The following is a 56,797-nucleotide window of genomic DNA, read 5'->3' on the forward strand; positions in this document are numbered from 1 at the left end:
GGCCCCACGGACATTTCCCCGGTGGGCTTCGCCGCCCAGCTGCACGTGGGCCTGGCCATCCACAACTACGGCATCCAAGAATACATGCAGCACTCCGACAAGACCAACGAGGTCTTCGAGCAGTCCATGACCTTCAAGGACGGATACCTGCACCCGGGCGAGAAGCCCGGCATCGGCGTCGAATTCAACGAGGAAGCCGCAGCAGCCTACCCCTACCAGCAGGCCTACCTGCCCTACAACCGCCTGGTAGACGGAACGGTGCACGACTGGTGAGCGCCACTACATCGCCTTCCCCAGCAGGAGGAACTACCGGTCCCCGCGTCATCGTTATGGGCGTCTCCGGCTGCGGCAAGACCACCATCGGTGACCTGGTGGCCCGCGAGCTGGGCATCCAGTTCCTCGACGGCGATTCCCTCCACCCGGTGGAGAACGTCGCCAAGATGGCAGCGGGCACACCGCTGACCGACGAGGACCGCTGGCCGTGGCTCGCCACCGTGGGCTCTGAACTGGCAGCTGCAAAGGGCGGCCTGGTTCTGGCCTGCTCGGCTCTTCGCCGCAGTTACCGCGACGCCATCCACGCCCAGGCGGCCCGGTGGATCTATGACTTAAACACTGTTCGATTCGTAACGAAGTATCCCACTGCCAGTATCTAACGAGTTGTCGATGCAGAGCTGAAGAGGTCACGCGATCCCTGGAGTTCACCAGGTTCACCCCGCACCTTGTGGCTCTGCTTTTGCTATTAGCACCCTGCCGTCAAACTCGCCTGCGGCAAGCCAGACTGCCGACGAATCAGGGTGCCGAGTGCGCGTGTGCTGCTCATGACGGGGTCTTATACTTTTCGAGATCGGGGCCGGACGGAATCACTTGGTCGACGATGCCTCGCCGGGACGCGTTGTCGGCGGTGAGGGTCGTGCCGCGGCGAGAGTCGCCGGCCCCGTCGTAGGCAACTCGCGGCACCGCAAGTCGTGCTAGCCGGTGAATCCCACCCCCGCCGGGAGCCAGCCCGAGGCGCACTTCGGGGAGCCCGATGGCGCGGATATCGCTGCGGGCGAGGCTGTAGCCGGCGAAGAGGGCGAGTTCTAGGCCACCGCCGAGAGCGAACCCGGTGATCAGAGCAAAGCTCGGGACACCGAGCTCGGTGAGCCGACGGAAGGTGCGCCAGCCTTCAGCGCCCATTTCGGCGGCATCTTATGCGGTGCGCGCGGCGGCAAGAGCTGTGAGGTCGGCTCCGTAGGAGATGGTTTTGTATTTGATCCGACTACGGGTTACCCAGGTCAGAAATCTGAGAAAGCTGACTGATGGTAAGTGAGTTGCGGGAATCTCCTTGGTCTCTGGCATGTCGGAACTACGGCATCGCACCCTGGGCTGCTGCTCCAGCAGTTGATGGCTGTGGTGAAGCAAGAATTCGTACCTGTAGTGAAGACCGATCCAGGGGGATGCAATGAGCTCGTCGATATTGATGAGTTGCCGGGTATCTGCTGCTTCCTTTGTGCATTGGATCCGATCCAACAGGCGTGATCGGAGGACTTTCAGCAAGCCATTGATAGCAACGCGGCGTTCGAGCATGGTCGTTTTCTCCTTGGTGCAGCAATGCTGGGCGCAGGAAGACGAGTGAACAGGAAGCACAATCGTGAAATGTCGGCTGGCTCCGTGAACATCCGAAAGGTTTGGTGTTCTGTGTTAAAAGGCGCGGAGGATGTCTTCGACTCGTTGTTTGGCGTCGCCGAAGAGCATTTGGGAGTTGTCGCGGTAGAAGAGGGGGTTTTGGACGCCGGCGTAGCCGGCGGCCATGGAGCGTTTGAACACGACGACGTTCTCGGCTTCCCAGACTTTGAGGACGGGCATCCCGGCGATGGGGCTGGAGGGGTCTTCGGCGGCGGAGGGGTTGACGGTGTCGTTGGCCCCGATGACGAGGACCACGGAGGTGTCGCCGAGGTCGTCGTTGATTTCGTCCATTTCCAGGACGATGTCGTAGGGGACTTTGGCTTCGGCGAGGAGCACGTTCATGTGTCCGGGCAGGCGCCCGGCGACAGGGTGGATGCCGAACCTGACGTTGACGCCGCGTTCGCGGAGTTGGTGCGCGAGTTCAGCGACGGGGTATTGGGCCTGCGCGACGGCCATACCGTAGCCGGGGGTGATGACCACGGACGAGGCGTTGGTCAGCATCTCGGCGGTGGCTTCGGCGGTGATTTCGCGGTGCTCGCCCTGGTCTGTGTCGCCCTTGCTGGTGGGTGCGGCGATGCCGAAGCCGCCGGCGATCACGGAGATGAAGGACCGGTTCATGGCCTTGCACATGATGTAGGACAGGTACGCACCGGAGGAGCCGACCAGGGCGCCGGTGATGATGAGCAGGTCGTTGTTCAGCAGGAACCCCGCGGCCGCGGCGGCCCAGCCGGAGTAGCTGTTGAGCATGGACACGACCACGGGCATGTCGCCGCCGCCGATGGAGGCCACGAGGTGCCAGCCCAGCCCCAAAGCCAGGGCGGTGACGAGGATGAGGAGCCAGAGCTGGGAGTCGTTGACGTACCAGACGGTCAGGGCGGTGAACGCGGCGAGGGCCCCGAGGTTGATGACGTTTTTACCCGGCAGCATCAGCGGTGAGGACTTCATCCGGGCCGAGAGCTTCAGGAACGCAACGATCGAGCCGGTGAACGTCACCGCGCCGATGAACACACCGATGAACACCTCAGCGTGGTGGATCGCTGTCAGATCCGGAGACAGGGCCGGGGCTTCAAGGTGCCCGTTCCAGCCCACCAGCACCGCAGCGAAGCCCACGAAGCTATGCAGCAGCGCAATGAGTTCGGGCATACCCGTCATCTCCACGACGCGGGCTCGCCAGAGCCCGATCGCCCCGCCCACGATCACCGCGGCGATGAGCAGGACCAGGCCGGTGAGTCCGTGCCCGGTACCCCAGGCGCCCTGCAGGGTCAGCCAAACAGTGGCCGCGAGGGCGATGACCATCCCCGTGATGCCATAGATCACCCCTGCCCGGGCTTTCTCGTGTTTGCTCAGCCCGGCGAGGCTGAGGATGAACAGCAGCGCAGCGACAATGTACGCCGCGCCCGCGATGGAGTCGGCGGTCAACGGACCAGAGACAGTGTCAGACACAGTAAAGCTCCTCGTAATAATTCCTGCTGCTTCGGTGATGGCGTTCATGAACGTGCCTTCCCGGCCGAGAACATCGCGAGCATCCGCCGGGTCACGGCGAAGCCGCCGAAGATGTTAATGCTGGCCAGCAGCACGGCGACCGCGGCGAGCACCTGCATAACGGGGTTCTCGGAGGTGACCTGCAGCAGCGCCCCGACGACGATGATCCCCGAGATCGCGTTCGTGACGGACATCAGCGGGGTATGCAGGGCGTGGTGGACCTTCCCGATCACATAGAAGCCGACCACGACCGAAAGCATCAGCACCGTGAAGTGCTGCGGCAACGGCGCCGGCGCCACCGCGTTGACCACAAACAACACCGCGATCCCAGCGGCAAAGAGCCCGGCCTTACCGGCCGCGCTGAGGCCTTGCTTCTTCTTCGGCGCAGTGCTTTCCGAGGCCGGGCCGTGGGCCGTGGCCGCGGGTGCGGCTGAGACCTGGACCGGGGGCGGCGGCCAGGTCTTCTCACCGTCCCGCACCACCGTCACCGAACGCTGCACCACATCGTCGAAATCGATCCTGAGCTGGCCGTCCTTGTCCTTGGTGAGGAGCTTGAGCAGGTTCAGCATGTTCGTCCCGTACAGCTGGGACGCCTGGGCCGGCAACCGGGCCGGCAGATCGGTATAGCCCAGGATCACCACCCCGTTATCCGTGACCACCCGTTCCCCGGCGACCGAACCTACGACGTTGCCGCCCTGCCCGGCGGCCATGTCAACAATCACACTGCCAGCCTTCATGCCCGCAACGTCCTCGGCCGTGAGCAGCTTCGGCGCCGGCCTGCCCGGGATCAGCGCCGTGGTGATGATGATGTCCACATCGGCTGCCTGCTCCGAGTAAATCTCCGCCGCACGGGCGTTGTACGCCTCGGACGTGGCCTTGGCGTACCCGTCGGAGGACTTCATCTCTTCGGCAACCTCGACCTTGAGGTACGTTCCTCCGATGGATTTCACCTGGTCAGCGACCTCGGGCCGCGGGTCCGTCGCCCGCACGATCGCCCCCAGGCTGCTCGCAGCACCAATAGCCGCAAGCCCGGCGACGCCGGCTCCGGCGACCAGGACCTTCGCCGGCGGGACCTTGCCCGCCGCGGTCACCTGACCCGTGAAAAACCGCCCGAATTCATGGGCTGCCTCAATGACAGCCCGGTAGCCGGCAATGTTCGCCATCGAACTGAGCACATCCATCGACTGCGCCCGCGAAATCCGTGGCACTGCATCCAACGCCAGCGCCGTGATCGGCCGCGCCGCCAGCGCCGCCACCAGTTCCGGGCGCAGGCCCGGGCTCAGCGACCCGATCAGCGTCGCACCCTCGGCCAGCCTGCCGATCTCCTCCTCGGTGGGCGGGTTAATCCGCAACACCACCTCACTGCCCCACGCCTCATCGGCCCCAACAATCACGGCACCCGCCTCGGCATACGCCTCATCACGGAACGACGCGGACTCCCCCGCGCCCTTCTCAACCACAACCTCGTAACCCAACCCCAACAACTGCTTCACGGTGGTGGGCGTCGCCGCCACCCGCGTCTCGCGACCTAACTCGGCCACAATGCCAATACGTGTCACGTTTGCTCTCTCTCATCCATCTATCTATCCAGCCCGGACGGGTTCCGCTGTCGGGCAAACCAAATGTTTGTTTGTATTCGTTTGCGACCCCCTGCAGATCTTCTGTTTGGTTTAGGTCATTCATAAAGCAGGGCGACAGAGAACTTTCCGCGGGTGGATCGTCCATATCGTAGTTTTCAGGAGGCAGGCGCTTGATGACTTTCTGAGGGCTACAGGTTTCAGGAAGTTCGAGAGTCCAGACCTAGTTCAGCAGACGCCTTGCCACCTTCCGCAATTGTTAACAGAGACTGCAGTGTCCGTCCGGAACGTAGGTTGTGCTGCCGCCTTATTTCGTTGTCTACCGGTGGCTTCTCTTAGGGCGACCGCGGTCTTTGAGCTCCTGCCGAACACGGCCTGAGCCTAACGCCGACGTGCTGTGTCCGTGTAGCAGCCCGGGGGTTGGTCGCGCTCGGCACTCGTGGAAGCGTAGGTGCCGATGACGGCACTTCCTGAGATGCCGGTGTAGCTCCCGAGCATGGTATTGGGGGCGACGCCTGACACGTAGTTGCCGCCTAACGGGAAGTTCTGGATGGTGGTCACTCTGCGTCCTCCTTCGATTGGATGCTTGGGGCGGAGTTGGTAAACGGGTCTAACGGGGCACAGTGGCGAAGCGAGGTGAAGAAACCAGCGATTCGGCCAGCTCGTCGCTCGCCCAGTTACCCAATCGGCCTGCCGTCGCTGCTTGTGCTGAACCGCATAAACAGGGCTGGAAGCGTGTGCGGCGTTTGGCGTCGCCAGGAGAATCAATGCGCCCTAGCGATGGAAACACTCGACGAGACCACGGCGTAGCCACACGATGCCCTACTCCGCACGGACGTTTTTCCAATGAGGTACCGGGCGGCGCGAGCATGAATTTGGAGATGCTCAACATATCGTCCTCGTTGTCACCAGTGGCGGCTTGAACGCAACCTCGAACTCCGTGAACCTGCTGCAGATTGAACTAGCCGAGTGGGTTGTCCCTGCCCAAGAACCAGGATGTGTACATGCTCCCCGACGACGAGAATCAGAGCTTGGACTTGGACGGCGCACCGATCGGCACCGAGGCGAGTGGCCAGACTTGTGCGGGTTCGGCTAGAAGAGGCGAAAGTTCCGCGTTTAGAGCGGCGTTATCTGCCGTAGCGAGATGCTGCTCCCACAGGGGGCGGCTTGACCAGCGCTCAATCACGACGTACGTATCAGGTCCTTCATGGAGGGCGAACAGTTGACATCCAGGTTCTTCCTGCACGCCTGGCCAGTATTTTCGGCACACGCTGAGTAGTTGTTCTCGCTGGCCGCTGGCGGGGGTGAGGGTGACGACGACGATGAGTTCTTTCACGATTTCCTTCGGGCTTGGGTGGGAGGACCGCTTAGGCGAGGGATGCTCCCCTGCGTAGCCGGTCGACGAAGACGGCCAGGAGGATGACCGCGCCCATGATGATCTGCTGGTAGAACGACTGGACGTTTAGCAGAGTCATTCCGTTTGAGAGCACAGCGATGAAGAGTGCCCCTATGAGCGTTCCGATCAATGACCCCCGGCCGCCCATCAGAGAAGTCCCCCCCAACACAATCGCTGCGATCGCGTTGAGTTCGTAGCCGCTTCCCAGGTCGGGAACGGCGCTTTCGAGGCGGGCTGACACGATAAGTCCTGCGATGCCGGCGCAAAGACCCGAAATTACATACACGATGAAGATGATCCGCCGCACCGGGATGCCGCTCAGACGAGCCGCTTCCGCGTTGCCACCGATCGCGTAAACCTGGCGACCGAAGACCGTACGCTCAAGGAGGAACCAGCCCAGGACGTATACGCCAATCAGGATCCAGGCTGCGATCGGGATACCAAGCAGCTGCCCTTGCCCAATCCAAGAGAAGGGCACATTGTCTGGAACGAGGGTGGTGCCTCCAGTGCCGACGTAGACAAAGCCACGCAGGTAGGTGAGTGCTGCCAGCGTCACAATGAATGCCGGCAGGGCAAACCGCGCAATGAATACGCCGTTGATCGCGCCCATGACCGCGCCGGCGAGAAGTGCGAGAATGACTGCGATGAACCACGGCGCATCGGTGTCGGCCATGACGATAGCCACCATGGCTGTTACGCCAAGTGCCGAACCGACAGAAAGATCTATCCCGCTCGTTAGGATGACGAAGGTGCCCCCCGCAGCCAGGATGGCGATCGCCGCGACCTGACGGACGACTTCGACCAGATTATTGATGCTCCAGAAATACGGGGCGATCAACGCCATAACGATTACGAGTAAAACGAGTGCGGCGCTTATTCCGACGAGTCCGCTTCGCGCGAGAGCGGCGAGGACGCCGTCGGGACGAGAATTGGCTCTATCGAGCACGGGTGAGGGTGAGGACTGAAGCTGATTAATGGCCATGGTACTTGGTCTCCTGATTGTCTACGCTTGGGTCGCTTGGGCGATCCCGAAAGCATGGTTCATGACAGCCTCTTCGGTAAGGCCTTCAGCGTCGAGTTCGGCAACCAGCTGCCCCTCGCGCATAACGTGCACCCGACTACTCAGACCGATCAGCTCCGGCAGCTCCGACGAGATGACGAGGACCGCCACTCCCGCGTGCGTGCACTCATTGATAATTTGATAAATTTCCGCCTTGGCCCCGACATCAACCCCCCTGGTGGGTTCGTCGAGAATCAGGACCCTGGGCTTCGTCTCCAGCCACTTCGCCAACAGAACTTTCTGCTGATTGCCGCCGGAGAGCGTCGTCACCTCCTGCCTGAGCGAGGCCGACTTAATCCCCAACTGTTTCTGTGCTTTGCTGGCCACCCTTTTCACTGCAGACGGCCTTACAACCCCAGCAGATGAAACGTGACCGAGGCTCGCCAGCACGACGTTCGAGGCGATCGACTGGTCAAGAACAAGCCCTTGGGTCTTCCTGCTCTCTGGGACCAGCGCGATCCCGGCGCGGATCGCCGACGCAGGCCCGGACAAGGTGACCGGGGATCCGTCGATTGAAACCGTGCCGGAACTCGACCTGTCAGCACCAAAAACCAGGCGTACGAACTCACTTCGACCCGATCCGATCAAGCCCCCAATACCAACGACCTCGCCGGCCCGCACAACCAGATCAATCGGGCCGATGCCTTTCCCGTCGGTGAGTTGTTCAACTTTAAGGACAACTCGTCCAGGCTCTGGTCGTTTGGCATTGAATAGAGAGTCAATTTTTCGACCCACCATCCTGAGCACGATTACGTCCGGGGTTGCCTTGGCTTTGGGCAGCGTCTCAACGAGCGATCCGTCGCGCATGACGCTGACAGTGTCGGCGATGGCTTCGATCTCCTCCATACGGTGAGTGATATAGATGATGGAGGTGCCGTTTCGACGCAGCTCGTCCACGATGCGCAGCAGGCGCGTTGTCTCTGTGGAAGACAACGCAGACGTCGGCTCATCAAGGATCAGGATCTTCGGTTTCTGCGCGAGTGCCCGGGCAATCTCGATCTGCTGATGATCGGCGACAGTGAGGTCTTCAGCACGGAGAGTGACAGGGAACGTAGCTCCTATGTATGCAAGTTGCGCTCGTGCACTAGCCTTCGTTGCAGCCCGGTCAAGGCCACCAAACCGAGTGCGGTTCTCCTGCCCCATCGCGAGATTGTCCGCGACCGTTAGATTGGGTGCAATCAGGAGTTCCTGATGCACCAGCGTGACACCGGCCCTGCGTGCGGACTTGACATCGAAAGGACCGGCCTGTCCCTCGATTTCGATCGTGCCGTGATCGGGCTGATGAATGCCCGCGAGCAGCTTCGTCAGCGTAGATTTGCCGGCGCCGTTTTCCCCCGCCAGAACGTGCACCTCACCCGAGTGGAAGTCAATGTCGACGTCTTTCACCACAGTCGTTCCACCGAAGGACTTGGTCAGCCCCCGCAGTCGAGCAACCACTTGCGAGGCTCGCGGCTCAGTCATGGTCGCTCAATCCCAAGGCGTGTACTTGGCGACGTTCGAGGCGTCGACAAGTTCGGTCGGAACCAGCAGAAGGGTTTCTTTAGGCTCCTCGCCCTTTGTAATCGAGATACCCAGATCGATTGCCTGGCGCACGAGGGCTGCCGGGTCCTGGGCAGCTGTGGCAGTGATTAATCCCCCGGCAGCGATCACGTCCGTGGCGGAGCTGGCGCCGTCTACCGAAGTTATGACGATCGAGACGCCCTTCTGCTGAGCCGCAAGCTGCACACCGACCGCGCTGGGGTCGTTAATAGCGAAGAAACCGGCGATATCAGGGTTGGCGGTCAGGATGTCGGTTGCGATGGGCAATGCCGAGTCCCGGCTGTTTTCCCCCCGCTGATCCGCCACGATCTCGATGTCGGGATACTTTTCGAGAACGCTCTTACAGCCCTTAACTCGGTCATCAACGGCGGATACCGGTGTGCCGTTGAGGATGGCCACTTTACCCTTTCCGCCGAGCTGGTCAGCCAGTGACTGACACGAGATCTCCCCTGCCTGGGTGTTGTCAGTGGTGATGTTTACGGTGGCGTTCTTGGACTGGTTGTCGACGCCGATGACGGGAATGCCGGCATTGATCGCGCGTTTAACTGCCGGCCCGACACCGTCGGTGTCGGCGGCGTCGATCACGATGAAGCTGACCCCGGCAGTAATGAACTGATCGATCTGGTTCGACTGGGTCTGAACGTCTTCATTGGCAACTTGAGAGAGCACCTCTGCGCCGACCTCCTTGCCGTAACTCTCCGCGGTCTTGGTCTCCTGCTGAAAGAAGGGGTTAGTGCTGTTAGCGACCGTGACGCCGATCTTGAGGGCGTCGTTTCCAGAGGTGCCGGCTGCCGTTGCGCATCCGGTAAGTCCAACCGACCCGACTGCGGCTACGGCCGCCATCATCCCGACATTGGCAATCATAGATTTGCGGATATTTTTCACTGATTTGCTCCTAATTTTGTGCTTGAGTTGCCGCACGACTTCGTGCGACTTGTGCTGAACTGCTGGGGATTACAACCGACTTGATCTGTTCGGAGTCGTGCAGGTTATCGAGTGCGGATTGAAACTGATCGAGTTCCATGACGCTGGTGACGATCCCCTCAGTTGAGATTTGGCCGGACTGCAGCGCGAACAGGGCCCGCCCAATGCAGTTGGACTGGGCGAATGAGCCGCGAATTGTGAGCTCACGGCTGAAGACCTCGTAGGGTCTGACGACTGCCAAGGCATTTTCCCCTGCGAGTCCGTAAACCAGGATGGTCCCGCCATTGCGGGTGAGGCTGATGCCAAGCTCCAGTACGGATGTGGACCCAGTGGCCTCAACCACGGCGTCAAAGCCCTCCGGAGCGATACGCCTCAACTCTTCGGCCGCTCCATCGGGATTTGTGCGATCAATCTGCACGGTGTGGGTCGCGCCGTGGTTAAGTGCGAGTGCGAGCTTGGAAGCGGTAGGGGCGGCGACGGTAACGCGGGCCGCCCCGGCCATTCTCAACAGCTGAGAGAGGATGAGGCCAGTTGGGCCCGCGCCGAAAATGAGCACGTCGGAAGCAGGCTTAAGCGCAAGCACGTCAACGCCGTGAATGGCGCAGGCAGTGGGTTCGGTCAGCACGGCTACTTCGGGGTCGAGCCCACCGGTAGGAAAAATCTTGGACGCACCGGCGACGACGTAGTCCGCGAAGCCGCCCGCCCGGTCGCATCCGAGCGAGCCAAACCTGCTGCAGTAGCCCGGTTGCCCTCGCTTGCACGGCGGGCAATCGCCGCAGAAGACGGTGGGATCAACGACTACCTGGGTGCCGACCGCCGGGCCAGACGCGCCGTCGCCGTAAGCCACAACCTCTGCCACGATCTCATGGCCCGGAATGAGCGGGAACTTTGCGATGAACCCGCCGTGAAGGAGGTGTTCATCAGTGCCGCATACTCCAACCAGAATGGGCCGGAGAAGCACCTCGCCCCGTGCGGGCAGCGGGGTGGAAGTCTGCTCAAGGCTCCACGAAGACCCTTCGTCGAACACCACAGCCCTCATCGTTACAGGCAGAGACGCAGTTGACATTGTTCGCTCCTTCGCGAAAATAACCAAAAACCAAACTTATCGCTAGACGGACCGTATGTCCACAGCATGAGCTTAAGTTGGAATTATTTACCATAAGAATACGTGCGAAAAGAAATAACTTCCAGTACTCTTTGAAAAAGGGTAGCCCTTGCGGCCGCTGGTGTCGGATGTTCTACTGTACTATCAGATGGACTATTTGTCCGCAGGGTAATAATACCCTAATGGAGAAGGTGGAGCGGTGAACGTATACCTCGGCGAGGAAGCGGCGTTGATCGCTTCTGGTTTCAGCTTCCTGGAGAGCCCCCGCTGGCATGCGGATGCACTATACGCCTCAGATTTCTACTCCGAAAAAGTCCTGCGATTCAATATAGACGGCAGCCACGAGACCGTTTGTTCTGTTCCGGGCCGCCCCTCCGGATTGGGTTTTTCCCCAGACGGCTCACTGTTGGTCATTTCGATGCTTAACCGCGCGATCATGCGTTGGGACGGCCGAAGACTGTTAACGCACGCCAGCTTTTGTCACCTGATCAGCGGCTATGCCAACGACATGCTGGTGACCCCAGAAGGTTGGGCGCTGGTTGGAAGCTTCGGCAATTCAGACGCCAATCCAGACTCGCTTCAGACGACGGGCCTAGTCCGGGTTTCGCCCGAGGGGTTAGCCGACGTCGTAACACCGGGCCTTGTGTTCCCTAACGGGATTGTGTTCACGCCATCCCACGACAAGATCATCGTGGCCGAGACTTTCGCGGCCCGTCTATCTGCATTCGACTACTCCGTGGACGCCGACGGTCGCCCGCTGCTGGGCGCAGGCCACACTTGGAAGCAGTTCGGCGAGGCTCCAGGCTACCTCGACATCGCAAGGGCCACGAAGGAACTTGAGGTGCTTCCCGATGGCCTTGCGGTTGATACAGACGGTTCGGTCTGGGTCGCCTCCGCCAACTCGCATGCTGCCCTCAGGGTCTCATCCGAGGGTGAGATTGTTGAGTCGATCGACGTCGGTGACCTCAGTGTGTACTCGCTAGCTCTCGGGGGCCGCGACGGGAGAACTCTCTATATGTGCTGCAGCCCCACCTTGGGCACTGGCGATCCCAGAAATACGAATGAATCCGTCCTCATGGCCGCGCGGGTCAACGCGCCGGCAGCTTGATTCGAAAGGAATACCATGAACACAACAATTCGCGCCCTGCGCTTCGCTGGAAAAGACCGCGTCTCCGTTGTCGATGCCTCGCTCCCGGAAGCGGGTCCCGGAGAAATCGTGCTCGATGTGAAGGCCTCTGGCCTCTGCGGTAGCGATTTGCACTACTTCCATATGACGCATGAACAGATGCAGAACGCCACCCAGCCGCGCTCCCCCGAGATGACGCCCGGTCATGAAATCGCTGGCGTTGTGAAATCAGTCGGGTCAGGGGTCACCTTTCCGCTCATCGGGGACCGTGTAGCTATTCAGCACTACTCGGGGTGCGGAACCTGCGAAACCTGCCGCAAAGGCTGGGATGTGCACTGCGAAAACGCACGTGTCTACTCCCTCAACCGACCCGGTGGATGCCAGGACGAGCTCATCGTTACCGCGAAGGACGCCGTCGTCCTTCCCGACTCAGTGAGTTTCGCCGCGGGTGCCTTCCTCGCTTGCGGGGCGACCACCGCTTACCAGGCGATTAAGCGTTCCGAAGTTCGCCCGGGAGGGACGGTACTCGTGATCGGCGCAGGGCCGGTGGGCCTGGCCGTACTCACCTGGGCGCGCGCCCTTGGCCTTCACTCTGTCGCTACGGACCCGAGTCCGGAACGCCGCGAGTTCGCCTCCAAGATCGGGTTCACCGAGGTCTACGACTCCAACGGTTTCGATATCACCCGTCTGCGCTCGGAGAAGGCGGACGTAGTGATAGAGACATCGGGCAATATTCACGGCAGACGCGCGGCGCTGGCGGGAGTGCGCACCTGGGGAACCGTCGTGTTCGTGGGTCTCGGCCCCGGCTTCGAAGTTGACCCCGTGCCCGATCTTATTATGCGTCAGGTGACCTTGCGCGGCATGTTCGTATTCAGCGTTCCGCTCATGATGGAGGCTGTCAGGGAGGTCGAGAAGTACAACGTGGACCTCGACCCGATTATCACCCGCATCTCGAGCATCGAGGAGGGACCGGAGGCGTTCGCCGATTTCGCTAACGGCAGCGTGGGCAAGACCGTCATCGGTTGGGGATGATGATGACGATCACCCGGAATGCTGACGGTCAGACCTACCAACTCGAAAACGACTTGCTCTCTGTCACTGTAAACCCGGAGCGCGGAGCAGATATTCTTTCCATGATCTGGCGTCCTACTGAAACAGAGATTCTTTGGCGGAACCCGAGGGTGGGCGGACTGCCGCCACTTCGCGGCGACTACGATCCTGACCCCCGTTCATACTTCGACAACTACCCCGGTGGCGTGCAGGAGCTCTTCCCGAATGCTGGAGCCGCCACTGAGATAGAGGGGACAACACTTCCTTTCCATGGTGAGGCTCTGCGACGCCCCTGGGCAGTGGAACACACCGAATCGACACTTACTTGCACCACCGTTCTCACACGCTACCCCTTTGCTATGACCAAAACGTTTCGCTTGGATGGCGGCGTCCTTCATATCTCCGCTCTTGTCGAGAACATCTCAGAGACAGAACTCCCCGTGCATTGGGGCTTCCACCCAGCATTCAACACCGGGACAGTAGCGAGATCAGGTCGGGTGTATGGCCCATTCGAAGCGGTAACGAGTCACCCTGATAGTTTTTCCTCCTCACAACGGCATGCCCCTGGCTCCCTGGTTGATGCTTCCCCTGTCGACGGCGTGGGTGGCTTCGACCTTGCCCCCCAGGGATCACGTACCGCCGACCTGCTATACGCCACAGTATCCGAGGGCTGGTTCGGGCTCCGATCCCCCGGAACACATCTCTTGGTGACAATGTCATGGCCCGCAGACGTTTTTCCCGAACTCTGGATATGGGAGGAAGCCCACGCACCGGGCGGCTACCCGTGGTGGGGAACCGCGCATATCGTCGCGATAGAGCCGCACACGACCTCGCCGTTCGCCCCCCTCGAAAGCGAACCCGCAGCGCTCCGGATCCCCGGCGGTGAGACGCTCAAGATCGACCTGACCTTGGGCGTGCAGCCAATCAACCAGGAGGAGCTTCCGCTCGGAATGGATACTACGGGCGTCGCACGACTCGGAGTGAGGGCATGAACAGGTTCCGAGGAAAAGTCGCCATCGTTACAGGAGCAGGGGCGGGCATTGGCCGCGCCACAGCCCTACGGCTCGCATCAGAAGGTGCGCAGGTAGCGGCTTTTGACATCTCCCGCGAGAGGGCCGAAGAGACGGTCAAGACCATAGAGGAAAATGGCGGGCGTGCCGCGCCTTTCGTCGCCGACGTTTCGGAAAAGGTATCCGTCGAGGCATCAGTGGACGCCGTCGTCACTCAGCTGGGCCTGCCATTCTGCCTCGTCAACTGCGCGGGCATTCTCAAGATCTCGCCGGCGCTTACGATGACCGTGGAAGAATTCGACGCCGTCATCGGAGTCAATCTCCGCGGGGTATTCCTTATGTCGACAGCGGTCGCCCGCCATATGGTGGCGGCTGCTCAGCCTGGCCGCATCGTAAACGTCTCGTCAATCCACGCCGCCATCTCACTTCGCGATTCGGCAGGCTACGCGGCCTCCAAAGGCGGGATCGAGGCCCTGACGTTTACGTTAGCTGCCGACTGGGCGGAGTACGGCATCACCGTAAATGCGGTGCGGCCGGGTGCTACGTGGTCAGCCTTGACCACGCCCATGTATACGCCTGAGGTGCTCTCTGCGTTGGAGAAGCGCATTCCACTTGGTGCAGTAGCCCAGCCGGAACAGGTCGCGGCCGCGATCGCTTACCTGGCGTCCGAGGAGGCGTCGTACTCAACCGGCGCAGTCCTTGCGGTAGATGGCGGGTACACAGTCAACGGCGACCTGCCAGGCAAGGAGTACTCGCCAAGGTGATCGAGCACCACTGACAAAAGGACCAACGCCCTGGGCAATAAGGCATGGACCGTGACAGAAGCATCGCCATCTATTGGTGAACCCGTGTCGTTAGTCGCCGAACATCTTTCGGTTCACAGGGCGGCCACTATCATCCCCAATGGGAGACTGTCTGCAAAATGGACGAAGTGTAACGGGCGGAACTTTTTAGCCTCCGGCCGGGGCCTGCAAGGGAATCTGGCCGGAGGCTGCTGTGCGCGCGTACCCCGACGCACCGCCAAAATCACAACCTGCCGTTTCCTAATCGTTCGGCGCTTCCCTTCTAGACTCCTGCGTGCAGTCGGGGGAGTGCGTCCACCAGCGCGGCCAGCTCGGGAATCTCCTGGGCCTCCGCCAGGGCACGTTCAAGGGTGGCGTCATGGACCGGCCGGGTTTCCTCCAGCAGGGCGATGCCGCTGGGCGTGAGCTCGGTATAGATGCCACGGCGATCGTCCGCGCAGAGGATCCGGGTCAGCAGGCCGCGGTCCTCAAGCCTGTTGACCAGCCGGGTGGTGGCGCTGGCGCTGAGGGCTGTGGCCCGGGCGAGCTGCTGCATGCGCATGTGCCAGCCGTCCTGCCGGCTGAGCGCGTCCAGCACGGTGTACTCCACTACTGACAGCTTTGATTCGGCCTGGAGGGAGCGTTCCAGCTCGCCGTCGATCAGGCCGTGCAGCGCCGCGAGCGTGCGCCAACCCTGTGCCCGGACCTCCACGGCGTCGTCCTTGATGCCCATCTGTCTTTCCTCTCGCGGGTGCTCCAACAGCCTGGCGGCGTGAGGCGGAGCACAATCAATAATAGTTGCTTGCGCGGTGTATCTGCTTGTGCAACAATAAATAACGCGTCTGCAACTACTAGCTTACGCGTCCTATCTCATTCCGTACAGTTTTCAAAGGAGCATCCCCATGCCCATTGGCCTGATAGCCCTCGCCCTCGGCGGGTTCGGCATCGGACTCACCGAGTTCGTGATCATGGGCCTGCTGCCCGAGGTTGCCGCCGACTTCCAGGTCAGCGAGGCCACGGCAGGCTGGCTGATCTCCGGCTACGCCCTCGCCGTCGTCGTCGGCGCACTGGTGCTGACCGCGGCGGTGACCCGGTTCGAACGCAAGCCCGTCCTCGCCGTCCTGCTTGTGCTGTTCATCGCCGGCAACCTGGTCTCCGCCATCGCTCCCGACTACGGGATGATGATGATCGGCCGGATCATCGCCGCCCTGGCCCACGGTGCCTTCTTCGGGATCGGAGCCGTGGTGGCCGCGGACATGGTTGCCCCCACCAAAAAGGCCGGCGCCATCGCCATCATGTTCACCGGGCTCACCGCCGCCAACGTCCTGGGCGTGCCGTTCGGCACCATGCTGGGACAGGCTGCAGGCTGGCGCTCCACATTCTGGGCCATCACCGTCATCGGAGCCATCGCCCTGGCGGGAATCCTCGCGCTGGTTCCGAAGACCGGACACGGCGACACCACGCCCGGAACCCTGCGCAGTGAACTGCGCGCCTTCCGCTCCGGCCAGGTATGGCTCTCCATCTTCGTCACGATCCTCGGCTACGGCGGCATGTTCGGCGCCTTCACCTACATCGCCTTCACCCTCACCGAGGTCTCCGGCTACGCCGCCTCCACCGTGCCGTGGCTGCTCATCGTCTTCGGCGTAGGCCTCTTTGTCGGCAACACCATCGGCGGCAAGGCCGCGGACCGCAACGTGGACCGCACGCTCGTTGTGGTGCTCTCCGTGCTCGTGGTTGTGCTCGTCGGCTTTGCCCTGACCGCCGGCAACCAGGTGCTCACTATTGCCTCCATCGTCCTGATGGGCGGCTTCGGCTTCGCCACAGTGCCGGGACTGCAGATGCGCGTGATGAAATACGCCTCCAGCGCCCCCACCCTCGCCTCCGGTGCAAATATCGGTGCCTTCAACGTGGGCAACGCCCTCGGCGCCTGGCTCGGCGGCGTAACCATCACCGCCGGACTCGGCTACACCTCACCCATCTGGGCGGGGGCCGGCATCACCCTGCTGGGGCTCGTGGTGATGATCATCGCCGCCGGGCGAGCCAAACGCACGGACACGGCGGCCGCCAATAGTGATGACGACTCGTCGGAGAACGTGGTTGCCCCCATGGCCGAAGCATCCATCTAGCGAAAACCTCATCCCCTCAGGAAGCAATCATGACATCGGATCGAACGCCCCCACCCCTATCCACTCAAGCCTCGAACCCGATGCTCTCAATAGGCGGGGATGTGGCATGTCCCTCGGAGTCGAACTCCCCCTGGACAACGATTTGGCTGCGGGCGGGTCAGCGGGGAAAGGTCTGCCCTCAACGTTCGGCATACCGGACCTGCAGGGTCATCGCCAGCGGGCAGTGCTCGCGGACAGATTAGGCTTCAAGGCGTTGTGGTTGCGTGACGTGCCGTTGTGGATTCCGGAATTCGGCGACGCAGGTCAAGTATTTGACCCGTTCACGTATCTCGGGTTCCTTGCCGGTGTCACCGATAACATTTTGCTGGGAACAGCCGCCGTCGTTCTGCCGTTGCGGCACCCGCTGCATGTTGCGAAAATGGCGGCCACCATCGATCAATTGTCCGGGGGACGCCTGATTCTCGGTGTTGCGTCCGGTGATCGGCCTGCTGAGTATCCGAATTTCGGTGTTGACTTTGAGTCGCGCGGCGAGCAGTACCGAACTGCGGTGAGTACTCTCAGACGTCTCTGGCGGGACAGCTCTGAACTCCCGACTACAAGCATGAAAGTACTTCCGGCACCACATGGCAGCTCAATTCCGCTGATCTCGGTGGGCCGGTCCCAGCAGAGCACGGAGTGGGTGGCCGAAAACATGGACGGCTACATGACCTATCACCGGTCCGCACATTTCATGAAACCCGTAACGGATAAATGGAAACACTCTGTCCCGGATGGCCAGTACAAACCGGCCATCACAACGATGCTGGTTGATCTCCTCGAAGATCCCGATGCACCGGTGGAGCCCATTAGGTTCGGGGCGCGTCTGGGGCGCCACCAGCTGCAAAGCTACCTCAGCGATCTTGAAGATTCCGGAGTGGCGCACGTTGCCCTAAACTTCCGTCCCAGTTCCCAGCCCGTTGAAGAAGCTCTGGAGGAAATAGCCGAGTATGTGCTGCCGGCCTTTACCGGTGACGCGACGGTACCTTCCGCCCGATGACGCGGCGCGCAGTGGACACTCAAAGAGGTTTTCCCTGTCTAGGCGATCGCCGGGACTGCACGATCCGCTCATTGACTGCAGGAATCGTGGGGCGATCATGGGCTCCAGGGAAGCCTCACGCCCCAGATCATGGAAGTTGCTGAGCCATGGCAGCGCGCAGAGGGCGGGCTCGCCCACGCCCGCCCTCTGCGTCAATCCATGCTTGTGGTGGCTGAATAGGGGTTGCTTAGAAGATCGCTCGGCGGGTCCCGCCGTCCACGGAAACGGCGGCGCCCACGGTAGCTGACGCCTGGGGGGAGCTCAGATACACGACCAGGTTGGCAACTTCGTCTGTTGTCGCTGCGCGTTTGAGCAGGGAGGTGGGTCGGTGCTCCCTGACGAAGTCATCGGTTTGTTCCCGGGCCGAAAGCTGGGAGTCTCCACCCATCTTCACGACGAAGTCGGATACGCCCTCGGAAAAGGTAGGCCCGGGTAACACGGAGTTGACGGTCACTCCTGTCCCGGCAGTCAGTTCAGCCAAACCACGTGAGATGCCCAGCTGCATCGTCTTCGTTGCCCCATAGTGCATCATTTCCGGCGGAATCTGCAGCGCGGATTCGCTCGAGATGAATACGACCCGGCCCCATCCGTCCTTCATCATCCCCGGAAGATACTGGCGGGCAGTCTTAATTCCGGTGAGAACGTTGACTTCGAAATAGCGGATCCATTCGGCGTCGTCGATATCGAAAAACGACTTGGGCTCAAAGATACCCAGGTTGTTGATGAGGATATCCACGGCGGGAAGCACATCGAAGAGTATGGAAGTTCCCTTCTCAGTGGAGAGATCAGCGGCCAGCGGTATCAGCCTGCCTGGCAGGTTGAGATTGTTGACATCCTGGGCGGCCTTTTCCACACGTTCGGGATCCCGGCCTGTGATCGTTACCGTGGCACCGGCTGCAGCGAGGCCCTTGGCGATGGCCAGTCCTATGCCCTGACTGGAGCCTGTGACCAGGGCTCTTTTACCCTCAAGATTGATGTTCATATTTTTTGCGCCTTCTTGTTGTTGGTGTTATTGGTCCGGTCTGCCGCCGGGTCTAGGTGGCTTCGCCCCGCAGGAAACGGGTGGCGGCGACGGCAGCGATAAGGGCAGTCCCGGTGAATAGAGGCTCTATCCAGAATGGTGCTCCGATGAGGGCCAGTCCGGTAGTACCGACTTGGAGGGTGATGACGGCAATGATCGTTCCCCATACGTTGAAGGTTCCGGGGAGGAAGGCAGTGGCGCCCAGGAAGACCGCTGCATAGGCCGGAAGCAGCATGGGCGGGCCAACTGTGGGGCTGCCGCTTCCGAGGATTCCTGCTTGGACAATCCCGGCAATACCCGCCAGGGCCCCAGCCCCGGCGAACGCGGCGACGGTTAGCTGAGGAACGGCGATTCCTGAGAGGCGTGCGGCATCGCGAGACCCGCCAATAGCGTAAAGGAACCGTCCTGCAGGTGTCTGGGAGAGTAGGTACCAGACGATCAATCCGATCGCTGCCGCAATGACCACTGGCAAGGGAATGCCGAGAAGGTTGCCTTGTCCGAGCTGTGTCAGCTCTTCTGGGATGTTTTCATAGAAGACGTTTCCCAGTGTGTAGGCCCCAATCAGCCCTGTGAGGATTGTGCTCATACCGATGGTCACGATAAAGGAGTTGATTCCGACCTTGCTTACAAGCAGCCCGTTGATGAATCCGACGGCGGTGCAGGCCGCAACCGCGATCACCATTGCGGCCGTGGCCGGCATGCCCTGTTGGGAGGTTAGGCCCGTTACCAGGATCAATCCCAGACCGAGGTTCGCGGCGACGGAGAGGTCAAGTTCGCCGACAATCAAAGGCAGCAGAAGCCCGATAGCCAGAATCGTCAGGACCGCCTGAAGGTTGAGAACTGTCTTGAGATTGTCCACTGTCGCGAATGTCTCGGGGCGAACAGCGGAGAAAATGGCGATTAGGAGCACCAGTAGTAGGGGCAAAGCAATCCGGGCGAAGAACAACGGCAGGGTTTCGTTTGGCCGTCTTTTGAGGAGACGCCGTCCGGTTTCTTCGGGATCACCGGCGGCCGATGGCAGCGCCGACGGGTCTAGCGTCGAGGTCATGATGATGTTTCCTTAGTTTTTTCGCCGTCGAAGTACATAGACTGCGTGACTTTGCCCGCGGTAAGGCCTGCGGTTGGTTCGTCGGCAACAATCCGTCCGTGCCGGAGTATGAGGATCCGATGACTGAGGCTAATTAGCTGTTCGATCTCGGAGGAGATCAACAGGACGGCTGCGCCCCGGTCAGCCGCGCCGTTGATGAGCTCGAATATTTCTGCCCGGGCACCAATGTCCACGCCCTGCACTGGCTCGTCGAAGATGACTACGTCAGGTTCCGTCTCCAACCACTTGGCGATGACGACCTTTTGCTGGTTTCCCCCGGAAAGCACCCGGAACAGCCGACTGGGTGTCGCTGGTCTGACGTCATATTCGCGGATCTTTTGCGATGTCCACGTCCTTTCTGCAGCTTTTGACAGCCCGACGCCGCGCCAGAACTGACCCACTGATGCCATGGTGAGGTTCTGTCCGACACTCATGTCCAGCACGCCGCCGTCCCGACGACGGTTCTCAGGGATAAGAGCGATCTTTCGGGCCACCGCATCCCTCGGCGTATTGAAACGGTGCGCTTTACCCTTGACGCTGATAGTGCCGCTGGCCGGTTTCTGGGCGCCAAACAGAATCCTGGCGAGTTCGCTCCTGCCGGATCCCAGCATTCCCGCCACACCGATAATTTCACCCGAATTGACTTTGAAAGAGACATCCCGCAGCCGTTTTCCGGAGATGCCCTGGACGTCCATAAGCTCCTGCCCTGTCGTCCCGGCCGGCGGTCTGGAGGGGACCGTCTCGACATCCCGTCCTACGATCAGCCGGACGAGCCTGTCACGGTCTGTCTCGGCTATTTCGACCGTTTCCACGTTCCTTCCATCCCGAAGAATTGTCGCCCGATCGGCAAACTCGGCCAACTCTTCCAGCTTGTGGGTCACGTAGAGGACGGCAACACCCCGGTCAACGACTCGACGGACCGCTTTGAAAAGCAACGCCGCTTCGGAGTCGGGGAGAGCCGCGGTGGGCTCATCCAGGACCAGAACCTTGGCCCCTTCGCCCGCGGAGCTGAGGGCTCTGGCTATGGCGACAATGGTCTGTTGCGCGATCGGCAGACGGCTGACAAGGGTGTCGGGATCAAGATCCGCGTGACCGAGGAGTGCCAGCTGGGAAGCCGTGTTTTCCCTCATCCTGGACCACCGGATCTTGGAGAACAGACCGGTGCCGTAACGTCTTGAGGCCTCGAAGTTCTCTGTAATGGACAGGTTCGGTATGAGGCCCAGATCCTGGTGAACGAACACTAACCCCATGGCGGCGGCTTGTGCTGGTTCATAGGGAACTGTTACAGCTGCACCATCCAAGTTCATTTCTGCACCTTCGTCGGGATGATGAAACCCGGCAAGGCACTTAATGAGCGTTGATTTCCCGCAGCCGTTTTGGCCAAGGAGTGCGTGCACTTCCCCGGTGCGCAGCTCAAGGGTCACGTCGTCGAGGGCCTTCTGGCCGACGAAGGTCTTGGACAGGCCCCGCACCGTCAGGACGGTGCGGGGCGAATCGGCGGTCTTCATGTCAGCGAACATTCCAGAGTTGCTTGTAGAGCGCCACGGCGTCGAAGTCCCCGTCCCAGCCGCCGGAGGCCGGCGCGTTCTCTGAAGTTACGAGTTTGCCGGTGATGCCCTGCTCTTGGGGCTCCTGGCCGGCGAAGATCCGGTTCAGGTTGTCGACCTGGCCGTAGCCTGCACGGCCGAAGGCAAAGCCGATGGACGCGGCTTGGAAGCCGCCATTTCGGATCATCTCGGTGTTGGCAACGTCTGCGTCAACAGAAATTCCGAAAGCCTTTTTGGAGTCAGCCAGTCCGGCCTGCTGTAGACCTTGGGAGAAAAACAGCATGGCCGCATCGAATCCTGCGAACAGCACGTTGTATCCGGGGTTGCTCCGCGCCAGTTGGGCTACTCGGCCAGGGGCTACGGTGCTGATTTCACCTGCCAGGAAGGAACCTTCGGCTACCTGTTCGCAGCCTGCGCCCGCTGCCTGGCAGTCGGCTATGAACTGCTTCAGTCCACTAACGCGGGCCTTGACCGTGTCGAATTCCGGGTCGGTCAGCACGATGAACTTGGGCGCGGAATTAAACCGCTTGCGCGCTTCGAGGAATGCATATTGGCCCAGCAGATAGCCTGCCTTGCTGTTGGCGTCCAAAGCCGGAATTAGTGACTGGTACAGGTCGTCCTTGTTGCCGCACATATTGCATGAGACGGCAATGCCGGCGTCTCTCGCGGCCTTTATGTCTCCCTGGACGGCGGCGGCGTCGATGGATGTCAAGGCGATGGCATCGACCTTGCGTGAAACTGCCCGCTGAATGGCCGCGGAAATTTTGGTGCTGTCGCTTGCAGGGTCGTCGATGGTCGCGTCCCAGCCAAGGAGCCGTGAGGCTTCTTGCGTTGAACGGGCGGGACGAGCACATCCTTCTACCGCCATGGAACAGGGGATGATTACGATCTTCTTGGGTCCGCCGGAGAGCGAGGCACCGGCCGGCAGTGGGTTCGTGGTGGCTGTTTGCGGTGCGGTTGCCGCAGCAACGTCGGCTGTGACCTTGGCCGTGAAGGCGGCAGATGCTGCAGAGTCCGTCTGCAAGGTCGAGTTGCTTTGAGCGGACGCGCAGCCCGTCGCCAGCATGGCAAGACAGGCAAGCAAGGCTACAGCCGCGCTCCCCCGATGGTGGTTTCTCCGTTGAAACATGTTGGGGCCTCTCTGAATGTCACTGCACTCGCACGCCTAGCCTCAAAGGGTCCAGGTCGGGCTGCAGGGGCTTTGCCTTCCTTGGCAATGCACTCAAGATAGCAAGAATTTCTTCCCAAAACCATACATTGGGCAGAAATTTCTAATCGAATCCAAATGACTATTCGACCGTGACCGACTTCGCCAGGTTGCGTGGCTGATCGATATCCAAGCCCTTGGCGCCAGCCAGGTGCGCTGCAAAGAGCTGCAAAGGGATGGTGGTCAGCAGGGGCGCCAGAAGTGGGATCGTCGATGGTACTGTCAGCAGGGCATCGGCCCAGGCTCCAGTTACGTCATCGCCTTCTTCGACGAGTGCGATGACGCGGCCTCCGCGGGCCTTGATTTCCTGGATTGTCGAGATCATCTTGGCGTGAAGGATGGGGCTGCCTGCGAGCGAGGGCACGATGACAACGACGGCTTGGGAAGGCTCGATGAGCGCAATTGGGCCGTGTTTGAGTTCGCCGGCAGCAAAGCCCTCGGCATGGATGTAGGCAAGTTCTTTAAGCTTCAGAGCCCCTTCCATAGCCACGGGATGTCCGACATGCCTGCCGATAAAGAGCACGGCCCTCTCTCCGGCCATCGATTCTGCGAGGGCGGCGATCTGGTCCTCGGTCGTGAGCACGAGGCGGATTTTTTCGGGTATGCGTGAGAGTTCGCGTGCTGCGGCCGATATTTCGAGTGGGGGCCCGGACTTCCGAAGCCGGGCTAGGTGGAGAGCGAGCAGGAGTCCTGCCGTCACCTGGGTAAGAAAAGCCTTAGTTGATGCGACGGCTACCTCTGGGCCTGCGTGGGTGTACAGCACGCCGTCTGATTCGCGGGGAATTGTCGCTCCGACTGTGTTACAGATCGCAAGGACCGTGGCACCTTGCTCACGGGCGTAACGCACGGCCATCAGCGTGTCCATCGTCTCGCCGGACTGTGAAATGGCGACTACGAGAGTCCGGTCGTCCAGCAGCGGGCTGCGGTAGCGGAACTCGTGAGCAAAATCGACTTCCACCGGGATTCTGCACCACCGCTCGATAGCGTACTTCGCAATCTGGCCTCCGTATGAGGCAGTACCGCAGGCAACGATGATGATTTTCCGGATACCCGCGAGGGTTTGGTCACTGATTCCCAGTTGTCCGAGAGACAAGGATCCGTCAGTATCAAGCCTCCCCTGTAGCGTGCGGCGGACCGCTTCGGGTTGCTCCTGAATCTCCTTTGCCATGAAAGATGGATAGCCATCTTTGGTGGCTGCGGCTGCGTCCCAGTCGACAGTGAATTCCGTTCCTGCGGCGGGTTCGCCGCGGAAGTCGGTGATGACCACCTCATCCGCCGTGAGGCTGACAACCTGGTCCTGCCCCAGTTCCACGGCACGGCGGGTGAAGTCGATGAATCCTGACACATCTGAGCCTAGGAAATTCTCCCCGTCACCGCGGCCTACGACGAGAGGGGAGTTCCTTCGGGCCGCCACGATGAGCCCGGGATGCTCGCGATGGACTGCGAGTATGGTGAAGGAGCCCTCAAGCTGTGCGCAGGTACGGCGCATGGCGACCGCCAGGGCGTCTCCGTTTGCCGGGCTCTCAGCTGCCCTGCGGTAGTTCTCTGCAAGCAGTGCGGCAGCTACTTCGGTGTCGGTCTCCGAGAGAAATTCGTGTCCCCCGTCAATGAGCCTGCCCCGTAGGGGACCGCAGTTTTCGATGATCCCGTTATGGATCACGGCGAGGCCGCCATTATCAGCGAGGTGCGGATGAGCGTTCGCGTCTGTAGGTGAACCGTGCGTGGCCCATCGCGTATGGCCTATGCCCACGGCGGCGGCTGGCAGAGGGTCAGAGTCCAGCAGGAGCTCAAGATTCGCGAGCTTGCCAGCCCTCTTTCGGGAACTAATCCCACTACCGGCCAGCACGGCGATGCCGGCTGAGTCATATCCCCTGTATTCGAGGCGCCGCAAGCCTCCGAGGACGACGCGCACTGCACGCTTTTCTCCCTCACTATTTGCGGACTTCTTGCTGCTGCCGACATACCCCACGATTCCACACATAACCCAACCATATTCGGTTTGGAAATTTCTTCCAAAAATACTTGAACAGTTGAAATTTCTTGCTAAGGTTGAGCAGAGCAGCACCAAGACTGACGCGGCGCTGCTCATCAGCATGAGAAAGGCAACCAAAATGCTCCAACGCGCACAAAGACGTGGCACCAATCTTCGGATTGCCCTCCATTCCGTCGCTGCACCTGACGATGGCGTATCTCAACGCCGGCCGAAGGAATTCACCATCAGCGGCCCGGGTGACATCCCCGCCTTTGCCTCATGACCAGGCCACAATCCCCTCCAGAGAACCATGATCCGAAAATCGTTCGCCAACGTCGTGGCACAGTGAATCGCCCTGTGGTCAGGCCAATTCCCAACGCCCCCGGCGCGGACTACCTCACAATTGCCGCCCGGCCGTCCGATGATGTGAGGTTTTGGTGGCTGGGCCAAGCAGGGTTTGCTCTGGAGCACAACGGACGGCGTGTACTGATTGATCCCTACCTGTCCGACAGTCTTGCCACAAAATACGCGGGGACAATCTTCCCCCACACTCGCCTCCATCCAGTCCCGGTCGACCCGGAAAGAATTCAAGGCGTCAAGGCCGTTCTACACAGCCACGCCCACACGGACCATTTAGACCCGGATACGGTCCGGGCATTGCGGACGCTGAACCGTCCCCTCTTCTTGGCCCCGAGGGCACGCACCCAACTGGCCCTGGACCGGAACATACCCCCGGAGCTTTTGCTGCCGGTTACCTCAGGCAGCAGCGTGGAACTGGCCAGCGATATCAACGTCATTGTCGTCCCGGCTGCCCACGAAGACCTGGAAACAGACAGTAACGGGGATTCCATTTTCCTGGGCTACATCATCGACATCGCAGGCGTCCGCATTTATCACTCGGGCGACTGCGTCCCTTATGAGGGTCAGGCTGAGCTCCTTCGTGAGAACCGCGTTGACGTGGCACTGCTGCCTATCAACGGCCGCGACGGCCACCGGCTTCAGAACGGGGTGCCGGGGAACTTCACGGTACGTGAAGCCCTCGAACTCTGTGCAGCTGCAAACATCCCGGCCGTTGTCGGGCATCACTTCGGCCTCTTTGATTTCAACACCATCAGCCGAGATGAAGCGACACAGGAGTTTACTCGCCTCAGCGGAGACGTTCAGTGGACACTCCCGTCATTAGGCCAGGCGTACCAGATCACCCCTGGCACAACAGCAACGTTCCCGTACAACGAAGGAAGGAAAACGGCATGAATGCCGAAGAACTGCTCCAGAAGCTTCGCGAGCTCGCGATAGTTCCCGTCATCGAAATCGAATATGCCGACGACGCAATTCCGTTGGGCAAGACACTTGTCGGCGCGGGCCTCCCCGTCGCGGAGGTCACCTTCAGAACGCCTGTCGCGGCCGACGCCATTGCCCGCATGGTGGACAACGTGCCAGGACTGCTGGTGGGAGCCGGGACTATCCTGTCGGAGGAAGACGTCGACGCCGCAGCTGATGCCGGCGCACACTTCATCGTCTCCCCGGGCCTCAACGCCTCAGTCGTGGAACGTGCCAGACAACGCTCCATCCCGATCATTCCAGGCGTCACCTCGCCGTCAGAAATCGAGGCCGCACGGTCCTTGGGGCTCCGTTTACTCAAACTCTTCCCGGCTGAGGCCATCGGCGGCATACCCCTGGTCCGGGCCCTCAGTGCCCCCTACCCAGACGTGTCGTTCATGCCCACCGGCGGGATCACCGCTGACACCGTCTCAGCATGGTTGGCCCAGCCCTCCGTTGCTGCGTGCGGCGGATCCTGGATCGCCACCAAGGACGCCGTAGCAGACCGGCGGTGGGCGGAAATCACCGCCAAAGCTGCCCACGCGGCTGAACTCGCCGCCAGCTCGCACCAAGCCCGCACGGCAGGAACGCGGGCCTAAGCAAGCCGCCCGCCCTCAAACCTCACCACCACAGTTACAAGAACAAACAGGAGAAAATCACAATGAGCGAAACATACGTCCCACAGCCCGGAGTCGCACTGGCCGGCAAAGTCGCCGTCATCAGCGGCGCAGCATCCGGAATCGGCGAAGCCGTCGCCCGGATCTTCGCGGCCAACGAAAGCAAGGTCCTCCTCGTCGACATCGACGAAGAACGGCTCGAGAAGGTCACCGCCAGCATCCGTGGCTATGGCCGCGGAGACGTCCATTCCATCCTCGCCGACGTCACCGACGAACAATCCGTAATCGATCTGTTCGCGTGGGCCAAAACCAACTGGGGAAGCGTGGACCTGATCGTCAACAGCGCCGGCCGTGACTCCCTGGCGCCTCCGGTCGTCGACGTGACCCTGGATGAGTGGAACAAGACCATGACTCCGAACCTTACCGCTGTCTTCCTGATGTGCCGCGAGGCCTTCCGCATCATGGAGAAGCAGGAAAACGGCGGCCGCATCATCAACATGGGATCGTCCTCCGCACGCGTCGCCTCCGGCCCGGGCCACAGCCCCTACCGCGCCTCAAAGCACGGCCTGATGGGGTTCAGCAAGAACATCCTCTTGGAGGGCAAGGACAAAAAGATCGGCGTCACTGTCATCAACCCCTCCCACGTCAAGACTCCGATGACTGAAATCATCGACAAGGGTCTGTACGACGGCGACGTCCCCGCCTACATCGACGGATGGCTCGACAAGAAGGAAATCGAGGAAGGCATCCACGCCAGCTGCATCGAAGTGGACAACGTTGCGGAAATCACCCTATTCGTTGCCACCCGCACCCCGGACGTCACCATCCCGCAGATCGCCCTCTACCCCACGCACAAGGCCCACCGCTACGGCATGGAGGTCTAAACTGCCATGAAGGCTGCAATTCTCAACGGACTTAACGACCTTGAATATGCGGACATTCCTGAACCGGAACCGGTCGGCGAAAACCCCGTCCTGATCCGGGTCGGCGCCGTCGGCGTCTGCGGATCAGACGTCCTGCGCTACGGGCACGGCAAGGCCTATCACTATCCTCTGGTGCTCGGACACGAATTTTCGGCCATCGTCGAGGAAGCCCCCGACAGCCCCCACCTGAGCGCCGGGGACCGGGCAGCTGTTTTCCCGCTGCTACACCGGCATGGGGATCCCATGTCCGAAGTCGGCGAATACGCTCTCGGCACCGGATACGACTACTTCGGGTCACGCCGTCACGGGGCAATGTCCGAGCGGATGTGGGTTCCCGAACGAAGCATTTTCCGGGTTCCGAACGACATGCCCCTGGCACACGCGGCAATGGTTGAACCCGCCGGGGTGGCCCTGCACGCAATGCTCAAGGTGCAGATCCCCACCCATGCCACGGCCCTGGTCATTGGCGCGGGTCCGATCGGCGCCCTGGCCGCTCAATGGCTGCGAATTCTTGGTTGCTCCCGCGTTCTGGTGGCGGACATTGACGACCGAAAGCTCGAGATCATGTCGCGGCTCGGTTTCGAAACTATTGACGCCAAGACCGGTAATACGGCCGATCTTGCCCGAGCAGCCACTGAAGGCTGGGGACCACAGATCGCCGTCGAGGCCACCGGTAACCCGAAAGCGCTCATCCAGGCCATTGAATCAGCCTCGGTCCAGGGACAGGTCGTCCTGCTTGGTGACCTTAGCGGCGACCTGAAGTTAGCCAAGGACGCGGTCTCGTCGCTGCTTCGGCGGGAGCTAAGGCTGTATGGAACCTGGAACGCCAAGGTCACCCCAAAGGGCCGCAGCGAATGGGACATGGTCATCGCCCACCTCGGCCGCGACCTCCACGTGGACGAACTGATCAGCCATGTGCGCCCGCTCAAGGACGCGCCCGCTGTCTTCCGCCAGCTCACGGACCGCTCCATTTGGTACAACAAGGTACTCTTCGCCGTGGCCGACGAGGCGCAGGAAGAGGTACGTACATCATGAAAGCCGCACGGCTTCACTCCCCCGGCAATATCACGGTCGATGACATCCCCAGACCGACAGCCGACGCGGGTGACATCATCATCAGAGTCAGGGCCGCTTCGATCTGCGGCACGGACCGTCGGATTGCCGCCAACGGGCATTTCAAACTTCCGGAAGGGACTCCACGTGTTCTTGGGCACGAGTTTGCGGGCGAGATTGTGGAGGCAGGCAGCGAGGTCAACGGTTACGCCGTAGGAGACCGCGTCAGTGTCACGCCCAACGTCGGCTGCGGGACATGCCCCAACTGCCTCGTGGGACTGAACAACATGTGCCCGTCCTATGAAGCCTTCGGCATCACCATGGACGGCGGCTTCCAGGAATACGTCCGGATACCCCGCTTTGCCCTCAACCGAGGCAACGTGTTCCACCTTCCGGAGTCTGTTGGCTATGCCGAGGCCGCACTGGTCGAACCACTCTCGTGCTGCTACAACGCGGTCAGCAAACTCGATGTCCGACCGGACTCAACCGTGCTGATCATGGGTGCCGGACCCATCGGGGCCTGTCACGTCATGCTGGCAAAGCTCTACGGCGCCCGGAAAGTCATCGTTTCGAACAACCGGCAACCACGGCTCGACTTCGCTGGCTCCGTCGGCGCCGATGTGCTGGTCAACCTCACCGAACGGGACCTGGCCACCGTCGTAGACGAGGAAACCGGCGGTCTGGGGGTTGACGTTGCCCTGACCTGTGTCTCCAAGCCGGAGGTACAGGCCCAGGCCGTCGACCTGCTGGCCACGCACGGAAGAGTCAATTTCTTTGCAGGGCTCGGCAAGGCGCAACCTGTTGCCCTTGACACCAACCGGGTCCACTACCAAGGGCTGACCCTGACCGGCACAACGGGTTCCAGCAATTCCGACTATGCGTCCGCGCTGAGCCTCGTCGGGGAGGGAAGACTGGACCTCTCGCAACTGATCAGCCAGACGTTCACACTGGATGACATCGAAAAGGCCATGGACTACGCCGGCTCAGGGCAAGGGATGAAGGCCATGATCCTCTTCGAATCGAACTAAGAGCGCTGCACCTAGAATCCGCAACGCACACAGAAATGGACCGGCGATGACAACGAAGTACATCATGGCGCTGGATGCCGGGACAACCGGTATCCGGGCAATCATCTATAACTCAAACGTTGAGATCGTAGGCGAAGCCAGCCAGGAGTTTACTCAGATCTACCCCAAGCCGGGGTGGGTGGAACACGACCCCATGGAGATCTGGAATACACAACTGGCCGTGGCACGACGCGCCCTTCAGGGAACCGGAATCGATCCGCATGAGATCAGCGCGATCGGTGTCACGAACCAGCGCGAAACCACAGTCGTCTGGGACAGGGACACGGGCAAGCCCATCATGAACGCCATCGTGTGGCAGGACAGGCGCACTGCCGGAGTATGCGACGGCCTCAAAGAGAAGGGTCTGGAGGAGCACGTCCGGTCCACGACCGGGCTGGTCATCGATGCCTACTTCTCCGGCACAAAAATCGCGTGGATCCTGGACAACATCCCCGGCGCACGGGCCCGTGCCGAAGCCGGCGAACTATGCTTCGGCACCATCGACAGCTGGATCATTTGGAACCTGACAGCCGGGGCGGCTCACGTGACCGATTACTCCAATGCGGCCAGGACGATGCTCTTCGACATCAACACGCTGGACTGGGACGACAAACTCCTCGGTGAACTGGGAGTACCCCGTTTAATGCTCCCTAACGTCCGGCCCAGCAGCGAAGTTTACGGACACACCTGCGACGGAATCTTTGCCGGCGCCCATATCCCGGTCGCCTCGGCCATCGGTGACCAGCAGGCGGCTTTGTTCGGGCAAGCGTGCTTCGACCGAGGCATGGTCAAGGCAACTTATGGCACCGGCGCCAGTCTGGTCATGAATACCGGCGACAAACCGGTCAGCTCGGCGAACGGAATGCTGACCACCATTGCCTGGGGCATCAACGGCAAGGTGGAATATGCGCTTGAAGGACTGATCTTCGTGGCCGCGGCGTCAATCCAATGGCTGAGGGATGAGCTCCGGGTCATCTACGATTCGGCCGACAGTGAGTACGCCGCGATGCGCGTGGAGGATTCCGGCGGGGTGTACGTTGTTCCCGCGTTCACCGGCCTGGCCGCGCCCTACTGGGATCCTTATGCCCGCGGCGCGATCCTCGGACTCACCCGCGGCTCGAGCCGGAACCACATCATCCGGGCCACGCTCGAATCCATTGCGTTCCAGATCAAGGACGTCATCAATTGCATGGAGGCCGATGCCGGCCTCCCCGTCTCCGAAATCCGAGTCGACGGCGGTGCTGTGCGGAACAACTTCCTCATGCAGTTCCAGGCCGACATGGTGAACGTCCCGGTCCTCCGGCCCCGTCAGGTCGAATCCACGGCACGCGGAGCCGCGCTCCTGGCGGGCCTTGCCTGCGGGTTCTGGGAGAGCAAAGACGAACTGCGTGACACATTCGCACTCGACCGGGCCTTCACGCCGGACATGTCCGAAGAAAAACGCTCTGCCCTGTACACCGGCTGGCAGAAGGCCGTCACCCGCGCCTGCAATTGGGAAGAGCACGAACCCACCACCCCATCGACCACCAATCCCTAGGAGCGCCCTGTGACGCTACTGCCCGCCGTCGAACCGACGATGTACTTCATCGGTGTCACGACAAACAAATCCTCCATCATGAAAGTTTTCCCCGCGTGGGCAAAAGAGCTCGGCCTTAACGCCAGCCTCAAAGGCATTGACCTTCCCTTGGGTGCTCCGCCGGAGGCCTACCGAGACGTCGTCGGCTTCATTAGATCCGACCCAATGTCGCTCGGCGCACTCGTGACAACCCACAAGCTGGACATCGTCAGCGCAGCGCGGGACCTCTTCGACGAATTTGGCCCCGATGCACAGCTGCTGCATGAAATCAGCAGCATCAGCAAACGGTCCGCGCAGTTGTGGGGCAATGCCATGGACGCCGTCACCAGCGGGCTGTCCCTGGAAGCCATCCTTCCCGAGAACTACTGGGAAAACTCCTCAGCAGATCTGGTGCTGCTCGGTGCCGGCGGTTCCTCGCTGGCCCTCACGCTCTACCTGCATAAGCGCGCCGCTGCCGGCCTACCGGGACCCAAAAAGATCATCGTCACCAACCGCCGTAACCTGCGGCTCGAGGAAATGCAGGCCATGCACGTCCGGCTCGGGAGCGCACTGCCGATCACGTACGTCCAGGCCACAGATGAATCGACCAACGATGAAGTCGTCGCCAACGCATCCCCGGGATCCCTGATCATCAACGCCACAGGCCTGGGAAAGGACCGTCCGGGCTCGCCCCTAACGGACCGCGTCACCTTCCCCCAGGGGGCCATCGCCTGGGATTTCAACTACAGGGGTGACCTCGTCTTCCTGGATCAGGCCCGCGCTCAACAACCGGAGCTCCGGGTCCGCGTCGAAGACGGCTGGGTCTACTTTATCCATGGCTGGACCCGCGTAATCGCTGACGTATTCAACATCGACATTCCTACCCGGGGAGCGGAATTCGACCGCCTCTCCGACATTGCCCACACCGTATCCCAGAAGGAGAACCCCTCATGAACGCCTCCCCCGCTACCACCGTCAAAGCAGTAATCACCGACTTCAATGTCAGCACCGGACTGTCTAACACCAAAGTCCCCCTAAAGCGACGGCTTTCGGAAATGGCTGATATGTACGCCGACCAGGAAGCCGCGGCCGCACAGGTAGCCCAGGAGGACACCCTTGTCTACGAGTTCTTCGACATGGGTGTTCCCCCGACCAGCGGCGACGTTGCCTACGGGACGAGCATCACCTATCCGGGCAAAGTCGGCGATGAATATCACATGACCAAGGGTCACTTTCATGAAGTCCTGGACACGGCGGAGATCTACTACTGCTTGAGCGGCCGCGGTTACATGCTGATGGAGAACCCGGAAGGTGACTGGCAGGCTGCCGAATTCACGCCCGGACAGGCCGTGTACGTTCCGCGGCGCTACGCCCACCGAAGCATCAACGTCTCCGCCACGGAGCCCCTGGTTACTTTTTTCGCCTTCCCTGGGCACGCCGGACACGACTACGGAACCATTGAAACCAAGGGCTTCCGGAAACTATGCGTGGAGCGCGACGGCAAGCCGGAGTTCATTGACAATCCCCGCTGGCAGGCCTGATGTCCATGGCTACACCGGACCTTTCCGACCCAGGCCGCAACGGCCGCATTGCAGTGACCCCCCGATCCTTGTCGGACGGGGGGCACCCTGCCCTCCAAAAACTGGAACGCGCCGGATACGAATTGGTTTATCCGTCTCCGGGTGCAGTTCCCAATGAAGATCAGATCCGCTCCGGCGTGTCCGAATGCGTCGGCTACCTTGCAGGCACAGAGCGCCTTTCCGGTCGGCTACTGGAGGACCTTACGGGGCTGAAGGCCATCTCCCGGAACGGCGTCGGCGTGGATTCGATCGATGTCGAAGCGGCCGAACGCCTGGGAATCAAAGTACTCACAGCGCCCGGCGCCAACTCCCAGGGAGTAGCGGAACTCACCATCGCACTGGTTCTGGCAGGGAGCCGCAGCATCCCCTGGCACGATGCCCAGCTGAAGTCGGGCCAATGGATGCGGCGGCCCGGCAACGAAGTGTCCGGGAAAGTCCTTGGCCTGATCGGCTGTGGCCAGATCGGCCGGCGGGTTGCGATGATGGCGCTTGGACTAGGCATGAAGGTGATTGCCTTCGACGAATATCCCATGACATCGTTCGCTCCTTCGGCCGACTTCTCGTGGGCACCGCTGGAGGATGTTTTGTCATCGAGCCACGTCATATCGCTGCACACTCCGCCGTCCGGGCAACCGGTTCTCGGATCCGCGGCGATCAGGCTGCTCCAATGGGATACCGGCATCATCAACACGGCGCGGGCATCCTTGATCGACGATGAGGCGATGCTGCAGGCTCTTGACTCCGGGCAAGTCGGGTATCTGGCCACCGACGTGTTCAGTTCTGAACCGCCGGCACCCAGCCGACTGACCACGCACCCGAGGGTCATCACAACCCCGCACATCGGTGGATACACTAAGGAAAGCGTGGACCGGGCCACACAGGCCGCTGTGGACAACCTGCTTCAGGCCCTCGCCACCTAGGAACTAGACCGGAGACCACGACATGACGGAGACCTTCACCGGCGGGCTGCTGCACCGGATCTCGGGGCGGCTGCCGTACCTCCCGCCTTCACTCCGCCAGGTCGCAGAAGCGGTACTGAAGTCCCCGGAGCTGGCGCAAACCATGACCATCTCCGAACTGGCGGTGGCCGCCGGGGTCGGGGAGTCCACGGTCTCCCGGTTCGTCAAGGAACTGGGGATTGACGGTTACAAATCAATGCTGCTGGGCTTGGCCGAAGCAACGTTTATTTCCAAGGCTGCCTCGAGTGCCCACACGGCGGATTCAGAGGTCGTCTACGAGGGCGTCAACCGCGGCGACACGGCCGCCGAGATCGCAGGAAAGGTCGAACGCAGCAGCGTGCAGTCCCTGCGGCGCACCGGGCAACGGCAGGACGTCGAGGCAATTCAGCGGGCTGTAAACCTGATCGATGCGTCTAACACCGTGATCTTCTGTTGCATGGGTTCGTCGAGCATTGCCGCCGAGGAAGCAGTCATGCGCTTCACCCGTGCCGGGAAGAAGTGCATGCTCTACCGTGACACCACGATCCAGGTCATGCTGGCTGCGATCATAGAGACCGGTGACCTGTTGATCGGCATCAGCGACTCCGGGCGCAGCACCCCCATCATCGATGCGATGCATCTCGCCCAACAACGTGGGGCGGCGACCATCGCCATCACCGGAGCCGAAGGTTCCCCGCTGCGCGATTACGCGGACGTTGTTCTGTATACGGCCACCGTTCCCAGTGGCGGGGAACTTTATGGGGAATCCGTGACGAGCAAGTGGGGGCAGTTGCTGGTCATCGACATCCTGTATGCGACCTATGCCAGCCGGCACTATGACGCCACAGTTGAACATCTCAAGCAGACGTACCAAAGCGCGATCCGACAGTCACGAACGAACCCCTCGGCCTCTGCACAACGCAACGGTTGATGGGACGCTGGCGGCCGCCAGTAGAATCCTTCCGCCGCTCTCGTGCCGCGGTCTGATCGGGATCTGCTAGGCCGGGACCGGGCACGCGCCGCACTGTCCCGCGTGGACAGCCCGGTCCTGCCGGCAGCGACGTCTGGGTTCTCAAACGAGCGGCCGTGAGGTCGGCGCCTGTCCGGACCAATACGCGCCTCGGTGGGGCAAACTGAACGCTTACCCAATCCCTTTCGCGTTCGGCTGTTCCGCAGCGCTCCCGCCGACGCGGGCGCGCTTGGAGCTTTGTCCTGGCGCTGTCCTTGGCCCCCACTCCTCGACCCAATTTAGAAGGTCGGACGCCTCAAGCGAGTCACGAGTCAGGTGCGCACATGGTTGCTGACCCGGAGTGGGTATGGCGATAACCTTCATTCCGGCGGAGCGTGCTGAAGCGGCGCCGGCCTCGGAATCTTCAAGCGCAAGGCAATCCTTCGGATCCAGGTGTAGGGCGTCCGCAGCGGCGAGGTAGACGTCGGGGGCCGGCTTCGGATGAGCGACCTCGTCTGCCGATACCGTGATGTTAAAACCTGCGCCGAAATCCCCACGAAGCAGCGAAGCGTCCAGTATGCGCCGTGCTGAGTTGCTGGCCACTGCCGTAGCGACCCGCGAGGAGGCGGCTGCGACGAAACCCCGCGCACCCGGCATTGGCGCAGCAGATTGAGCGACCATAGTCATGTTTACCCGGAGTAACTGATCAATGACTAAGCCCGGATCTGATCCCGCACGGGCAGCAATGAGCGGCCCGATTCGGCTCGCTGGAAGGCCGACCAGATTGCGTTGAAATTCGGCGTCAAACAGGACGCCGTGGCTCTCGCTGACGCTACGTTGGGTCAGAATCCACAATGATTCGGTATCCATCAGCAGCCCATCACAGTCGAAGACCACGCAGCGAGGCTTCCACCGGCCAAAAGCACGACGAAATTCCGAAAGCTCCGCCCGGCGGTTCAGCTCACGATGCACGGCAGTCACCTCTCCGCCCCACGGCGGCAGCCGCTCCCATCACGTTGCACCTGGTCGTACCAGCAAGGCCGCAGATCGCGCCATGCACTGACAATTGTTCACTAATCGCTCCTCGCTAACTCAGGCCGTCGGGGTTGGAATGTTGCCGGTCCGGGCGGACCTGGAGCCCCGGTAAAAGTTGCCACTGCGAGATAATCCAAATCCGACGAAACATCAAGTGTCATCAAGCGGATAGCATGTCCATTAAACGATAATATCAGTCAAGATTACCGAGCATGCGTCTCTAAATCGGAGGGAATACTGAATGACTGTCTCCCGAACACATTTAGCCGATGAGCACGCAGGACCTGCGCTGCGCGGGTACCTGATCAAGCGTTCTCTGTCCGCACGTCACTCCCGCCTCAAACAGGAGATCCCCGGCCATGCGATGGCATGGGACGTCTGGAACGTCACGGCACGTGGCCGAGCCGTTGCGCGCCCTCCTCATGAGGGCCAAGATCCGCGTGAGCCTGCTGACCGCGGGCACAAGCTCCGCGGCCGGCTGCTGGCCCGAACCTCGTGATTACGTCAAAAATTTGGTGCGGAGGTGCGGAAGTCCGTCAGGGGTTGTCGAGGTCGCCAGCGAGGACTATCGAAATGTGTGGCTGAAAACCGAAGGCGTGAACCTGCGGCGACTGTTCGGCACAAGCGAAGGCTACGAATCCGCCCTCTGCCCGCGGCCGCCGGCGGCTCTCGCTAGAGGCTGAAAGGACCGGCAATGGACGATGACGACTCGTGGGAATTTTCCCCTGATCAACGATCATGGTCATTGTCATGCGCGCCCCTGACCCGCCAAGGCCCCCGGCGTTCCCCTAGATCGCGGCCGAAATCTCCGCCGCCGCTTCCTTCAACAACGCCCCGTACTCGTCCTGATGCGGGACGATATCGTCGCGGAGCCCGGCGACGGACAACGCCCCACGCAATTCGCCCCGGGCGTCAAACAATGGCACGCCCAAAGCAGCGACTCCGATAGTGACGTCCTCGTCGGAGATACTGAAGCCACGTTGGCGGGTGAGCACGGCATCTGCTTCGATCTGGTGTGCTGTTACGAGGGTACGCGGGGTCAGTTTCTGCAACGGGGCGGCCGAAGTGACATTCCATCGAAGCGTCTCGTCCCAGGCCAAAATGGCACGTGAGGCGGCGCCCGCATGCGGTGGAAGGGTTCCTCCGGGATTGAGGAGCAGGAGAGTGACCTTCGTTCCCTTAACCCAATCCAGGCACGCAACCACCTGATGGCGGAGGGCACAAAGGTACACCGTCTGCCCGGTCCGTTCGTTCAGTCGAGCCATCGCCGGGCGGGCAGCACGTACTTCCGGGATGCCGCCAACTGCGGCGTCAGCAAGGTGCAGAATTTCGGTCCCTAACTGCGCACGGCCATCGTCCCGCAGCCCGATGAGACCAACGTGTTGGAGGGCATCCAGCAACCGGTACACGCTGGGGCGGGGCATTGAAAGTTCCTCGGCGATGTCCACCACGGACAGGGGACCGCGATCCGCCAGCGCATTGAGCAGATCGGCGCTATTTGCCATGACACGGATCGGTTTTACGGCCACTAGACTGCTCTTCTTTCTTGGAGGTCTGCGGCGCTTTCCGTGGCGCGCACTGCGCCCAGTGCCCGGCTAACATTGTCGGCTGCCGATTTGGCGCTCGCGACGAGATCGTAGCCGCTATGAAACACGCGATGTGTCTGCCCGCTGATGGACAGCGCGCCCACCACAGAACCCCTGTGGTTGAAGATCGGTGCGCCGACTCCTCCGATTCCTTGGCCCCAATCGTTGTGGGCCACGGCCACCCCAGCGGCAGCCGTTGCTGCCAGTTTTTCCCGCAGGCTTTCGGGGCTCGGGGCCGCTGGTCCGAAGAGGGGATCATCCGGCAGTTCTCGGAGGTAGCGTTCAACGATATCGGCAGATTCGAATGCCAGAATTGCACGCGGCGCGGCGCCCTGCCCCAGAGGCATTGATTCTCCCAACCTCAGGTTGTGTATCTGGACATCGAGGCCGTCAATTCGGTCGATGCACACGGCCCGAAGCCCTCGGCGGATACACAGGAACGCGGTCTGTCCGGTTTCTGTGTGGAGCCTCTCGAGCTCGGGCCTTGCGATTTCGCGCAGATCCAGCTGAGACTCCAGCCTGGCACCGAGCCGTACAAATCCGAGACCCAAACGCATTTTCCCTCGACGTGACCCCGGCTCGACCCATCCGATCATTTCAAGCGTTGAGAGGAGCCGGTATAAGGAACTGGCGGGCTCTCCTGAGCGTTCGGCGAGTTCGGTCACTGAGAGTTCGCCGGCGCCAGCTATGGCCTGGAGGACGAGGGCAGATTTTGTCACCAGGTTCATTCCACCGCTAGGGTCGACTACTTCCGACATTGAAACCTCTCACGTAGCGGACATCATTCATGACTCACGATACGTATCTCGGTATCCGGACGCAAGAATTCAACCACCTCAACCGCAACGCATCACCTATCATGGAGCACGAGATCACCGGCATCCTGGAGGAACCAGGCGCGAGTGGAATTCCCGAAGGCACCATGGTGGCAGTCAATCCACTATTGGCCTGCGGGTCAGTGCGGCGCCTGCCTAAAGGGGTTGGGGCATGTCTGCCGAACCTGCGTCTCCTAGGCATCGAGGCCTCGGGCTCCATGGCCGAAGTCCTGGCCGTTTCGATTGCAAACCTCTTCGCGTTTTCCGGCAACGCGCCGGCGACCGAAGCGGCTCTGGCCGAACCCCTGGCCGTAGCCGTCCATGCCGTCCGCCGCTCGCGGATGGTGCCAGGAGAGAGGGTGCTTATCTTCGGCGCCGGGCCTATTGGCATCCTGGTAGCCCTCGTCGCAAGGTTGCGCGGCGCGAAGGATGTGCTCCTTATCGAGCCAAGCGAGTCGCGCCGGCGAGGCGTTGAGACGCTCGGGTTCATGGCCCTTGCTCCGCAGCACACTCCAATCGCCCGTGACAATCACGACGCCGCGACGGACGTCGTGTTTAACTCGCCGGACACTCCAGTGTCACGCCGCCCCGAACGGAGGCGGCCCCCGTTCGGGGACGCATCGTGATCGTTGCCGTGCATCACGGGCCGGCCGATATTGAGCTGCGTGAGCTGGCTTTCGCGGAGCAGGAAATCATCGGTGTCCGGGTCTACGAACCGGCCGATTTCGCCGAAGCCTTCAGCTGATTGGCGACCGGACTCTCGGGAGTCCCGATATCCGCGTGTCCGCTTGATGCCGTTGCCGATGCATTTGCGGAGGCGCGCTCCGGCAGCGGCGCAGTTAAGGTGCTGGTGCGTAGCCAACATTAGAAATGTCTTCTCGGAGAATGGACAAAATGTCCGGCTGACAGTAATAATTGATCATCACTTGGCTACGATCAATGAGGACAATGTCATGTCAACCAAACAAGCAATTCGGGCGACAACCGCCGAACTCCAGAAACTGGCCTCCCGCGGCCGCTGGCACGTCATCCAGACTGTGGCGGACGCCAAAGCCGGCCATATTGGCGGCCCCCTCTCAGCAATGGACCTGCTCGTTTCCCTCTATTTCAACGAGCTTTCGGTTGACCCTAACAGCCCACAGGAACCGTCCCGAGACCGCTTTATCCTCTCCAAGGGACACTGCGCCATCGGCTTATACGCCGTGCTGGCATTGCGCGGATATTTCCCGGTGGAAGAACTGGCCACCTTTGATCAAGGCGCTTCCCGACTGCAGGGACACCCCGACATGAAACTTACGCCGGGCGTCGACTCATCCAGCGGCTCCTTGGGCCAGGGTCTGTCGGCGGGCGCCGGAATGGCCCTGGCGGCCAAGCGGCTGGGCGCCGATTTCCACACCTGGGTCATGCTGGGTGATGGCGAACTCGAAGAAGGCATGGTCTGGGAGGCAGTCCACACAGGCCGCCGCTTCAAATTGGACAACCTGACCGCGGTCGTCGATCTCAACGGGCTCCAGCAATACGGCTGGCCGGTCACGGAAGAAGGCGACCGCTTCGATCGCTCCAATCCTTGGGCCGGCGTGGACCTGACAGGAGTCTTCAGCGGCTTCGGCTGGAATGTCATCAACATCGACGGCCACGACTTCGACGAGATCCAAGCATCCTTCGATCGTGTCCGGGAACTGCGCGGATCCGGCAAACCAACGGTGATACTCGCTAAGACCACCAAGGGCAAGGGTGTGTCGTTCGCCGAAGGCACGCACAAGTGGCATAACGGCGTGGCGACACAAGACCAGCTGACCACCGCCGCAGCAGAGCTCGGCCAGACATTCGAAGGAGAAACAAAGTGAAAGCGCAACGCGAAGTTTGGGGACAGACCCTTGTGGACCTTGCCCGTACGGACTCGCGGGTGGCCGTCGTGGACGGGGACCTCGCCACATCCACCAAAGCCGACCTTTTCGCCGACGCCTTCCCGGACCGCTTCTTCGAAATCGGTATAGCGGAACAGAACATGGTCGGCGTAGCGTTCGGCCTATCTACTTTGGGCTTCCGACCATGGTTGTCCACGTTCGGCGTCTTCCTGACCCACCGCGCCCTCGATCCGATTCGCATGCTGGTGTCTCAGACCGGTGCGCCGGTGAAGATTGCCGCCTCCTATGCAGGTCTGCTCAACGGCAGCAGCGGCAAGACGCACCAAGACATCGAAGACCTTGCCATCATGCGGGCCATGCCGGGCATGACCGTAATCGCCCCTGCCGATGCCGTGGAAGCCGAAGCAGCAATCCGTTGGGCGGCGGAACACGACGGCCCGGTATACCTGCGGCTCGCCCGGGACGCCGTCGCCGACGTCTTCAACCCTGGCCATTCCTTTGTCCAGGGCGCCGTCCATATCCTCCGCGAAGGCGACGGCGCCATCCTGGTCTCCACGGGCGTCCAGAGCTCCCGGGTGATGGATGCTGCCGGCCTGCTGGCGGAACAGGGAATCGAGACGCGGGTCGTGCATGTTCCGTGTCTCAAGCCCCTGGACGAGGCGGCCCTGTTGACAGCCCTGTCCGGGCCTGCCCCGATCTTCACCATCGAAGAGCACAGCATTATCGGAGGACTCGGTGGGCTCGTCAGCGAGCTCGTCACCGGAACCACACTTGGCAAGACTGTCACGCGGCTTGGTCTGGCGGACGCCTGGTCCGAATCGGCTCCGAACGCGTACCTGCTCGACAAGTACGGGCTTTCGGCAGTGCGAGTCGCTGAGCAAGTCGGCCACACCCTGGCCGGCGACTAGCCAACGGGACGCGGATCCCTATGAGCCTCATTACTCAAAAGACCAGCCGCGCAGGAGAGGCCGAGCGGCACGGGGCGCTCAGCACCCGCCGAATCGGGAGGGTGTCAGAGCAAAGGACCTTCGGCAGGCAGCAGGTCGTGACGTTGACTCCGTCCCCGGTGGTGGACCGCGTCTACTTCTTTGAAGACATGGTGCCCGGAACCGTCAACCGGGCGCTCACTGTCGAGCAGTACTTGGGCGGCAACGGTATCAACGTCGCCCGCACCCTGCAGCTGGCTGGTAACATCACGCGCGCAGTCGCGCCGGCCCCGAATCCTTCCGGACTCGAACTCGTGCGCCGCGAGGGCGAGCTTATCCGCACTGTTCTCGTCTCGCCTCCCACCCGCGTCAACACGGTGCTGGTTTCCTCGGACGGATCCACCACCAACGCCAACCGGAAGCCAGGACTCCTGCCGGAGGCCGGATTGCGGTCCGTGTGCGAGGCCACCTTGGATGAGCTCCGCACTTTAGCTGGTAGTGGCGGGAGCCTTGCCCAGGACAACCGACGGGAACCCAGTGGATCTTCAGTGGCTACTAGCCCAGGTCCGGGAGCTCGGAATCAAAGTATGTCTAGATGTCAACGGTGCCGGACTGGGGCGCTGGGCTACGAGCGGCATGGTTGACCTAGTGAAACCTAACCTACCGGAACTGGAGTCCGCCACCGGGCGCCCCTTGTCGACCATTGGGGATGTTGTAGCGGCAGCTCGAGACCTCGTGGACGCGGGAGTCGGCACTGTTCTTGCCAGCATGGGCGCCGACGGATTGATCGGGCTCTGCCCGGATGGTGTCCGATGGGCCCGCGTTCGGACAGCCCCGGTTGTCAACACCACCGGCGCCGGGGATAAGGCCCTGGCAGGCTTTCTGAGTGCCTGTTCGACAACCGTGCTCAAGAGCTTTAACGGAACTCCCGATGTCACCGTGCGGGAGCCGGATGCTACCTTCCGCCTCGGCCACTACAGAGGCGTCGCACATACAGTTCAAGGAGAAGCAACAAAAATGAACGCTATCAATACGGCCCTGATTACGGGCGGCGCACAAGGAATCGGGGCGAAAGCCGCACACACTCTTGCCAGTCGCGGCTGGCGCATTATCGTGGCCGATCTCAACGAAGGATCTGCCAAGGACCTCGCCGACGAACTCGACAGGAATTACCCGGTGGGTTCCGCCCACTTAGGGTTCGGCGTCGACGTCGCTGACGAGGTTAGCGTCGAGGGCCTCCATGCCACTGTCGCGGGCGAAACCGCACAGATTGACGGCCTGGTCAACTGTGCCGGAAATATCCTGAGGCAGCCGGCGGAGGAACTCGACATCGCCCAGTGGCGCCGACTCCTGGACATTCACTTGACCGGTTCCATGCTCATGGCCAAAACGTTCTATCCGATGCTGAAGGCCGCGCGTGGCTCCATTGTCAACGTAGGTTCAGTTGGCTCCACGTTCGGGCTGCCGGGCCGAACTGCATATGCCACCGCCAAGACTGGCATGCTAGGCCTGACACGAACCCTGGCCGTTGAATGGGGTCGGCACGGCATCCGCGTCAATGCAGTGGCGCCTGGATACGTCAACACCGAAATGGTCCGCAGTGGGCTGAGAAACGGAACGCTGAATGAAACGGCCCTCATCGGGCGCACTCCCCTGGGCCGGCTCGCCGAACCCGAGGAAATCGCCTCGGTCATCGCGTTCCTTCTGTCCCCAGACGCATCGTTTATCCATGGGGAGCTAATCAAGATCGACGGCGGCCTCACCATCGATGGAACGTTCAGCTAGCCCAGCTGGGTGAAAGGGCACCGTCGAAAAGGCGGGCGGAACTTCCGCCCGCCTTTTCGTGCGGCGTCGCCGATAGCTGGATCGGGAAAAGCGCAACCCGTAGGCTCCTGTCGCGGCAAAGCCCGATCCGTGTCTTCACGCGGCCTGAGCCCGCTGACCGCGGAACCCCAAGGGCCATTATTTTCGTGCCGCTAGGGCGCGACGGCTACTTTCGGCGCTATTCCTCGACCACCTTCTCGAATGCAACAGCAATATCACGAAGCGGCACCACGTCCATCAGGAGATCGCCCAGGTCGGGACGTTCCTGAAGAATGCGGAGGGCAAGCTGATAGTCAGCGCGATGTGAACTGTAGCTGGTGATGATGTTCAGTTCCTTACGCACGGCATTGTTGGCTGCCACCACCGGAGGAGTGCCGTACAAAGCGACCACCACGAGACGGCCTAGGACAGACAGCCCGCGGACAGCCGGTACTCGGGCGGCAGCTCCGCTACCAGCTCAAGACCCAGCTGCGCCGCCATTCCGGACCGAGCCACCACGTCGTGTGCCGGCCATTTGAGTACCACACGTGCGCCGAGGTGCTTGCACACCAGAGCCGCAAGTATGCCGATCGCGCCTGGGCCGCTCACCACCCACGGTGTCGGCATGCGTGACGAGACCGCGGCTGGCCACGGCTCGGGCTGCCACCGACAGCGGTTCTGTAGAACCGCTGTCAGCTAAGGTATGTGTTCAGGGACCGGGATCAGCTGCGCAAACGGGATACGGACGAAACCGGCCGCCCCGCCATCATGCGAGAGGCCCAAGGTATGCCTTTGGGCGCAGCCGTTGGCATACTCCGACGCGCAGGCGGGGCAGTCGCCGCAGCCAGACTGCGTCATCGCGACCACGCGTGTCCCGGGCTTAATCCCTGAGGATCCATTTACTCGGACCACAATTCCCACAATCTCGTGTCCCAGCACGGTGCCGCAAGGTACCCAGTCGTAACCGTCATCGCCATTCCAGATGTGCAGGTCGGATCCGCACAGTCCGCAGTACTCGGTCCGGACCAAGACCTCGCCAGGGCCAGGAACAGGGAGGTTCTGTTCGAAAATGCGGACGCTGCGAGGCTCCAAGGAAGTACGGACAGCGGCCCTTGTCCTCGCCCTCGTCCTTGAGGAGTCGTTCTCGTGCAACAGAATGTTTGAACTATATTGAAAATAAACATTGCGTTCGTTCTCAGTAAACGCTATGTTTACTGCAACAGATTGGATATCGAGATGGAAACTACTGACGCTTTGCTGCTTGGCCGCCGCGTACGGGACTTCCGTAAAATGCGGGGGCTCTCGATGAGGGAGCTGGCCCGTTTGGCAGGTGTCAGTGCCGGATTCATAAGCCAGATTGAAAACGGCCAGGCAAACGCGAGCCTGCAGACGGTGAGGGCGCTAGCCAATACTTTCGGGATCCAGTGGATGGATCTGTTTGAGGCCAAGCCCGTGCACGGGCGGGTTCTGAAGAAGGCGGACCGGCCCAAGCTCGCCTCCAGCGCCGCAGTGAGGCACTTCGGGATCACGCAGCCGCCCATCCGGGATGTGGAGGTTCTGGTCTCGGAGTACGAGCCAGGGGAAACAGTGGGAGATCCGAACTATACCCACGGTGACTCTCATGAAATTGTCGTCATCCTGCGTGGCTCGTTCCGGTTCAGACTCCAGGATGATGAGTTCGATCTGGAACAGGGAGACAGCGTCGATTACCGCACGTCCACGCCCCACATGCTTACCAATACCGGCGACACGGTCGGTGAGGCCCTCTGGGTGGTAACGCCCCCTTCCGGCCAACCCGCGGCTGAAAGCTACAACACTTAACTCTAAGCAAGGAGAAGTTGTGCAGAAGATTCCCGCCTTTCCCATATCAAAACGGCTGGCTGCCAGTGCCGCTGCCCTAGCACTTATGGCTGGCGCCCTTGCCGGTTGCGGCACTAACTCCAGCGAAGGCACTGAGAAGATCCGTTTCGGATTACCGACAATCATGGGAGCCAACAACTCACCGCTGGCAGTTGCCGAACACCTGGGGTACTTCAAAGAAGAAGGACTCGAGGTTGAAATCATCAACACCAGTGATTCGGCATCCATTATCCAAGGAGTGTCTTCAGGTTCACTCGAAATAGGAAGCACTCCGCCTGAACCACTGATGCAGGCCAAAACCAAGGGCGGCCCTGCCGGCGACGTTGTGTTGATGTACAACTACATCAGGAAGCAGACCGGCTCCATCGCAGTTCTTGACGAAAGTGATAAGAAATCCCTGGGCGATTTCAGGGGCGCGGTCGTCGGCCAGGCGAATCTCGGAATCAGCAATCTTCTGCTGTCCAATGGCATCCTCAACAGCGCAGGGCTCAAGCCTGATAGCGACTTTAAAAATCTCGCGGTCGGTACGGGTGCTGCCGCCCTGCAGGCACTGAAATCCGGAAACGTGGACGCGCTCTCGTTATGGGACACCGAATACGCCGCCTTCGAAGCCAACGGGAACAAGTTGAGGTACTTCACCATCCCTGATGTCGAAACCCTTTTTTCCACGACCTTCTTCTCAACGCCCGGATTTGTGAAAGATCACGAAAAGGCAGCGGCTGGCTTCGGCCGGGCCATGGCGAAGGCCACGTTGTTCACCTCAACCAACCCCGAAGCCGCCCTGCGAATCCTCTACAAGGCCTACCCCCAAACCGTGACGGCCGGCAAGAGTGTCGATGACCAGCTCAAGTCGGACCTGGTAAGCGTCCAGCGGCGTGTGCAGCTCCTGACCGCAGATGACCCGAGCGCGCAGAAGTCTTGGGGCAAGTACGAGCCCGCGGCTGTGGCCGCCTGGACTGACTTCGCCCTGTCCGCCGACATCATCTCCACACCGCTGAACCCCTCCGACCTCTACACCAACGCTCTCGTGGAGAAGTACAACGACTTCGACTCCACAAAAGTCGTCACCGAAGCTACCAACTGGAAAGGCGAGTAATCATCATGACCACACTCACTTATACCGCTGGGGTGCCGGCGTTTGATCACCACTCACATGCAGCGTACGTCCGCCCCGGCGAGGATATCCACGGTTTCGATGGTTACGAACGCGAGTACGCGATGGGCCACGTCGAAGCCAACATGCCCCACGAGGAGTACATCGCCTATACCGCGGCAACGGTAGCTCGTGACCACGAAACCGTGACGCGCATCGCCGAGAAGTTCCGCATCGAAGAACTGATCCAGGAGAGTATCCGGTTCCAGTCCACAACGGTCCACGCATCATCGCTGGCCGAGGGCTGCGAGGCACTCTATGGCAGCAGGACCCGAGACGAACTGGCAACGATCAGCAGGAACCGGCGGCGGGATGACTTCCTGGGCCTGTACGACCAGGCCCTGCATGCCTCCGACACCGTCGCCGTCCTCACGGATATCCCGACCATCGACCACACGGTGTGGCCCCACAGCCGGTACAAGGGAATCGCACGGATCGACCCGTACTTCTTCCCATTCGGCCACCCGGCCTACACCGAACGCGGCGCGGACACCCCCCGATTCCAGCGGATATTCTCCGCAGTGCTCGACGATCAACTCCGGCTCGGAGGGCTCAGCGAGCTCCCAACCAACTTCGATGACTACCTCACGTTCGTCCTTGACTCGTTGTCCCGGCGCCGGCAGGAGGGTTTTGTAGGCGTCAAGATCGCGTCAGCGTATGTCCGCACACTGAGCTTCGAACCCGTCTCCCTAAGCGACGCCCGGCTCGCCTACACAACAATGGCCTCATCGGCAGGCCACCCGGATCCGGCACCGCACAAGCTCCTTGCCGACTTCATGGCCTATGAGATCGCCGCCCACGCCTCCTCTCTCGGAATGCCCATGCAGATCCACACCGGCATGGGACATTCGGAGCCCGGGCTCAAACTGGCCAACGCAAATCCTCTGAACCTTGAGCGTTTCCTCGATTCGCCGCGACTGAACCAGCTGCGTGTGATTCTGATCCATGGCGGCTACCCGTACTCCTCGATTCTGGCGGCTCTCTCGCAAGCACGAGGGAACGTCTTCGTGGACTTCTCTTGGATGCCGTACCTGCAGCAGCATTCCCTACACCGGATGCTGCAGGAATGGCTTGAAGTCCTGCCGGCCAACAAAGTGATGTTCGGAACGGACACCGGGTCACCGGAGCTTCACGTTGCAGCGACCCGGAGGGCGCGCGTTGCCCTCGATGCTGCCCTGAACAGCGGAACCAGTACCGGGCTGTGGAGCGCTCGGCAGGCAGGGTGGCTGGCCGAGCGAGTGATGCATCAGAACCTTTGTGATGTCTACGGGATCACGCTATGAGCCAGACACTGATCGATATTTCCGGACTCAACAAAGTCTTTGCCACCAAGACCGGGGACGTGCACGCGCTATCGGACGTCAACCTGACGATCGGTACGGGAGAATTCGTCTCACTTCTAGGCCCCAGTGGATGCGGCAAGACGACCCTGCTGAAGATCCTCGCCGGCCTGGAGGACCACACGTCAGGGGAAGCGTCCATCTCGGGTGCGCCCATCACCAAACCCCGCGGCGATGTCGGCGTCGTATTTCAAAAACCGACCCTGCTTCCCTGGCGGAACATCGAGGACAACGTCCTCCTCCCGATCGAGCTTCACCGGAAGGTCACCCCAAAGGATCGGGCTGCCGCCTCCGCACTGCTCACCAAAGTCGGACTCGGAGAATTCAGCCGGAAACACCCCGACGAGCTCTCCGGCGGAATGCAGCAGCGCGCCGCCATCTGCCGGGCCCTCGTCCACAACCCGGACGTCCTCCTCATGGATGAGCCCTTCGGGGCCCTCGATGCCATGACCAGAGACGCGCTCAACGTGGAAGTAAACCGGATCTGGCGCGATACAGCCAAAACGGTCGTCCTGATCACCCACAGCATCCCGGAAGCGGTATTCCTCTCCGAACGGGTCATCGTCATGGGCCCCCGTCCAGGCAGGATCATCGACATCATCGACATCCCCTTTGGCAAGGAGAGAACTCTGGATTTGCTCGGTTCCAGCGAATTCGCCCGCATTAGTTCAGGCATACGCAAATACTTTGAGGTGACGGTATGAGTCAAGTAATCAAACCTGCCCAAACTGTGAGGCCGTCCGCTCCGGCCCGATCAAGCGGACGCGATCCACGTGTCGTCAGAAACGTCGGAGCCACCCTGCTCCTGCTCGTCTTTATCGCGGCCTGGCAGTTCCTCCCGGGGCTACTGAAGACGCCGAGCTTCGTGATCCCACCGCTCACCGACGTCATCAAGGCTCTTACCGATCCCGTTACATTTCCGCTCTACATGAGCAACGCCGGGACCACACTCAGCGAAGTGCTCACCGGACTCGTCATTGGCATAGTCATCGGACTCTTCGGGGCAATCGTCCTGGCGCAGTTCCCCTCCGCCTACGCCATTGTCTTTCCCTACATCGTGGCCCTCGAGTCGATTCCGAAAGTGGCACTCGCGCCGCTCTTCGTTATTTGGTTCGGGTTTGGGATGCCGTCCAAAGTAGTTGTCGTGGTGCTTCTGGCGTTCTTTCCCGTCCTCGTCAACACCCTCCACGGGATCCGGGGCGTGGACAGAGACCAGATCGGGCTCTTTGAAGCCAACGGCGCCTCCCGCTCCCAGATCCGGATCAAACTCCTCATACCGGCCGCCCTGCCGAGCATCTTCAGCGGACTGGAACTGGCAGTCGCGAACTCGATGATCGGAGCGATCGTTGCAGAGTTTGTCGGCGCGCAACACGGTCTCGGCGTGATGATTCTTCAGGCACAGGCCCGGCTTGAAACGGCTGCGGTCTTTGCCCTCCTGATCATCCTCTCGGCGCTCGGCATCGTGCTGAACCTGATAGTCCGCATTGCCCGCCGCAAAATCATCTTCTGGTCACCAGACAGCAAGTAGGACGGTTCAATCAGCGCAAACGCAAAGCATTCGTCCACCTCAGGTCAAACGGCAGGGCCGGCTCACATGCCCGGCCCTGCCGCCTTTTCCGGTGACGCCCCGCGCAAACTCGACCGCCTGTGCAGGCGCCGTCCTTGCGCGAATCCTTCCGTCTCCCGCTCTTTGCCCGCACGTCGACCCAGAGGACAGCCATGACTGTTGCAGATTCCCAAGCTCGAAGCCGTCCGAACTTCCGCTTCGAATTCGACCTTTTGGGTGACCGGGACGTCCCCGCGAACGCCTACTGGGGCGTCCACACGCTCCGCGCGGTGGAAAACTTTCCCATCACCGGGCAGCCGCTGTCCTCCAACATGCACCTGGTCCGGGGACTGGCCGCCGTGAAGCTAGCCGCCGCCCGCACCAACCGCGAACTGGGACTACTGGATGCCGAACGCGGCCAGGCAATCGAGCAGGCGTGCACCGACATCATGAACGGCCAACTGGCCGACCAGTTCGTGGTGGACGTGATCCAGGGCGGCGCCGGGACGTCGTCGAACATGAACGCGAACGAGGTCATCGCCAACCGGGCGCTGGAAATCCTGGGCCACCCCAAAGGCGACTACGCCCGCCTGCACCCCAACGACCACGTGAACCTCAGCCAATCCACCAACGACGTCTACCCCACAGCCGTGAAACTCGGAACAATCTTCGCCGGCCGGGAACTGCTGGACGCACTGGCCGAACTCGAAGAAGCCTTCGCCGCCAAAGCACTGGAATTCCGCACCGTGGTGAAGATGGGCCGCACTCAGCTGCAGGACGCCGTCCCCATGACACTGGGACAGGAGTTCGGCACCTACGCCATCACCATCGGCGAAGACCGGCTGCGCCTGGCCGAGGCGGAACTGCTCATCCACGAAATCAACCTCGGGGCCACAGCCATCGGCACCGGCCTGAACGCCCCCGCCGGCTACACCGAGGCAGCCTGCCGGCACCTGGCCGAGGTCAGCGGGCTCCCCCTGGTCACCGCCGTCGACCTCATCGAGGCAACCCAGGATGTGGGCGCCTTTGTGCACCTGTCCGGTGTGCTCAAGCGCGTGGCCGTGAAGCTCTCCAAGATCTGCAACGACCTCCGCCTGCTCTCCTCCGGCCCGCGCGCCGGCTTCGGCGAGATCAACCTGCCGGCCGTCCAGTCCGGCTCCTCCATCATGCCCGGCAAGATCAACCCGGTCATCCCGGAAGTGGTCAGCCAGGTGGCCTACGAGGTCATCGGCAACGACGTCACCATCACCATGGCCGCCGAAGCCGGCCAGCTCCAGCTCAACGCCTTCGAGCCCATCATTGTCCACAGCCTCCACAAGAGCATCTCCCACCTCGAAGCAGCCTGCCGCACCCTCACGGCACGCTGCGTCCGGGGCATCACCGCCAACACCGAGCACCTCCGCCTCACCGTGGAACAGTCAATCGGCCTGGTCACCGCGCTTAACCCCCACCTCGGCTACGCCACGGCCACCGCCATCGCCCAGGAAGCTCTCGCCACGGGCAAGGGAGTGGCCGAACTCGTGCTCGAACACGGCCTGCTCACCGCCGCCCAGCTCCAGGAACTCCTCAGCCCCGAACGCCTCGCCAACCTCACCAACTGACTCAAGTGTCCAGCCCTCGCTCCGTTCAGCTGGTTCCGTCCCCGCCGATATTAGATCCCCGTGTTGGCCGCGGGAAGGGCATCGATCCGCCATACGCGCCACGTTCATGATTACGCCAGCGCTTAGAGCGACTGTGTAGGGGCTTGGATCATGACGTGTCACGAGCATGCCCTGCCACCCTTCCCTCATCGAGCGGCCCCGTGCTATTTCGACTGCGACGTTGATACCGTCTTCAATCGCTGCGGTCGTGGCACCAGTTACGTGCAAGCATCGGCCCGGGTCGATGGTTGTGATCATGGGAACTCCTCATGTTGCCGCTCGGCAGTTGTCATTACTTTTTGGTGACTCCACAGGGTTTTTTGGCGCGTTTTCAGGCGTGTGACCAGCTGCCGGTAACTTACGAGGTTTGTTCTTGGTCGGTGGCAGGTGCGCGGGATTGCTGTGCGATTCCCGCCTCTGGATGCCCTCCGGATCTGAGGAGTGTTCTGCCCGGCCTCGCCGGATGGCAGTCGGGTGAATCCGGGCTGGGCTGCACTCGGCGATGAATGGGCAGCCTCATGCGCCGAAACTGCCGAACCCTCGTGTCCACCCGGCCCGGGAAATTTGCTCCCGGGCCCAGCATCTTCCGACAACGACGCGTTCGTCGAGGGACGTGGCACGGGACAAGAGTGCCGAAGCGGTGCGCCGGCTCTGGCCGCGCAGGCACCGTACTTGGCCAGATCAAAGGAACGCAACGCCCTTGAACCCTTAGGCCTCGGCAGTGTGGGGTTTTTCGGCGACGTACCAGGTCGGTTCGAGGCGCTTCAGTGCATCGTCAACGGTGATGATCGGTGAAAATGGTGTCGCGTGGGCGCGCGTAATCGCATTTAATTTGCGGATGCGCTCTCGCGTCAGCGTGATGGCGTCGGCAAATTCCTCTGCCGACCGTGCGGATGCTGTCTCACGCCACAGGGACCGCCCCGCCAGATACCCCGATGCGCCCGCTTTTGCCGCGATCTCGAGCTGGCATGCAAATTCCTCGTAGCTGACTCCGGCTGAGAGTATCACCCACGGCCGGTGAACAGCAGCCGTGATGGATGCGCACGCGGTCCGATCCGCCGAGGTCAGGATGCTGGGCGGCATGACGCAGGACGAGCAGTCCGGTGCGTTCAGGATCCTGCAAAGCATGATCCACTCCTTGCGCGACGACAACGAGGGCGAATTGCAGTGATAAGTGGTGGCCCAACTGCCCGAAAGGCGGTCCTTCACCGGCCATCCCAAACGTTCATATTGAGGTCCGTGGTTCCGGGGATAGCGGATGCCCTTTTGTGAATCGCAGTGGTAAATGGCGGCTTTTTCGCAGCAGTTAGTGTCACCCCTGCTCGCAAGGCGATCCCTAGGGGTGCATCCATGTCGACTAACGTCGACGTGACTCGTCAGGCTGTCTTCAGTCCGGCGATCACTACTTCCATGGCCACCCGTGACTCCGATGCCCAAAGGGGGCGGTCGGCGGCGGACCCGACGCCATGGAGCAAGATCATCACCGCTCCCGGGTCCACATCATCGCGGATAGCGCCGTCGGCGGCTGCACCGGTCATCAGATCGGCAACCGTGCGCTCGAGTTTGCTCCCGCCATCGGTTTGGGTTGCGGGGTCTACGACGGCTGCGAGGGTCCGCGCGAGGCCTGCATGCGCCACCACGTAATCCACAAAGCCGCGCAGGAACGCATCGAGGTTCTCGCCTGGTGAGCGCGTCGCGTCGCGTGCTTGATCGCAGAGCGCATCCACCTCCCCCTCGTATACCGCCGCGGCCAACGCCTCCCGCGTGGGGAAATGCCGATAGAGGGTTCCCACGCCCACGCCGGCACGGGCCGCGAAGTCATCGAAGCGCAACTGTTCGTCATGATCGAACGCCGACCGCGCAGCCGCCACGATCGCGTCCCGGTTGCGGCGAGCATCGGCCCGCAGTGCTCTTGACTCGGTCATGAGTCCTCTCGTTGACATTTGGAGACTGTCTCCATATCCTCATAAGTGGAGACAGGCTCCATCTTACTCGAAAGGCCCAGTATGCGTGTTCTGATGTTCGGCCGCGGAGCCATCGCGACAATTTACGGACACGCGTTTCACGCGGCCGGGCACGACGTCGAGTTCTATGTCCGACCGGGTCGCGCCGATGAGTACGGCGATGAAGTGCGAATGGACTTGATCGATGGGCGTCACAGACCGTTCGGCCGGCGGGTCCGCGAGTCGTTTCGAACTCCTTTGCGAGAATCCGTCACCCCCGAGGACAGATTCGAGCTGATCGTGCTCAGTGTCGCGCATCACCGTCTTGCGGAGGCGGCGGCGTTCCTGGCTCCCCGAGTGGGCGACGCGTCAGTGCTGGTGTTCGGCAATGTGTGGGAGGAGCCCCTCGACGCAGTCGCGCCGCTTCCTGCCGAGCAAGTCGTGTTCGGGTTCCCGCAGGCGGGCGGCGGCTTCGGGAACGACGGCGTGCTGCATGGCGCGTTGTTCCGATCCGTCATCATCGGTACGGACAGCGCGTCACCGACTCCACGGGAGCTTGCTGTGCGGACCGCCTTCCGTGAGGCAGGTCTCGCCGTTCGGGACGAGAAGGATATGCGAGGGTGGCTGTGGCTTCACTTCATCTCCGACGCCGGCATGTTCGCCCAGGGGCTTCGTAGTGGGTCGCTGGCTAACATGATCGGAGACCGTCGAGCGTTCAGGGACGCGTTCTTGGGTACTCGCGAGTTGCTGCCGGTTCTGGAAGCTCGGGGTGTCGACCTCCGCCAGCACCGAAGCGCTCTGCTGCCGTACCGCCTGCCCCGGCTGGTCGCTACGATGTCGGCGTGGGCGACCGCTCAGTTCCCGATCGCTCGGGTAAGCCTCGCTGCGCACACTGATCCGGATGCGACAGAACCACGCGCCGTCCTCGAAGACACGCTGCGCGAGGCCCGCCGACTCCACATCCCCACCCCGCGCCTCGAGCCGTAAACCGTGCCCAAGACGTTGGCTTCTTCGCCGCGCCGAATCACCCCCGTTGCCCGTAAGCCGGTCGTTCGCCACGCGCCGATCGCGGCCAGCGGGCGGACCCGGCCGCGTTATTGCTGGTCCTACATGGGCGAGATCACCTCCGACCTCGCCGTCTCCACAACCTCCCCGACAACGTCGGCCTCCAGATCGCCCTCGCGGAGTAACAACGACGAGTCCAGCTGTGAGGACCCGACACGTCAGTACCGGGGCCTCACAGCATGGTGCCGCTCGTCTCGAAAACCAACAGTTTTCAAGACACCCCTTCGGGGCTCGGTGGAGTAGGTCGAGGAGACGCGAAGCCGTGCATGTCTCGCAAACACGTCTCACCATAAATTGTCGCAGCGATGGTGCATCGTGGCCTTTTTGAGTCCGAATGGAATTTTGAGACAACTGGCCTATACGCGAGTGAGTACTTCGAGCCAGGATGCACAGCTGCAGCTCGATGCTCTTGTAGGCGCAGGCGTGCAGAAGTGCGACGTTTTCGCCGACGTGACCTCGGGGAGTAAGACGGCATGCGAGCGGCCTGGAATGAAGAGGCTCCTCGAGTATGCGGAGGCGGGCGACAATGTTGTTGGGCCGTTCGCTGATCGACGTGCTCAACACAGTGAACCTGCTGCGTGAACGCGGCGTGCAGGTCCGACCATCTGGGACCGGATTGATCCAGCCCGCAGGTTAGCGCACACCCCAACCTGACGTCAGGCAGCCAGGAAAAGAGCGTAAGAATAGAGTCCGGAAGAGAAATTTCTGGCACCGGTCGCGATGAGTCTTAGATGCCAGCCTGACAGTAGGGAGCCGCAGTGCATCGCTAGCCGTGAGGCGAGTTCTCCGACTTCCAAACGCACGACATGCTGGTGAGTCCTGTCGTGCGCAACCATCGAAATGCCACGCTTATCGATGAAGAAGCTCAAGGCTTTCGCGTATTTCCACGTAAAACTCTTGGTCGGGTAATGAGTCGTCGTAAGCAAAAATGGTAACTGCTGCCTCATTTCCTGCTGGAAGGGCCCTCGCCGTGATGAAACCGCCTGCGGCCCTGTCCAAGACGCTGATGAGTTGTGCAGATGCTTCCAGGAGTACCGCCGGGGGAAGGTCCGTCCCGCGATCATCGCAAATTTCCACCTCCACTCCTCTAGCGCGGGCTGCTCGGGCAGACCTCAATACTGTTGCCGTAGCTAGGGCTCTCCCTCTGACCTGATCCCTTAGCTCGTCCTGTAGTAGCCGGCAGCTCGTCCTATCAGAGTCTTCAATGGCCCGGCACGCGATTCTTGTCAGGAGCGGTTTTGCTGTTCGCTCCAACTCGGTCAGCCACTCGTTGTGTGCGATCCAGCTAGCGTGGTCCTTGGCCAGCCGCGCAGCAGAAATTTTCTCCTGGGCTTCATTGGCTCTGATTTGAACGTCGCAGCGATCGAAAACCTTGTTTACTGCATGGGAAATTGCGACCCACATCAAAGGAGTCACGACCATAGCGAGTCCGTCAATTGGTGTGAGCTCGTGAACCATAGATCCGGTGAAGTCGAAGACCGCAAATATGCTGATTCCAAGCCAAGCAGCAAAAATCTGCTTCCGAATGGCGACCGTGACCATCAACATCTCAATAGCGCCACAGTGCCAAGCTGCGTAGCCGGGGTGGGTGCCGGAGGGAAGAGCACTCTGGACTAGAAGATCCATGAGTAAGGCACCGGCCACCACGAAAGCTGCGTGCCTGCGGGGCATGCTTCTGTCTTTCGCTGGCCATGTCGCGACAACCATTGAGGCCGCACAGATTCCCATGGCCACGATAGTTGGCCAAATGGCGAGGATCCGGTTGAGATTCACGATGCCGAGCAAGATGTGTGCCGCCGGGAATGCCAATCCCATGGCAAGGATGAGGGGGCGGCTTATAGCTTCATTCATGCCGGTTGGGGCTTTCTTTCCAAGTCAGTTGCACGCGGGTTCCCGTTCCGGGCTTTGACGTTATTGTGGCTGTTCCCTGGGCGTCCCGCATTCTGTTCAAGATGGAAATGCGGAGACCCAGCCGTTGGGCGGGGACCTTCTTTATGTCGAATCCAGGCCCCTCATCAGTAATTTCTATAACCGCTTCAGCGGCGCCTGTATTGGGGTCGCGGCCGAATGTGACCTCGACTTGGCTTCCCCCTCGGTAGGCGTGGAGTGCGCTATTTCTGACAGCCTCCGCCGTAGCTTGTATCAACGCGCCGCTGGGTACGAGAGGAAGTGCAAGCGGGGCCCCTTGGGTCGTATCCACGCATGTGATTCTGGTGGGGTATCCGGCGGTTGCCCCCTTGAGGCGACTGATCAGTTCAGATGTGCTGATGGGAGATTGCTCATCGCTCGTTCGAAGAGAATGAAGCTGACTCAAGGAGTCTGTTGCCGCTTTTGCTGCGGCGTCCAGCATTTCGTCTGAGCGTGCCCGGGCGGCGAGCGTCAGAGTGGCCATGACGGTATCGTGAGTGAGTCCGTCCAAGCGCGTTCGCTCGATTCGGAGCGCTTCTGCCCGCGCTGCACCAGCAGTTTTATGTATCGCGGCCTCGGCGGCCTGATCCGTAGCCTTGGCAGCCTTGCGAAGGGCAGTGATGGGACTAATAATTACCACCGCCATGGCGGCCGTCAGCAAGGCGTCCTGCCCTGACTCAAACCAGGCACGGGCGTTACCTGCAGTCGTAAGCGGTACCAGGCAGACAAGAGCCGAGAATATGCCTCCGTACATCGCTGAAATCCGGGCGTTGGTGGCGATGCAAGCCAGGCCAATACCGACGCCGGCGATCCCCCATGACCAGGGACGGGATGCCACTTGGCCCCCGTGCCCAATTAGTCCTACGTGCCACAAAAGAAAACTTATGAGTATGAGGGCCGCCGAGATGCCGGCCGCCGCCCTCATTTGCCGCCCCGGATGGCGTACCAGCGCGGTCCAGATGATAGCTATAGGGATGCCAACCATGAAAGCCAAATCCCATCCCAGGGCAGTGGGGGGTATCTGCGTGACAAGATCCGGCAGGGCCAGGACGTATAAGACAAGAGAAAACGCAGACACCGAACGAGTCAGAAGGCGTTCAATGCTGATTTCTGATATCGGGTGCAGCTCGGTAACGCCTTTTTTTCTCACCGTTGTCCTTTCCGGGCAAGGATGAATCCACGCGGGCTAGTTAGTTGCGAAACGGCCCTTTAGCAAGGCTTTACTGGTCTAAGGCCAGGTTTAGTCAGGGTCAACAAAACCGTCCTCGAGTCCCCGTTTCCGCAGCTGGTCCTTGTTTTTCGCCGCCCGCCCCACTGCTTCGTACTTGGCGCGGGCACGTTTGACGTAGGTCGCTACAACGGTTTCCTTGACGTTCATCTTCTCAGCAACTTGTGTTCTGGTTCTCCCCGTTGCGTACCAACGAAGTGTTTCGCGTTCCTGGGGACTTAATTTAGCGGCCGTAACAAGTTCGGTGTCTCCGTCAATAGCGGCTGCCAACTGCTGGTCATCGATAATTTCTCCGTCGGCGACTATTCGAAGCTTACGGAGGGTAGTT

The 56,797-nt window shown here is 61.2% G+C and carries 58 protein-coding genes and 1 pseudogene (1 of these 59 cut by a window edge); 32 read left to right on the forward strand and 27 right to left on the reverse strand.

What is annotated here, in order from left to right; all coding sequences use genetic code 11:
* Together CXR02_RS12175 and CXR02_RS22925 are read left to right on the forward strand one after the other, a co-directional pair.
* Window positions 1–273: enolase C-terminal domain-like protein (locus CXR02_RS12175; RefSeq protein ID WP_308470684.1), on the forward strand; the 273-nt coding region annotated here is incomplete at its 5' end.
* Window positions 270–653 carry a gluconokinase gene (locus tag CXR02_RS22925; protein WP_258060929.1) on the forward strand — a complete coding sequence of 128 codons (384 nt, stop codon included), beginning with the start codon at window positions 270–272 and terminating at the stop codon, window positions 651–653. The genes CXR02_RS12175 and CXR02_RS22925, both read left to right, overlap by 4 nt.
* 163 nt (window positions 654–816) lie before the next feature.
* Here CXR02_RS22925 and CXR02_RS12185 read toward each other — a convergent pair whose 3' ends face one another.
* The 10 genes from CXR02_RS12185 to CXR02_RS12230 form a co-directional block, all read right to left on the reverse strand.
* The gene (locus CXR02_RS12185; protein ID WP_104062237.1) at window positions 817–1,176 is read right to left on the reverse strand and encodes an enoyl-CoA hydratase/isomerase family protein; all 360 of its coding nucleotides are present in this window, start codon (window positions 1,174–1,176) and stop codon (window positions 817–819) included.
* 12 nt (window positions 1,177–1,188) lie between these two features.
* Window positions 1,189–1,566 (reverse strand): hypothetical protein, encoded by a 378-nt coding sequence (locus tag CXR02_RS12190; RefSeq protein ID WP_104062238.1) that lies wholly within the window; start codon window positions 1,564–1,566, stop codon window positions 1,189–1,191.
* A gap of 114 nt (window positions 1,567–1,680) precedes the next feature.
* On the reverse strand, window positions 1,681–3,156 hold the full coding sequence (gene pntB, locus CXR02_RS12195; protein WP_258060930.1) for a Re/Si-specific NAD(P)(+) transhydrogenase subunit beta: 1,476 nt from the start codon (window positions 3,154–3,156) through the stop codon (window positions 1,681–1,683).
* A complete protein-coding gene (locus tag CXR02_RS12200; RefSeq protein WP_104062240.1) occupies window positions 3,153–4,706 on the reverse strand; it encodes a Re/Si-specific NAD(P)(+) transhydrogenase subunit alpha in 1,554 nt (517 codons plus the stop codon). Before CXR02_RS12200 ends, pntB begins: the two co-directional genes overlap by 4 nt.
* 399 nt (window positions 4,707–5,105) lie before the next feature.
* Window positions 5,106–5,285, reverse strand: a complete 180-nt coding sequence (locus tag CXR02_RS12205; protein WP_104062241.1) for a hypothetical protein — start codon at window positions 5,283–5,285, stop codon at window positions 5,106–5,108.
* A gap of 463 nt (window positions 5,286–5,748) precedes the next feature.
* Window positions 5,749–6,060 (reverse strand): putative quinol monooxygenase, encoded by a 312-nt coding sequence (locus CXR02_RS12210; protein WP_181037208.1) that lies wholly within the window; start codon window positions 6,058–6,060, stop codon window positions 5,749–5,751.
* Between the two features lie 31 nt (window positions 6,061–6,091).
* Window positions 6,092–7,102 (reverse strand): ABC transporter permease, encoded by a 1,011-nt coding sequence (locus tag CXR02_RS12215; RefSeq protein WP_104062243.1) that lies wholly within the window; start codon window positions 7,100–7,102, stop codon window positions 6,092–6,094.
* 21 nt (window positions 7,103–7,123) lie between these two features.
* Window positions 7,124–8,641 carry a sugar ABC transporter ATP-binding protein gene (locus CXR02_RS12220; RefSeq protein ID WP_104062244.1) on the reverse strand — a complete coding sequence of 506 codons (1,518 nt, stop codon included), beginning with the start codon at window positions 8,639–8,641 and terminating at the stop codon, window positions 7,124–7,126.
* Between the two features lie 6 nt (window positions 8,642–8,647).
* Window positions 8,648–9,604 (reverse strand): substrate-binding domain-containing protein, encoded by a 957-nt coding sequence (locus tag CXR02_RS12225; RefSeq protein WP_146072521.1) that lies wholly within the window; start codon window positions 9,602–9,604, stop codon window positions 8,648–8,650.
* A gap of 10 nt (window positions 9,605–9,614) precedes the next feature.
* Window positions 9,615–10,673, reverse strand: a complete 1,059-nt coding sequence (locus CXR02_RS12230) for a zinc-dependent alcohol dehydrogenase family protein (RefSeq protein ID WP_181037209.1) — start codon at window positions 10,671–10,673, stop codon at window positions 9,615–9,617.
* Window positions 10,674–10,947: 274 nt separating this feature from the next.
* On the opposite strand from CXR02_RS12230, the gene CXR02_RS12235 reads away from it, so the two are divergent.
* Genes CXR02_RS12235 through CXR02_RS12250 form a run of 4 tightly spaced genes read left to right on the forward strand, consistent with a single transcriptional unit; the run spans window position 10,948 to window position 14,698 of the window.
* A complete protein-coding gene (locus CXR02_RS12235; protein ID WP_104062247.1) occupies window positions 10,948–11,856 on the forward strand; it encodes an SMP-30/gluconolactonase/LRE family protein in 909 nt (302 codons plus the stop codon).
* A 15-nt stretch (window positions 11,857–11,871) separates the two neighbouring features.
* Entirely contained in the window at window positions 11,872–12,906 is a 1,035-nt protein-coding gene (locus CXR02_RS12240) for a zinc-binding dehydrogenase (RefSeq protein WP_104062248.1), read from the forward strand.
* A complete protein-coding gene (locus CXR02_RS22145; RefSeq protein WP_146072523.1) occupies window positions 12,903–13,916 on the forward strand; it encodes a hypothetical protein in 1,014 nt (337 codons plus the stop codon). Before CXR02_RS12240 ends, CXR02_RS22145 begins: the two co-directional genes overlap by 4 nt.
* Complete coding sequence (locus CXR02_RS12250; RefSeq protein WP_104062250.1) at window positions 13,913–14,698, forward strand: SDR family NAD(P)-dependent oxidoreductase; 786 nt, start codon at window positions 13,913–13,915, stop codon at window positions 14,696–14,698. Before CXR02_RS22145 ends, CXR02_RS12250 begins: the two co-directional genes overlap by 4 nt.
* 301 nt (window positions 14,699–14,999) lie before the next feature.
* On the opposite strand, the gene CXR02_RS12255 is transcribed toward CXR02_RS12250, so the two are convergent.
* On the reverse strand, window positions 15,000–15,449 hold the full coding sequence (locus CXR02_RS12255) for a MarR family winged helix-turn-helix transcriptional regulator (RefSeq protein WP_104062251.1): 450 nt from the start codon (window positions 15,447–15,449) through the stop codon (window positions 15,000–15,002).
* 169 nt (window positions 15,450–15,618) lie between these two features.
* On the opposite strand from CXR02_RS12255, the gene CXR02_RS12260 reads away from it, so the two are divergent.
* Together CXR02_RS12260 and CXR02_RS12265 are read left to right on the forward strand one after the other, a co-directional pair.
* Window positions 15,619–16,842, forward strand: coding sequence for an MFS transporter (locus CXR02_RS12260; RefSeq protein ID WP_104062252.1), 1,224 nt, complete (start codon window positions 15,619–15,621; stop codon window positions 16,840–16,842).
* Between the two features lie 106 nt (window positions 16,843–16,948).
* Window positions 16,949–17,878 carry an LLM class oxidoreductase gene (locus CXR02_RS12265; RefSeq protein WP_104062253.1) on the forward strand — a complete coding sequence of 310 codons (930 nt, stop codon included), beginning with the start codon at window positions 16,949–16,951 and terminating at the stop codon, window positions 17,876–17,878.
* Window positions 17,879–18,104: 226 nt separating this feature from the next.
* On the opposite strand, the gene CXR02_RS12270 is transcribed toward CXR02_RS12265, so the two are convergent.
* The 6 genes from CXR02_RS12270 to CXR02_RS22390 form a co-directional block, all read right to left on the reverse strand.
* The gene (locus CXR02_RS12270; protein ID WP_104062254.1) at window positions 18,105–18,899 is read right to left on the reverse strand and encodes an SDR family NAD(P)-dependent oxidoreductase; all 795 of its coding nucleotides are present in this window, start codon (window positions 18,897–18,899) and stop codon (window positions 18,105–18,107) included.
* Window positions 18,900–18,951: 52 nt separating this feature from the next.
* Entirely contained in the window at window positions 18,952–19,986 is a 1,035-nt protein-coding gene (locus tag CXR02_RS12275; protein WP_104062255.1) for an ABC transporter permease, read from the reverse strand.
* Complete coding sequence (locus CXR02_RS12280) at window positions 19,983–21,533, reverse strand: sugar ABC transporter ATP-binding protein (protein WP_181037210.1); 1,551 nt, start codon at window positions 21,531–21,533, stop codon at window positions 19,983–19,985. Before CXR02_RS12280 ends, CXR02_RS12275 begins: the two co-directional genes overlap by 4 nt.
* 1 nt (window position 21,534) lies before the next feature.
* Window positions 21,535–22,596 carry a substrate-binding domain-containing protein gene (locus CXR02_RS12285; protein ID WP_181037211.1) on the reverse strand — a complete coding sequence of 354 codons (1,062 nt, stop codon included), beginning with the start codon at window positions 22,594–22,596 and terminating at the stop codon, window positions 21,535–21,537.
* A 265-nt stretch (window positions 22,597–22,861) separates the two neighbouring features.
* Window positions 22,862–24,760 (reverse strand): glutamine--fructose-6-phosphate transaminase (isomerizing), encoded by a 1,899-nt coding sequence (gene glmS, locus CXR02_RS12290; RefSeq protein ID WP_104062258.1) that lies wholly within the window; start codon window positions 24,758–24,760, stop codon window positions 22,862–22,864.
* Window positions 24,711–24,941 (reverse strand): hypothetical protein, encoded by a 231-nt coding sequence (locus CXR02_RS22390; RefSeq protein WP_181037226.1) that lies wholly within the window; start codon window positions 24,939–24,941, stop codon window positions 24,711–24,713. Before CXR02_RS22390 ends, glmS begins: the two co-directional genes overlap by 50 nt.
* A gap of 89 nt (window positions 24,942–25,030) precedes the next feature.
* On the opposite strand from CXR02_RS22390, the gene CXR02_RS12295 reads away from it, so the two are divergent.
* The 10 genes from CXR02_RS12295 (at window position 25,031) to CXR02_RS12340 (ending at window position 34,735) form a co-directional block, all read left to right on the forward strand.
* On the forward strand, window positions 25,031–26,005 hold the full coding sequence (locus CXR02_RS12295; protein WP_258060931.1) for an MBL fold metallo-hydrolase: 975 nt from the start codon (window positions 25,031–25,033) through the stop codon (window positions 26,003–26,005).
* Window positions 26,002–26,670 (forward strand): bifunctional 4-hydroxy-2-oxoglutarate aldolase/2-dehydro-3-deoxy-phosphogluconate aldolase, encoded by a 669-nt coding sequence (eda, locus tag CXR02_RS12300; RefSeq protein ID WP_104062260.1) that lies wholly within the window; start codon window positions 26,002–26,004, stop codon window positions 26,668–26,670. Before CXR02_RS12295 ends, eda begins: the two co-directional genes overlap by 4 nt.
* Before the next feature lie 62 nt (window positions 26,671–26,732).
* A complete protein-coding gene (locus CXR02_RS12305) occupies window positions 26,733–27,572 on the forward strand; it encodes an SDR family oxidoreductase (protein ID WP_104062261.1) in 840 nt (279 codons plus the stop codon).
* A gap of 6 nt (window positions 27,573–27,578) precedes the next feature.
* Window positions 27,579–28,646 (forward strand): galactitol-1-phosphate 5-dehydrogenase, encoded by a 1,068-nt coding sequence (locus CXR02_RS12310; protein WP_104062262.1) that lies wholly within the window; start codon window positions 27,579–27,581, stop codon window positions 28,644–28,646.
* Entirely contained in the window at window positions 28,643–29,692 is a 1,050-nt protein-coding gene (locus CXR02_RS12315) for a zinc-dependent dehydrogenase (protein WP_104062263.1), read from the forward strand. The genes CXR02_RS12310 and CXR02_RS12315 overlap by 4 nt, the downstream gene beginning before the upstream one ends.
* 46 nt (window positions 29,693–29,738) lie before the next feature.
* Window positions 29,739–31,268 carry a glycerol kinase GlpK gene (gene glpK / locus CXR02_RS12320; RefSeq protein WP_104062264.1) on the forward strand — a complete coding sequence of 510 codons (1,530 nt, stop codon included), beginning with the start codon at window positions 29,739–29,741 and terminating at the stop codon, window positions 31,266–31,268.
* Window positions 31,269–31,277: 9 nt separating this feature from the next.
* Window positions 31,278–32,240, forward strand: a complete 963-nt coding sequence (locus tag CXR02_RS12325) for a shikimate dehydrogenase (protein WP_104062265.1) — start codon at window positions 31,278–31,280, stop codon at window positions 32,238–32,240.
* Window positions 32,237–32,827, forward strand: coding sequence for a glucose-6-phosphate isomerase (locus CXR02_RS12330; protein WP_104062266.1), 591 nt, complete (start codon window positions 32,237–32,239; stop codon window positions 32,825–32,827). Before CXR02_RS12325 ends, CXR02_RS12330 begins: the two co-directional genes overlap by 4 nt.
* Before the next feature lie 5 nt (window positions 32,828–32,832).
* Complete coding sequence (locus CXR02_RS12335; protein WP_258060932.1) at window positions 32,833–33,786, forward strand: phosphoglycerate dehydrogenase; 954 nt, start codon at window positions 32,833–32,835, stop codon at window positions 33,784–33,786.
* Between the two features lie 22 nt (window positions 33,787–33,808).
* The gene (locus CXR02_RS12340; protein WP_104062268.1) at window positions 33,809–34,735 is read left to right on the forward strand and encodes a MurR/RpiR family transcriptional regulator; all 927 of its coding nucleotides are present in this window, start codon (window positions 33,809–33,811) and stop codon (window positions 34,733–34,735) included.
* Between the two features lie 210 nt (window positions 34,736–34,945).
* Here CXR02_RS12340 and CXR02_RS12345 read toward each other — a convergent pair whose 3' ends face one another.
* The 3 genes from CXR02_RS12345 to CXR02_RS12355 form a co-directional block, all read right to left on the reverse strand.
* Window positions 34,946–35,725 (reverse strand): HAD family phosphatase, encoded by a 780-nt coding sequence (locus tag CXR02_RS12345; protein WP_258060933.1) that lies wholly within the window; start codon window positions 35,723–35,725, stop codon window positions 34,946–34,948.
* Window positions 35,726–36,576: 851 nt separating this feature from the next.
* Entirely contained in the window at window positions 36,577–37,293 is a 717-nt protein-coding gene (locus CXR02_RS12350; protein WP_258060934.1) for an IclR family transcriptional regulator, read from the reverse strand.
* Between the two features lie 23 nt (window positions 37,294–37,316).
* Window positions 37,317–38,102 carry an IclR family transcriptional regulator gene (locus CXR02_RS12355; protein ID WP_258060948.1) on the reverse strand — a complete coding sequence of 262 codons (786 nt, stop codon included), beginning with the start codon at window positions 38,100–38,102 and terminating at the stop codon, window positions 37,317–37,319.
* Window positions 38,103–38,161: 59 nt separating this feature from the next.
* Here CXR02_RS12355 and CXR02_RS12360 point away from each other — a divergent pair, with 59 nt between their 5' ends.
* The 6 genes from CXR02_RS12360 to CXR02_RS12380 all read left to right on the forward strand — a co-directional run bounded on the left by CXR02_RS12360 (window position 38,162) and on the right by CXR02_RS12380 (window position 42,768).
* The gene (locus tag CXR02_RS12360; protein ID WP_104062271.1) at window positions 38,162–38,815 is read left to right on the forward strand and encodes an alcohol dehydrogenase catalytic domain-containing protein; all 654 of its coding nucleotides are present in this window, start codon (window positions 38,162–38,164) and stop codon (window positions 38,813–38,815) included.
* A complete protein-coding gene (locus CXR02_RS22930) occupies window positions 38,812–38,934 on the forward strand; it encodes a hypothetical protein (RefSeq protein ID WP_258060935.1) in 123 nt (40 codons plus the stop codon). The genes CXR02_RS12360 and CXR02_RS22930 overlap by 4 nt, the downstream gene beginning before the upstream one ends.
* 208 nt (window positions 38,935–39,142) lie before the next feature.
* Entirely contained in the window at window positions 39,143–40,036 is an 894-nt protein-coding gene (locus CXR02_RS12365; protein WP_104062272.1) for a transketolase, read from the forward strand.
* Entirely contained in the window at window positions 40,033–40,965 is a 933-nt protein-coding gene (locus CXR02_RS12370) for a transketolase family protein (RefSeq protein WP_104062273.1), read from the forward strand. The genes CXR02_RS12365 and CXR02_RS12370 overlap by 4 nt, the downstream gene beginning before the upstream one ends.
* Window positions 40,966–41,102: 137 nt before the next feature.
* The gene (locus CXR02_RS12375) at window positions 41,103–41,627 is read left to right on the forward strand and encodes a hypothetical protein (RefSeq protein ID WP_146072524.1); all 525 of its coding nucleotides are present in this window, start codon (window positions 41,103–41,105) and stop codon (window positions 41,625–41,627) included.
* Entirely contained in the window at window positions 41,620–42,768 is a 1,149-nt protein-coding gene (locus CXR02_RS12380) for an SDR family oxidoreductase (RefSeq protein WP_104062275.1), read from the forward strand. Before CXR02_RS12375 ends, CXR02_RS12380 begins: the two co-directional genes overlap by 8 nt.
* A 217-nt stretch (window positions 42,769–42,985) precedes the next feature.
* On the opposite strand, the gene CXR02_RS22935 is transcribed toward CXR02_RS12380, so the two are convergent.
* Both CXR02_RS22935 and CXR02_RS22940 read right to left on the reverse strand, forming a co-directional pair.
* Window positions 42,986–43,201 (reverse strand): hypothetical protein, encoded by a 216-nt coding sequence (locus CXR02_RS22935; RefSeq protein WP_258060936.1) that lies wholly within the window; start codon window positions 43,199–43,201, stop codon window positions 42,986–42,988.
* Between the two features lie 281 nt (window positions 43,202–43,482).
* The gene (locus CXR02_RS22940; RefSeq protein ID WP_308470685.1) at window positions 43,483–43,938 is read right to left on the reverse strand and encodes an alcohol dehydrogenase catalytic domain-containing protein; all 456 of its coding nucleotides are present in this window, start codon (window positions 43,936–43,938) and stop codon (window positions 43,483–43,485) included.
* An 84-nt stretch (window positions 43,939–44,022) separates the two neighbouring features.
* Between CXR02_RS22940 and CXR02_RS12390 the strand changes: the two genes are divergently transcribed.
* The 6 genes from CXR02_RS12390 to CXR02_RS12415 all read left to right on the forward strand — a co-directional run bounded on the left by CXR02_RS12390 (window position 44,023) and on the right by CXR02_RS12415 (window position 50,286).
* Window positions 44,023–44,607 (forward strand): helix-turn-helix domain-containing protein, encoded by a 585-nt coding sequence (locus tag CXR02_RS12390; RefSeq protein WP_104062276.1) that lies wholly within the window; start codon window positions 44,023–44,025, stop codon window positions 44,605–44,607.
* 163 nt (window positions 44,608–44,770) lie between these two features.
* On the forward strand, window positions 44,771–45,742 hold the full coding sequence (locus CXR02_RS12395; protein ID WP_181037213.1) for an ABC transporter substrate-binding protein: 972 nt from the start codon (window positions 44,771–44,773) through the stop codon (window positions 45,740–45,742).
* A 5-nt stretch (window positions 45,743–45,747) separates the two neighbouring features.
* Window positions 45,748–47,082, forward strand: a complete 1,335-nt coding sequence (locus CXR02_RS12400) for an amidohydrolase family protein (RefSeq protein WP_104062278.1) — start codon at window positions 45,748–45,750, stop codon at window positions 47,080–47,082.
* Entirely contained in the window at window positions 47,079–47,843 is a 765-nt protein-coding gene (locus CXR02_RS12405; RefSeq protein WP_104062279.1) for an ABC transporter ATP-binding protein, read from the forward strand. Before CXR02_RS12400 ends, CXR02_RS12405 begins: the two co-directional genes overlap by 4 nt.
* A complete protein-coding gene (locus CXR02_RS12410) occupies window positions 47,840–48,667 on the forward strand; it encodes an ABC transporter permease (RefSeq protein WP_104062280.1) in 828 nt (275 codons plus the stop codon). The genes CXR02_RS12405 and CXR02_RS12410 overlap by 4 nt, the downstream gene beginning before the upstream one ends.
* A gap of 191 nt (window positions 48,668–48,858) precedes the next feature.
* On the forward strand, window positions 48,859–50,286 hold the full coding sequence (locus CXR02_RS12415; RefSeq protein WP_104062281.1) for an aspartate ammonia-lyase: 1,428 nt from the start codon (window positions 48,859–48,861) through the stop codon (window positions 50,284–50,286).
* A gap of 747 nt (window positions 50,287–51,033) precedes the next feature.
* Here CXR02_RS12415 and CXR02_RS12420 read toward each other — a convergent pair.
* Window positions 51,034–51,534, reverse strand: coding sequence for a hypothetical protein (locus CXR02_RS12420; RefSeq protein WP_219816422.1), 501 nt, complete (start codon window positions 51,532–51,534; stop codon window positions 51,034–51,036).
* A gap of 167 nt (window positions 51,535–51,701) precedes the next feature.
* Window positions 51,702–52,250: a TetR/AcrR family transcriptional regulator gene (locus CXR02_RS12425; protein ID WP_104062283.1), complete on the reverse strand. Its 549-nt coding sequence runs from the start codon at window positions 52,248–52,250 to the stop codon at window positions 51,702–51,704.
* Between the two features lie 81 nt (window positions 52,251–52,331).
* Here CXR02_RS12425 and CXR02_RS12430 point away from each other — a divergent pair, with 81 nt between their 5' ends.
* Together CXR02_RS12430 and CXR02_RS12435 are read left to right on the forward strand one after the other, a co-directional pair.
* Window positions 52,332–53,255, forward strand: coding sequence for a ketopantoate reductase family protein (locus tag CXR02_RS12430; protein ID WP_104062284.1), 924 nt, complete (start codon window positions 52,332–52,334; stop codon window positions 53,253–53,255).
* 420 nt (window positions 53,256–53,675) lie between these two features.
* Window positions 53,676–53,934 (forward strand): annotated as a pseudogene (locus tag CXR02_RS12435) (recombinase family protein); the annotation flags it as partial.
* A gap of 248 nt (window positions 53,935–54,182) precedes the next feature.
* Here the strand turns inward: CXR02_RS12435 and CXR02_RS12440 are convergent.
* The 3 genes from CXR02_RS12440 to CXR02_RS12450 all read right to left on the reverse strand — a co-directional run.
* A complete protein-coding gene (locus CXR02_RS12440; RefSeq protein ID WP_104062285.1) occupies window positions 54,183–55,184 on the reverse strand; it encodes a hypothetical protein in 1,002 nt (333 codons plus the stop codon).
* The gene (locus CXR02_RS12445; protein ID WP_146072525.1) at window positions 55,177–56,391 is read right to left on the reverse strand and encodes a sensor histidine kinase; all 1,215 of its coding nucleotides are present in this window, start codon (window positions 56,389–56,391) and stop codon (window positions 55,177–55,179) included. Before CXR02_RS12445 ends, CXR02_RS12440 begins: the two co-directional genes overlap by 8 nt.
* 90 nt (window positions 56,392–56,481) lie before the next feature.
* On the reverse strand, window positions 56,482–56,797 hold the 3' end of the coding sequence (locus tag CXR02_RS12450; RefSeq protein ID WP_258060937.1) for a LuxR C-terminal-related transcriptional regulator. It continues 389 nt past the right edge of the window; the window shows 316 of its 705 coding nt (coding positions 390–705); its start codon lies beyond the right edge, outside the window; its stop codon occupies window positions 56,482–56,484.

Source organism: Arthrobacter sp. 4R501, from assembly GCF_002929755.1.
Classification (GTDB): Bacteria; Actinomycetota; Actinomycetes; order Actinomycetales; family Micrococcaceae; genus Arthrobacter.

Excerpts from the sequence above, each read along its gene's own strand:
- CXR02_RS12185 (WP_104062237.1), bottom strand. The coding sequence starts at position 1,176 with ATGGGCGCTGAAGGCTGGCGCACCTTCCGTCGGCTCACCGAGCTCGGT.
- CXR02_RS12190 (WP_104062238.1), bottom strand. The coding sequence starts at position 1,566 with ATGCTCGAACGCCGCGTTGCTATCAATGGCTTGCTGAAAGTCCTCCGA.
- pntB (WP_258060930.1), bottom strand. The coding sequence starts at position 3,156 with ATGAACGCCATCACCGAAGCAGCAGGAATTATTACGAGGAGCTTTACT.
- CXR02_RS12215 (WP_104062243.1), bottom strand. The coding sequence starts at position 7,102 with ATGGCCATTAATCAGCTTCAGTCCTCACCCTCACCCGTGCTCGATAGA.
- CXR02_RS12220 (WP_104062244.1), bottom strand. The coding sequence starts at position 8,641 with ATGACTGAGCCGCGAGCCTCGCAAGTGGTTGCTCGACTGCGGGGGCTG.
- CXR02_RS12240 (WP_104062248.1), top strand. The coding sequence starts at position 11,872 with ATGAACACAACAATTCGCGCCCTGCGCTTCGCTGGAAAAGACCGCGTC.
- CXR02_RS22145 (WP_146072523.1), top strand. The coding sequence starts at position 12,903 with ATGATGATGACGATCACCCGGAATGCTGACGGTCAGACCTACCAACTC.
- CXR02_RS12250 (WP_104062250.1), top strand. The coding sequence starts at position 13,913 with ATGAACAGGTTCCGAGGAAAAGTCGCCATCGTTACAGGAGCAGGGGCG.
- CXR02_RS12255 (WP_104062251.1), bottom strand. The coding sequence starts at position 15,449 with ATGGGCATCAAGGACGACGCCGTGGAGGTCCGGGCACAGGGTTGGCGC.
- CXR02_RS12260 (WP_104062252.1), top strand. The coding sequence starts at position 15,619 with ATGCCCATTGGCCTGATAGCCCTCGCCCTCGGCGGGTTCGGCATCGGA.
- CXR02_RS12265 (WP_104062253.1), top strand. The coding sequence starts at position 16,949 with ATGTCCCTCGGAGTCGAACTCCCCCTGGACAACGATTTGGCTGCGGGC.
- CXR02_RS12270 (WP_104062254.1), bottom strand. The coding sequence starts at position 18,899 with ATGAACATCAATCTTGAGGGTAAAAGAGCCCTGGTCACAGGCTCCAGT.
- CXR02_RS12275 (WP_104062255.1), bottom strand. The coding sequence starts at position 19,986 with ATGACCTCGACGCTAGACCCGTCGGCGCTGCCATCGGCCGCCGGTGAT.
- CXR02_RS12280 (WP_181037210.1), bottom strand. The coding sequence starts at position 21,533 with ATGAAGACCGCCGATTCGCCCCGCACCGTCCTGACGGTGCGGGGCCTG.
- glmS (WP_104062258.1), bottom strand. The coding sequence starts at position 24,760 with ATGTGTGGAATCGTGGGGTATGTCGGCAGCAGCAAGAAGTCCGCAAAT.
- CXR02_RS22390 (WP_181037226.1), bottom strand. The coding sequence starts at position 24,941 with ATGGAGGGCAATCCGAAGATTGGTGCCACGTCTTTGTGCGCGTTGGAG.
- CXR02_RS12295 (WP_258060931.1), top strand. The coding sequence starts at position 25,031 with ATGACCAGGCCACAATCCCCTCCAGAGAACCATGATCCGAAAATCGTT.
- eda (WP_104062260.1), top strand. The coding sequence starts at position 26,002 with ATGAATGCCGAAGAACTGCTCCAGAAGCTTCGCGAGCTCGCGATAGTT.
- CXR02_RS12305 (WP_104062261.1), top strand. The coding sequence starts at position 26,733 with ATGAGCGAAACATACGTCCCACAGCCCGGAGTCGCACTGGCCGGCAAA.
- CXR02_RS12310 (WP_104062262.1), top strand. The coding sequence starts at position 27,579 with ATGAAGGCTGCAATTCTCAACGGACTTAACGACCTTGAATATGCGGAC.
- CXR02_RS12315 (WP_104062263.1), top strand. The coding sequence starts at position 28,643 with ATGAAAGCCGCACGGCTTCACTCCCCCGGCAATATCACGGTCGATGAC.
- glpK (WP_104062264.1), top strand. The coding sequence starts at position 29,739 with ATGACAACGAAGTACATCATGGCGCTGGATGCCGGGACAACCGGTATC.
- CXR02_RS12330 (WP_104062266.1), top strand. The coding sequence starts at position 32,237 with ATGAACGCCTCCCCCGCTACCACCGTCAAAGCAGTAATCACCGACTTC.
- CXR02_RS12335 (WP_258060932.1), top strand. The coding sequence starts at position 32,833 with ATGGCTACACCGGACCTTTCCGACCCAGGCCGCAACGGCCGCATTGCA.
- CXR02_RS12340 (WP_104062268.1), top strand. The coding sequence starts at position 33,809 with ATGACGGAGACCTTCACCGGCGGGCTGCTGCACCGGATCTCGGGGCGG.
- CXR02_RS12350 (WP_258060934.1), bottom strand. The coding sequence starts at position 37,293 with ATGGCAAATAGCGCCGATCTGCTCAATGCGCTGGCGGATCGCGGTCCC.
- CXR02_RS12355 (WP_258060948.1), bottom strand. The coding sequence starts at position 38,102 with ATGAACCTGGTGACAAAATCTGCCCTCGTCCTCCAGGCCATAGCTGGC.
- CXR02_RS12360 (WP_104062271.1), top strand. The coding sequence starts at position 38,162 with ATGACTCACGATACGTATCTCGGTATCCGGACGCAAGAATTCAACCAC.
- CXR02_RS12365 (WP_104062272.1), top strand. The coding sequence starts at position 39,143 with ATGTCAACCAAACAAGCAATTCGGGCGACAACCGCCGAACTCCAGAAA.
- CXR02_RS12380 (WP_104062275.1), top strand. The coding sequence starts at position 41,620 with ATGGTTGACCTAGTGAAACCTAACCTACCGGAACTGGAGTCCGCCACC.
- CXR02_RS12390 (WP_104062276.1), top strand. The coding sequence starts at position 44,023 with ATGGAAACTACTGACGCTTTGCTGCTTGGCCGCCGCGTACGGGACTTC.
- CXR02_RS12395 (WP_181037213.1), top strand. The coding sequence starts at position 44,771 with ATGGGAGCCAACAACTCACCGCTGGCAGTTGCCGAACACCTGGGGTAC.
- CXR02_RS12400 (WP_104062278.1), top strand. The coding sequence starts at position 45,748 with ATGACCACACTCACTTATACCGCTGGGGTGCCGGCGTTTGATCACCAC.
- CXR02_RS12405 (WP_104062279.1), top strand. The coding sequence starts at position 47,079 with ATGAGCCAGACACTGATCGATATTTCCGGACTCAACAAAGTCTTTGCC.
- CXR02_RS12410 (WP_104062280.1), top strand. The coding sequence starts at position 47,840 with ATGAGTCAAGTAATCAAACCTGCCCAAACTGTGAGGCCGTCCGCTCCG.
- CXR02_RS12415 (WP_104062281.1), top strand. The coding sequence starts at position 48,859 with ATGACTGTTGCAGATTCCCAAGCTCGAAGCCGTCCGAACTTCCGCTTC.
- CXR02_RS12425 (WP_104062283.1), bottom strand. The coding sequence starts at position 52,250 with ATGACCGAGTCAAGAGCACTGCGGGCCGATGCTCGCCGCAACCGGGAC.
- CXR02_RS12430 (WP_104062284.1), top strand. The coding sequence starts at position 52,332 with ATGCGTGTTCTGATGTTCGGCCGCGGAGCCATCGCGACAATTTACGGA.
- CXR02_RS12440 (WP_104062285.1), bottom strand. The coding sequence starts at position 55,184 with ATGAATGAAGCTATAAGCCGCCCCCTCATCCTTGCCATGGGATTGGCA.